Origin of the sequence: Stenotrophomonas maltophilia (assembly GCF_003970865.1) — a bacterium.
Classification (GTDB): domain Bacteria; phylum Pseudomonadota; class Gammaproteobacteria; order Xanthomonadales; family Xanthomonadaceae; genus Stenotrophomonas; species Stenotrophomonas maltophilia_AR.
Genome location: NZ_RXLZ01000036.1, coordinates 1 through 51651, shown reverse-complemented (window position 1 = coordinate 51651; position 51651 = coordinate 1). Strand labels below are relative to the sequence as shown.

General features: G+C 66.1%; 56 protein-coding genes and 4 tRNA genes. 21 read left to right on the top strand and 39 right to left on the bottom strand.

All coding sequences use genetic code 11. The features are described 5' to 3' along the window. The 6 genes from EKL94_RS13340 to EKL94_RS13315 all read right to left on the bottom strand — a co-directional run. Positions 1–643 (bottom strand): GTP-binding protein (locus tag EKL94_RS13340; protein ID WP_126929445.1); only part of this gene is annotated, 643 nt, incomplete at its 3' end. A gap of 41 nt (positions 644–684) precedes the next feature. Beyond that, positions 685–760 (bottom strand) — tRNA-Thr (locus tag EKL94_RS13335). Positions 761–809: 49 nt separating this feature from the next. Next, a tRNA-Gly gene (locus EKL94_RS13330) sits at positions 810–883 on the bottom strand. A 24-nt stretch (positions 884–907) separates the two neighbouring features. After that, positions 908–993: transfer RNA gene (locus EKL94_RS13325), tRNA-Tyr, on the bottom strand. Positions 994–1130: 137 nt separating this feature from the next. Next, entirely contained in the window at positions 1131–2147 is a 1017-nt protein-coding gene (locus EKL94_RS13320; RefSeq protein ID WP_126929444.1) for an isoaspartyl peptidase/L-asparaginase family protein, read from the bottom strand. A 95-nt stretch (positions 2148–2242) separates the two neighbouring features. Then, on the bottom strand, positions 2243–3262 hold the full coding sequence (locus EKL94_RS13315; RefSeq protein ID WP_126929443.1) for a cyanophycinase: 1020 nt from the start codon (positions 3260–3262) through the stop codon (positions 2243–2245). A gap of 170 nt (positions 3263–3432) precedes the next feature. Here EKL94_RS13315 and EKL94_RS13310 point away from each other — a divergent pair, with 170 nt between their 5' ends. From EKL94_RS13310 to EKL94_RS13285, 6 genes are all read left to right on the top strand, one after another. After that, positions 3433–6189 (top strand): TonB-dependent receptor plug domain-containing protein, encoded by a 2757-nt coding sequence (locus tag EKL94_RS13310; protein WP_126929442.1) that lies wholly within the window; start codon positions 3433–3435, stop codon positions 6187–6189. A 162-nt stretch (positions 6190–6351) separates the two neighbouring features. Next, entirely contained in the window at positions 6352–9123 is a 2772-nt protein-coding gene (locus EKL94_RS13305) for a response regulator (RefSeq protein WP_126929441.1), read from the top strand. Continuing rightward, positions 9120–10340: an EAL domain-containing response regulator gene (locus EKL94_RS13300; protein WP_126929440.1), complete on the top strand. Its 1221-nt coding sequence runs from the start codon at positions 9120–9122 to the stop codon at positions 10338–10340. The genes EKL94_RS13305 and EKL94_RS13300 overlap by 4 nt, the downstream gene beginning before the upstream one ends. A 125-nt stretch (positions 10341–10465) precedes the next feature. Continuing rightward, complete coding sequence (locus EKL94_RS13295) at positions 10466–13693, top strand: hybrid sensor histidine kinase/response regulator (protein ID WP_126929439.1); 3228 nt, start codon at positions 10466–10468, stop codon at positions 13691–13693. Further along, on the top strand, positions 13690–14331 hold the full coding sequence (locus tag EKL94_RS13290; protein ID WP_100439550.1) for a response regulator: 642 nt from the start codon (positions 13690–13692) through the stop codon (positions 14329–14331). The genes EKL94_RS13295 and EKL94_RS13290 overlap by 4 nt, the downstream gene beginning before the upstream one ends. A gap of 263 nt (positions 14332–14594) precedes the next feature. Beyond that, positions 14595–17876, top strand: coding sequence for an autotransporter outer membrane beta-barrel domain-containing protein (locus tag EKL94_RS13285; RefSeq protein ID WP_126929438.1), 3282 nt, complete (start codon positions 14595–14597; stop codon positions 17874–17876). A gap of 134 nt (positions 17877–18010) precedes the next feature. Here the strand turns inward: EKL94_RS13285 and EKL94_RS13280 are convergent, their stop codons facing one another. The 9 genes from EKL94_RS13280 to EKL94_RS13240 all read right to left on the bottom strand — a co-directional run bounded on the left by EKL94_RS13280 (position 18011) and on the right by EKL94_RS13240 (position 26668). Further along, complete coding sequence (locus EKL94_RS13280) at positions 18011–19135, bottom strand: DKNYY domain-containing protein (protein WP_126929437.1); 1125 nt, start codon at positions 19133–19135, stop codon at positions 18011–18013. Between the two features lie 553 nt (positions 19136–19688). After that, complete coding sequence (gene ychF / locus EKL94_RS13275) at positions 19689–20780, bottom strand: redox-regulated ATPase YchF (protein WP_004144978.1); 1092 nt, start codon at positions 20778–20780, stop codon at positions 19689–19691. 141 nt (positions 20781–20921) lie between these two features. Further along, on the bottom strand, positions 20922–21500 hold the full coding sequence (gene pth / locus EKL94_RS13270; RefSeq protein WP_008268208.1) for an aminoacyl-tRNA hydrolase: 579 nt from the start codon (positions 21498–21500) through the stop codon (positions 20922–20924). A 47-nt stretch (positions 21501–21547) separates the two neighbouring features. Then, positions 21548–22162, bottom strand: a complete 615-nt coding sequence (locus EKL94_RS13265) for a 50S ribosomal protein L25/general stress protein Ctc (protein ID WP_126929436.1) — start codon at positions 22160–22162, stop codon at positions 21548–21550. A gap of 110 nt (positions 22163–22272) precedes the next feature. Further along, positions 22273–23232 (bottom strand): ribose-phosphate diphosphokinase, encoded by a 960-nt coding sequence (locus tag EKL94_RS13260; protein WP_005415400.1) that lies wholly within the window; start codon positions 23230–23232, stop codon positions 22273–22275. Positions 23233–23372: 140 nt separating this feature from the next. Beyond that, positions 23373–23449, bottom strand: a tRNA-Gln gene (locus EKL94_RS13255). An 11-nt stretch (positions 23450–23460) separates the two neighbouring features. Further along, positions 23461–24330, bottom strand: a complete 870-nt coding sequence (gene ispE, locus EKL94_RS13250; RefSeq protein WP_126929435.1) for a 4-(cytidine 5'-diphospho)-2-C-methyl-D-erythritol kinase — start codon at positions 24328–24330, stop codon at positions 23461–23463. Beyond that, complete coding sequence (lolB, locus tag EKL94_RS13245; protein ID WP_126929434.1) at positions 24327–24986, bottom strand: lipoprotein insertase outer membrane protein LolB; 660 nt, start codon at positions 24984–24986, stop codon at positions 24327–24329. The genes ispE and lolB overlap by 4 nt, the downstream gene beginning before the upstream one ends. After that, entirely contained in the window at positions 24983–26668 is a 1686-nt protein-coding gene (locus tag EKL94_RS13240; RefSeq protein WP_185830031.1) for a tetratricopeptide repeat protein, read from the bottom strand. The genes lolB and EKL94_RS13240 overlap by 4 nt, the downstream gene beginning before the upstream one ends. A gap of 63 nt (positions 26669–26731) precedes the next feature. On the opposite strand from EKL94_RS13240, the gene hemA reads away from it, so the two are divergent. From hemA to ppk2, 4 genes are read left to right on the top strand one after another with little or no spacing between them, the layout of a single operon-like run. Beyond that, a complete protein-coding gene (gene hemA, locus EKL94_RS13235; protein ID WP_126929432.1) occupies positions 26732–28015 on the top strand; it encodes a glutamyl-tRNA reductase in 1284 nt (427 codons plus the stop codon). Next, a complete protein-coding gene (gene prfA / locus EKL94_RS13230) occupies positions 27993–29075 on the top strand; it encodes a peptide chain release factor 1 (protein ID WP_126929431.1) in 1083 nt (360 codons plus the stop codon). Before hemA ends, prfA begins: the two co-directional genes overlap by 23 nt. A 5-nt stretch (positions 29076–29080) precedes the next feature. Then, the gene (locus EKL94_RS13225) at positions 29081–30787 is read left to right on the top strand and encodes an O-linked N-acetylglucosamine transferase, SPINDLY family protein (RefSeq protein ID WP_126929430.1); all 1707 of its coding nucleotides are present in this window, start codon (positions 29081–29083) and stop codon (positions 30785–30787) included. A 46-nt stretch (positions 30788–30833) separates the two neighbouring features. Continuing rightward, the gene (ppk2, locus tag EKL94_RS13220; RefSeq protein ID WP_019661160.1) at positions 30834–31616 is read left to right on the top strand and encodes a polyphosphate kinase 2; all 783 of its coding nucleotides are present in this window, start codon (positions 30834–30836) and stop codon (positions 31614–31616) included. Between the two features lie 168 nt (positions 31617–31784). On the opposite strand, the gene EKL94_RS13215 is transcribed toward ppk2, so the two are convergent. The 24 genes from EKL94_RS13215 to EKL94_RS13110 are packed head-to-tail and all read right to left on the bottom strand — an operon-like array spanning position 31785 to position 43121. Next, positions 31785–32135, bottom strand: a complete 351-nt coding sequence (locus EKL94_RS13215) for a Mor transcription activator family protein (protein ID WP_185830030.1) — start codon at positions 32133–32135, stop codon at positions 31785–31787. Then, positions 32132–32596, bottom strand: coding sequence for a regulatory protein GemA (locus EKL94_RS13210; protein WP_185830029.1), 465 nt, complete (start codon positions 32594–32596; stop codon positions 32132–32134). Before EKL94_RS13210 ends, EKL94_RS13215 begins: the two co-directional genes overlap by 4 nt. Beyond that, positions 32593–32769: a hypothetical protein gene (locus EKL94_RS22430; protein ID WP_153857075.1), complete on the bottom strand. Its 177-nt coding sequence runs from the start codon at positions 32767–32769 to the stop codon at positions 32593–32595. The genes EKL94_RS13210 and EKL94_RS22430 overlap by 4 nt, the downstream gene beginning before the upstream one ends. Then, positions 32759–33238 carry a hypothetical protein gene (locus tag EKL94_RS13205; RefSeq protein ID WP_126929427.1) on the bottom strand — a complete coding sequence of 160 codons (480 nt, stop codon included), beginning with the start codon at positions 33236–33238 and terminating at the stop codon, positions 32759–32761. The genes EKL94_RS22430 and EKL94_RS13205 overlap by 11 nt, the downstream gene beginning before the upstream one ends. After that, a complete protein-coding gene (locus EKL94_RS13200; protein WP_126929426.1) occupies positions 33231–33599 on the bottom strand; it encodes a DUF2528 family protein in 369 nt (122 codons plus the stop codon). The genes EKL94_RS13205 and EKL94_RS13200 overlap by 8 nt, the downstream gene beginning before the upstream one ends. An 8-nt stretch (positions 33600–33607) precedes the next feature. Beyond that, on the bottom strand, positions 33608–34513 hold the full coding sequence (locus EKL94_RS13195) for a recombination-associated protein RdgC (protein WP_126929425.1): 906 nt from the start codon (positions 34511–34513) through the stop codon (positions 33608–33610). Next, the gene (locus tag EKL94_RS13190; protein WP_126929424.1) at positions 34500–34817 is read right to left on the bottom strand and encodes a host nuclease inhibitor protein; all 318 of its coding nucleotides are present in this window, start codon (positions 34815–34817) and stop codon (positions 34500–34502) included. The genes EKL94_RS13195 and EKL94_RS13190 overlap by 14 nt, the downstream gene beginning before the upstream one ends. Beyond that, positions 34814–35332 (bottom strand): hypothetical protein, encoded by a 519-nt coding sequence (locus tag EKL94_RS13185; RefSeq protein WP_126929423.1) that lies wholly within the window; start codon positions 35330–35332, stop codon positions 34814–34816. The genes EKL94_RS13190 and EKL94_RS13185 overlap by 4 nt, the downstream gene beginning before the upstream one ends. Before the next feature lies 1 nt (position 35333). After that, positions 35334–35945, bottom strand: coding sequence for a DUF3164 family protein (locus EKL94_RS13180; RefSeq protein WP_057503397.1), 612 nt, complete (start codon positions 35943–35945; stop codon positions 35334–35336). Further along, complete coding sequence (locus tag EKL94_RS13175; protein ID WP_126929422.1) at positions 35942–36199, bottom strand: hypothetical protein; 258 nt, start codon at positions 36197–36199, stop codon at positions 35942–35944. Before EKL94_RS13175 ends, EKL94_RS13180 begins: the two co-directional genes overlap by 4 nt. Continuing rightward, entirely contained in the window at positions 36196–36675 is a 480-nt protein-coding gene (locus tag EKL94_RS13170) for a hypothetical protein (RefSeq protein WP_126929421.1), read from the bottom strand. The genes EKL94_RS13175 and EKL94_RS13170 overlap by 4 nt, the downstream gene beginning before the upstream one ends. Continuing rightward, positions 36672–36899: a hypothetical protein gene (locus tag EKL94_RS13165; protein WP_049397735.1), complete on the bottom strand. Its 228-nt coding sequence runs from the start codon at positions 36897–36899 to the stop codon at positions 36672–36674. The genes EKL94_RS13170 and EKL94_RS13165 overlap by 4 nt, the downstream gene beginning before the upstream one ends. Next, positions 36892–37167: a Kil protein family gene (locus EKL94_RS13160; RefSeq protein WP_040006676.1), complete on the bottom strand. Its 276-nt coding sequence runs from the start codon at positions 37165–37167 to the stop codon at positions 36892–36894. Before EKL94_RS13160 ends, EKL94_RS13165 begins: the two co-directional genes overlap by 8 nt. After that, the gene (locus EKL94_RS13155; protein WP_024957596.1) at positions 37157–37546 is read right to left on the bottom strand and encodes a hypothetical protein; all 390 of its coding nucleotides are present in this window, start codon (positions 37544–37546) and stop codon (positions 37157–37159) included. The genes EKL94_RS13160 and EKL94_RS13155 overlap by 11 nt, the downstream gene beginning before the upstream one ends. A gap of 1 nt (position 37547) precedes the next feature. After that, positions 37548–37856, bottom strand: a complete 309-nt coding sequence (locus tag EKL94_RS13150; RefSeq protein ID WP_126929420.1) for a hypothetical protein — start codon at positions 37854–37856, stop codon at positions 37548–37550. Then, on the bottom strand, positions 37856–38095 hold the full coding sequence (locus EKL94_RS13145; RefSeq protein ID WP_088611138.1) for a hypothetical protein: 240 nt from the start codon (positions 38093–38095) through the stop codon (positions 37856–37858). Before EKL94_RS13145 ends, EKL94_RS13150 begins: the two co-directional genes overlap by 1 nt. Next, positions 38088–38324, bottom strand: coding sequence for a hypothetical protein (locus tag EKL94_RS13140; RefSeq protein WP_126929419.1), 237 nt, complete (start codon positions 38322–38324; stop codon positions 38088–38090). The genes EKL94_RS13145 and EKL94_RS13140 overlap by 8 nt, the downstream gene beginning before the upstream one ends. A gap of 1 nt (position 38325) precedes the next feature. After that, positions 38326–39501 carry an AAA family ATPase gene (locus tag EKL94_RS13135; RefSeq protein WP_126929418.1) on the bottom strand — a complete coding sequence of 392 codons (1176 nt, stop codon included), beginning with the start codon at positions 39499–39501 and terminating at the stop codon, positions 38326–38328. Beyond that, a complete protein-coding gene (locus EKL94_RS22425) occupies positions 39498–39656 on the bottom strand; it encodes a hypothetical protein (protein WP_008268046.1) in 159 nt (52 codons plus the stop codon). The genes EKL94_RS13135 and EKL94_RS22425 overlap by 4 nt, the downstream gene beginning before the upstream one ends. After that, positions 39656–41458 (bottom strand): DDE-type integrase/transposase/recombinase, encoded by a 1803-nt coding sequence (locus EKL94_RS13130; protein WP_185830028.1) that lies wholly within the window; start codon positions 41456–41458, stop codon positions 39656–39658. The genes EKL94_RS22425 and EKL94_RS13130 overlap by 1 nt, the downstream gene beginning before the upstream one ends. 1 nt (position 41459) lies before the next feature. Next, positions 41460–42377 (bottom strand): DUF3102 domain-containing protein, encoded by a 918-nt coding sequence (locus EKL94_RS13125; protein WP_194936670.1) that lies wholly within the window; start codon positions 42375–42377, stop codon positions 41460–41462. A gap of 14 nt (positions 42378–42391) precedes the next feature. Continuing rightward, a complete protein-coding gene (locus EKL94_RS13120; protein WP_008267142.1) occupies positions 42392–42685 on the bottom strand; it encodes a helix-turn-helix domain-containing protein in 294 nt (97 codons plus the stop codon). Next, positions 42682–42915: a hypothetical protein gene (locus EKL94_RS13115; RefSeq protein ID WP_126929415.1), complete on the bottom strand. Its 234-nt coding sequence runs from the start codon at positions 42913–42915 to the stop codon at positions 42682–42684. Before EKL94_RS13115 ends, EKL94_RS13120 begins: the two co-directional genes overlap by 4 nt. Continuing rightward, positions 42912–43121 carry a hypothetical protein gene (locus EKL94_RS13110; RefSeq protein WP_024957605.1) on the bottom strand — a complete coding sequence of 70 codons (210 nt, stop codon included), beginning with the start codon at positions 43119–43121 and terminating at the stop codon, positions 42912–42914. Before EKL94_RS13110 ends, EKL94_RS13115 begins: the two co-directional genes overlap by 4 nt. Positions 43122–43231: 110 nt before the next feature. Here EKL94_RS13110 and EKL94_RS13105 point away from each other — a divergent pair, with 110 nt between their 5' ends. The 11 genes from EKL94_RS13105 (at position 43232) to EKL94_RS13055 (ending at position 51630) form a co-directional block, all read left to right on the top strand. Then, positions 43232–43618, top strand: a complete 387-nt coding sequence (locus EKL94_RS13105) for a helix-turn-helix domain-containing protein (protein WP_064968338.1) — start codon at positions 43232–43234, stop codon at positions 43616–43618. A 34-nt stretch (positions 43619–43652) separates the two neighbouring features. After that, complete coding sequence (locus EKL94_RS22685; protein ID WP_228756500.1) at positions 43653–44126, top strand: hypothetical protein; 474 nt, start codon at positions 43653–43655, stop codon at positions 44124–44126. A 173-nt stretch (positions 44127–44299) separates the two neighbouring features. After that, a complete protein-coding gene (locus EKL94_RS13095; protein WP_008267084.1) occupies positions 44300–44818 on the top strand; it encodes a lysozyme in 519 nt (172 codons plus the stop codon). Next, positions 44818–45324, top strand: coding sequence for a lysis system i-spanin subunit Rz (locus tag EKL94_RS13090; protein ID WP_008264923.1), 507 nt, complete (start codon positions 44818–44820; stop codon positions 45322–45324). The genes EKL94_RS13095 and EKL94_RS13090 overlap by 1 nt, the downstream gene beginning before the upstream one ends. Beyond that, positions 45321–45638 (top strand): hypothetical protein, encoded by a 318-nt coding sequence (locus EKL94_RS13085; protein ID WP_008265891.1) that lies wholly within the window; start codon positions 45321–45323, stop codon positions 45636–45638. The genes EKL94_RS13090 and EKL94_RS13085 overlap by 4 nt, the downstream gene beginning before the upstream one ends. Then, positions 45635–45958, top strand: coding sequence for a hypothetical protein (locus EKL94_RS13080; RefSeq protein WP_024957611.1), 324 nt, complete (start codon positions 45635–45637; stop codon positions 45956–45958). The genes EKL94_RS13085 and EKL94_RS13080 overlap by 4 nt, the downstream gene beginning before the upstream one ends. Before the next feature lie 13 nt (positions 45959–45971). Continuing rightward, entirely contained in the window at positions 45972–46520 is a 549-nt protein-coding gene (locus tag EKL94_RS13075; RefSeq protein ID WP_158229543.1) for a DUF3486 family protein, read from the top strand. Then, complete coding sequence (locus EKL94_RS13070) at positions 46521–48257, top strand: hypothetical protein (RefSeq protein ID WP_126929413.1); 1737 nt, start codon at positions 46521–46523, stop codon at positions 48255–48257. Further along, entirely contained in the window at positions 48254–49780 is a 1527-nt protein-coding gene (locus EKL94_RS13065; protein ID WP_126929412.1) for a DUF935 domain-containing protein, read from the top strand. Before EKL94_RS13070 ends, EKL94_RS13065 begins: the two co-directional genes overlap by 4 nt. Before the next feature lie 3 nt (positions 49781–49783). Further along, positions 49784–51061, top strand: coding sequence for a phage head morphogenesis protein (locus EKL94_RS13060; RefSeq protein WP_126929411.1), 1278 nt, complete (start codon positions 49784–49786; stop codon positions 51059–51061). Beyond that, positions 51061–51630 (top strand): phage virion morphogenesis protein, encoded by a 570-nt coding sequence (locus EKL94_RS13055; protein ID WP_126929410.1) that lies wholly within the window; start codon positions 51061–51063, stop codon positions 51628–51630. Before EKL94_RS13060 ends, EKL94_RS13055 begins: the two co-directional genes overlap by 1 nt. Positions 51631–51651 lie beyond the last annotated feature (21 nt).

The following is a 51651-nucleotide window of genomic DNA, read 5'->3' as shown; positions in this document are numbered from 1 at the left end:
TCAGGAACGGCTTGTCGATCGCACGCTCCGGCTCCGGAATCCAGCTGTCCAGGGCGTCGACCAGCTTCAGGATGGCCGGCACGCCGATGTCGCTCTGGTCGCCTTCCAGCGCCAGACGGGCCGAACCAGCGATGATCGGGGTGTCGTCGCCCGGGAAGTCGTACTTGCTCAGCAGCTCGCGCACTTCCATCTCGACCAGCTCGAGCAGCTCGGCGTCGTCAACCATGTCGGCCTTGTTCAGGAACACGACGATGTACGGCACGCCGACCTGACGCGACAGCAGGATGTGCTCGCGGGTCTGCGGCATCGGGCCGTCAGCGGCCGAGCACACCAGGATCGCGCCGTCCATCTGGGCGGCACCGGTGATCATGTTCTTGACGTAGTCAGCGTGGCCCGGGCAATCGACGTGGGCGTAGTGACGGACCGGGGATTCGTATTCGACGTGCGCGGTCGAGATCGTGATACCACGAGCCTTTTCTTCCGGCGCGGCGTCGATCGAGGAGTAGTCCTTGAACTCGCCACCGAAGCGCTCGGCACCGATCTTGGTCAGTGCGGCGGTCAGCGTGGTCTTGCCGTGGTCGACGTGACCGATGGTGCCGACGTTGACGTGCGGCTTGGTGCGCTCGAACTTACCCTTGGCCATGGCTGCTTATCTCGAATTCGTCTGAGAGGTGATGCTTAAGATGGTGCTCACGAAAGGAATCGAACCTTCGACCTCTTCCTTACCAAGGAAGTGCTCTACCGACTGAGCTACGTGAGCCGAGTTTTGCATTATGACATGAACTCGATAATATTCAAAGTTCATTCAATGGAGCGGGAGACGGGAATCGAACCCGCACCATCAGCTTGGAAGGCTGAGGTTCTACCATTGAACTACTCCCGCGCCGGGAATGTCACAACGTGAAACTGGTGGAGGGAGGTGGATTCGAACCACCGAAGGCGTAAGCCAGCAGATTTACAGTCTGCCCCCGTTGGCCGCTTGGGTATCCCTCCTTACCACCCCATTCCGCTGCCGCCGAAGCGTTGCGGTGTGTGGTGGTGAGCCGCTTATTCTGCTGATGGGACGGGGGGCTGTCAACGCTTTTTTCCACTTTTTTCACACGCTGTCGCAAACCCATTGATACGCAAGGTTATTGCCCCGGGACCGGCAGGGTCTCGTTGGCGAAAATTGCGATATGAGGGACGCCGTCGCCGCCGATCCAGCCTCGATACATGCCCTGGGTGTTGAACGGTGTTGCCATTTTTCCGTCTGCGCCGAGCACGATCGCACCGCCGTCGCCGCCCATCTGCGGAATCGACTCGTTGATCACACCCTTGCCGGCCTGCTCCGGCGTCTGCCCCTGGTAGCGCATGCGTGCACAGATCTCGTGCGCGGCAGCGGTGCGGATGTAGTACTCGCCCCACCCGGTGCCGGACACTGCGCAGCGTGCGTCGGCCCAGGTGCCGGCACCGATGATCGGCGAGTCACCCACCCGGCCGTAACGCTTGTTGGTCATGCCGCCAGTGGAGGTACCGGCGGCCAGGTGTCCCTGTACATCCAATGCGACTGCACCGACGGTCCCGAAATGCTTTGCGGTCTCCAGATCGGCATGCGCCTGGCCGCTGGCCTCTTCCTTCAGTGCACGCTGCAGCTGCTGCCAGCGCTTCTCTGTACGGAAGTAGGAGGGATCGACCAGAGAAATGCCCTGCTCGACCGCGAAGGCTTCGGCGCCCTGCCCGACCATCATCACGTGCCGGGACTTCTGCATCACGGTCTGCGCCAGCAGGATCGGGTTGCGCACCCGCTGCACGCCCGCCACCGCACCCGCCGCCTGGCTCGCGCCGTCCATGACCGCCGCATCCAGCTCGTTGTGGCCGTCGTGGGTGAACACGGCGCCCTTGCCGGCGTTGAAGGTGGGATCGTCCTCCAGCACGGTGATCGCGGCGGTGACTGCGGCCAGCGCGGGGCGACCCGCTGCCAGCTCCGCATGCCCCTTCAACAGGGCCGCCCGCAGCGCGTCACGTGCGGCCTTTTCCTCGGCCGGCGACAGGTCCTTGCGCTCGACGCCGGCGCCGCCGTGGATGACCAGCAGCGGTGAGGTGGCCGGCACGGCCTGGGCAAGCATGGGCAGGGACAACAGTGCGGACAGCGCCAGGCGCAGTTTCATCGGATACGTCTCCAGCAGTAACGAGGGAATGGATTGCAGGGTAGTGCCAGCCGCTGGCCGGCAAGGGGCGAATCAGGGAAGGCCAGCGGCCGGCACTACCGAAGCGTGAACTCCATCTCGCCGTCGCTGACATCGGCCATGGCCTGGTAGTCGGCCTCGGCCTGGAAGTCATCCAGGCGCATGCGACTGCCGCTGGCGACCACCGTTACCGGCACCGCGTGGAAGCGCAGCGGCTCGCCCTCGACCAGGCGGTCGGCATCGCGGCCGGGGCTGACCACCCAGACCTTGCCCTCGCCGTCAGCACTGTAGACCTGTGCCTGGCCATCGGGCTCCACGCACAGGGCGGTGTCCTCGTCGACGCCGATGCCGACGATGTCAGGGTCGCCACTGTCCTGGGCGGCGCGCGCCACGAATACGATCAGGCGGCCGAGCCGATCGCGCTTGTCGAAGTGGGTGTCGGTGACCACGCGCTGCAGGTAGGGCATCTGCAGGAAGCCACTGTCCATGGTCACCGCGCTGCCCATCGGGTCGGCCAGCGCTCCAGCGGAGGTGATGCTGCCGCCGTCCATCGCACCGTAGGCATAGCCACCGAGGATGGCGAGCCCAGCGCTGGTACCGGCAATCGGCTTGCCGGCGCGCACATGGGCGTTGAGCGCGCGGTTGAGCGCAGTGCCCTTCCAGAAGCGGATGTAGCGCGACTGGTCACCACCGGCGATGAAGATGGCATCGGCTGCGGCAACCACGCGCAGCACCGCCGGATCATCGGCACCACGGCGACTGTCGAACACCAGCGTCTGCACTGCGGTGGTCCCGCCAATCTCGCGATACAGGCGGTCCTGCAGCTCGTCACTGCCAGATGCACGCAGGATCAGCACGCGGCCATTGCCAGCCTGCTTCAGCCACCAGTGAAAGGCCTCCGGCACCCATTCGCCACCGCCCATCAGCATCATGGCCGGCGCGCGCGGACCCGGCCGGGGTGCGTCGAGATCCCCTGCTTCGTAGTAGGCGAAGCCCGGGCCCTGCAGGTCCTGCGCAAGGGCGGCCACCGGCACGGCCAACACCAGCAGCGCCAGCCAGGCGAAGGGGGCACGCAGGGTCCGATGGAGGCGTCGCATCTTGATCTCCCTGAACAAAATCGACTTGCAAGCGTTTTCACTCTTTGCCAGATAGGGACCCAGTAGTCAAGGGCATAAAAAAGGCGTTAAATGCGCGCGCCCATTCCAGAAATCTGAATGGGGGACAGGGCCCCTCCTCTGCGGGCCGGCTTCACTTCCGAGAATTCCTCATGCGTAGAAAGGCGATGGCGTGGTCGATCCAGCTGGCGTTGATGGGCGTGGCTGCTTCCGCGGCGGCCCAGGCACCGGCTTCCTCTTCGGTTCAACAACTGGATGCGGTGCAGGTCACCGGTTCGCGCATTCCGCGCGCCCAGGTGGAAGGCCCCGCCCCGATCACGGTGATCAGCGCCGAGCAGATCCGTTCCAGCGGCTTCACCAGCGTGCCCGACGTGCTGCGCTCGATGACCCAGAACGGAGGTGAGACCCAGAGCCAGCAGTCCTCCAGCGGCGCCGACTTCTCGCCGGGCGCCCAGCAGGTGGACCTGCGCGGCCTGGGCCCGAACCACACGCTGGTGCTGGTCAATGGCCGCCGTATCGCCGACTTCCCGATGCCGTTCAAGGGGCGCAGCAACTTCACCGATGTCTCCAACATCCCGCTGGGGATGATCGAGCGCATCGAAGTGCTGACCGGCAGCGCCTCGGCCATCTACGGTTCGGACGCGATCGCCGGCGTGGTCAACTTCATCCTGAAGAAGAAGGCCGACGGCACCACGATCGACATGCGCATGGGCACCACCAGCGAAGGCGGTGGCGACTCGTTCGACATGAGCCTGGCCAGCGGTTTCAGCCGCGGCAATTTCAACGCGGTGTACAGCGTCGAGCTGCAGTCGCAGAGCCCGCTGTGGGCGTACGAACGCGATATCCAGGATTCGACCCAGGACGCGCCGACTGAACGTACGCGTGCCGCTCGCCGCGCCTATCTGCGCACGGACGGTAACGACGCCTACCTGGATCCGGGCGCAGCCACCTGCGAAGGGCTGGCCGGGCAGAACCAGGGCAGCACTTACCATGCCTACCGGCCGCGCTCCGGCTGGTACTGCGGCAGCGATACGTCAATCGGCTACGGCACCATCCTCAGCAAGCGACGCGGCGCCAACGGCTACGCTTCGCTCAGCTACGACTTCGACAACAGCCAGCAGTGGTTCGCCGACGTGCAGCTGGGCTATCACACGATGTCGATGATGCGCGATGTTACCTCCTGGGGCTACATGAGCTCAGACGGCAATGAAGCAGGCTATTTCAGAAACATTGCCAGCACGGAGGCCGATCCACAGATCGAATCCTGGAACCGACAGTTTTCGCCCGAAGAGATGGGCGGCCTGCGCAACGGCATGGTACGCAGCACGCAGAAGACCTTCAGCGTGACCACCGGCTTCAAGGGCAACTTGACCGGCAACTGGGACTATGAAGCTGCACTGAGCCACTCGCAGTACCAGTCGCGGATCAGTTGGGCGAAGATCATCGCCGCCAAGGCCAACGACCTGTTCCTGGGCCCGCAGCTAGGCGATTACACCGATGACGAAGGCAACATATTCCCGATTTTCAATGCCGACCCGTCGCGCCTGTACCGGCCGCTGACCCGCGCCGAGTACGATTCGATCGCAGCGCGCACCACCTACACCCCGAAGTCCCGCACCGAGACGGCTGCGTTCACGCTGACCAATTCCGCGCTGTTCGGCCTGCCGGGCGGTGATGCCGGTTTCGCCGCGACCGTGGAAGTGGGCCAGCAGGCGTACTCGCTCAATCCCGATCCGCTGGCGACCCAGTACTACTACTACAGCTGGAAGGATTCGGACGGCAAGGGTTCGCGCAACCGCTGGGCCACGGCGGCCGAGCTGCGCATGCCGCTGCACGAGACGGTCAACCTGAGCGTGGCAGGCCGCTACGACCAGTACCGCTATTCCGGCCACACCATCGGCAAGGCGACCTGGAGCGGTGGCCTGGAATGGCGCCCGATCGACACCCTGCTGGTACGAGGTTCGTATGGCACCGCGTTCCGCGCACCGGACCTGCACTATGTATTCGCCGGCCCGGGCAACGACGAGACTGACGTAGTCGATCTGTACGACTGTCGCGCCAATGGCACCGAATGCGACGAAGACGTCAGCATCATCCGCAGCCGTACCGGCAACCGCCAGCTCGATCCGGAAACCAGCACCTCGTGGAGTGCCGGCTTCGTCTGGTCGCCCGCGATCGGCCTGGACCTGTCGGTGGACTGGTTCGACATCGACATGCGCAAGCAGGTGCAGGACATGGACGTGCGCACGATCCTGGCCAACGAAGCGAACTGCCGCCTGGGTACTGCCGACATCAATTCACCGACCTGCGTGGACGCGCTCGACCGCATCACCCGCACCAGTGATGGCCGCCTGTACGGCGTGCGTGTCGCCCCGATCAACGTCGCCCGCGAATCGACCTCCGGCATCGACGTCGGCCTGCGCTACCGCCTGCAGACCGGCATCGGTGATTTCATCCTCAACGGCACCCACACCTGGGTGAAGAAGCACGATTTCCAGCGTTACCCCGGTGACCCCGTCGAAGATCAGTTCGCAGTCAACAGCGGTTTCGATATTCCGCGCACCAAGACCAGCCTGAGCGTGACCTGGGAGAAGGCTGCATGGTCGGCCACGGTCTACGGTTCACGACTGGGCAAGCTGCCAACCTATGACAGCTACGCCCAGACCTTCGAGTGGGACAGCGGTGACAGCCCGTACATCAAGGCGGCCTACCGCTACAACGCATCGCTGCAGTACCGCTTCGACGACCACTCGCGCCTGTCGCTGTCGGTGGTCAACGTCTTCAACAAGATGCCGCCGAAGGACGCCACCTACACCGCGTATCCGTACTACGACGTGTCCTGGTTCGACAGCGTCGGCCGCACCATCAACCTGCAGTACACCCACAAGTTCGGTGGCAGCGCGCTGTAAGTACCCGGCCACTGCCGATACAGGAGGCCCCCGCTTCGGCGGGGGTTCTTTTTTCCGCCGCCTGAACGGTACCCACGCGTATGCTCCAGACCGGCCGACCGGCGGGGGATTTTAGGAAACAGCTGATTCCGCGCCATCCGCGCCGCTCCCTAGCATCGTTGCATGTTCCGCTTCCCCCGCCCTTCGCTGCAGCAGACCGTGCCATCGACCACCGCGTCGGTGTTGCTGCGCTGCCTGACCGTCTGCGTCTTCATCTGCCTGGCCGCTGCGGCCGGGTTCTACCTGCTCACGGCATTCACCGAAGACATCTCGACCCATCGCCGCGAAATGAATGCAGCGGCCTACAGGGCCCAGATCTACTTCGACCAACGTGAAGCCCTGCTGCGGTACCTGGGCGATTCGGTGCTGGCCGGCAGCCCGGATGCGCCTGCCGCCGACAGCGAAGGCATGCGCCTGGTGCCGCTGGAGGGGCCTGGCGGCCAGCCTGGCCAACGCCTGCTGTTGTCAGCGCGCGCCGAGCACACGCTGCAGGCGCTGCAGACGCGCCTGCTGCTGGTCGATGCACACGGTGCGCATTGGCTGGCCGGGGGCGAAGTCGACGTGGACCTGGCGCACCTGTCATCACTGCGTGCACTGCAGGCACGCAGCGGCAGCCTTGAGGGGACCGACCCGGTGTACTGGCTGCGCCCCGGTGACAGTGGCGTTGCACTGGCGCAGCCGGTAGAAGCGGGCCCCCATCCGACGCAGTGGCTGGTGCTGCTGCTGGATGGCGCAGCGGCGGCGAGCATGATCGACGGCCAGGGCATCGGCGGCTATGCCCTGCTCGACCGTGCAGGGCAGCCGGCATTGTCCAGCCAGGCCCCGCGGCTGGATGCTGCAGGCTGGAAGACCCTGCAGCAGCGCCAGGACGACAGCTTCGGCACGCTGTGGAGCGGCGGCCTGCCGCGCGGCGTAGCGCTGGTGAAAAGTGTCGGCAATGATGGCTGGCGGTTGGTCTACCACCTGCCGCCGCAGCTGCTGCTGGGCGACCTGGCAGCGCCCCTGCTGGTCTGTGTGCTGTTGCTGCTGCTGGCCGGCGTCGCGCTACGCCTGCTGCGGCATCGCGTGGACCTCCAGCTGATCCAGCCGACCCTGCAGCAACACCGCCGCCTGCTTGAGAACCTGGATTTCAGTTCGACGGTGATCGACATGGCCCCGGTCGGCATCTGCGTCCTGCGCCGCAGCGACCGCGCGTTGCTGCTCTCCAACCAGCTGCTGCGCGACTGGCTTGGCGAAGATGGGGAACACAGCGACTGGCAGGCGCCATGGCGCGGACATGCCGGCGAGCGCGGGCGTGGACTGGAATTCACCACCCGCGACGGACGCCAGCTGCAGGTGCTGCACGCAGCCTGCCGCTACCAGGGCGATGACGTGCTGCTATGCGTCTTCCATGATATTTCCCGGCACCGCCAGGCACAGGCCGCACTGTCGTCGGCACGCCAGGCCGCCGATGCGGCCAACCAGGCCAAGAGCGCGTTCCTGGCCACCATGAGCCATGAAATCCGCACTCCGCTGTACGGTGTGCTGGGTACGCTGGAGCTGCTGGGACACACTTCGCTGGACGCCCGGCAGTCGCAGTACCTGCGCACCATCGAGAGTTCCTCGTCAGTCCTGCTGCAGTTGATCAGTGATGTGCTGGATGTTTCCAAGATCGAGTCAGGGCAGCTCAGCCTGGAACCGGCCGCGTTCTCGCCGCGCGAACTGACCGAAAGCGTGCTGCGCAGCTTCGCGGCGTCGGCTACCTGCAAGGGCCTGCAGATCCTGGTCTGTACCGATCCGCGCCTGCCGACGCGGGTGCTCGGTGATGCCGACCGCATCCGCCAGGTGCTGGGCAACCTGCTCAGCAATGCGATCAAGTTCACCGAGCATGGCCGGGTGGTGCTGCGCGTGCGCCAGGTGCAACGCGAAGGTGAATCGAGCGTGCTGGCCTGGCAGGTGACCGATACCGGCGTGGGCATCGCTGCAGAGGAACAGGCACGGTTGTTCGAACCTTTCCGCCAGGTCCGCGGCGCGGCCAGCGCGCAGGGCACCGGCCTGGGACTCTCCATCAGCGACCGCCTGGTGCGCCTGATGAACGGCGAGCTGCAGGTGGTGAGCGAACCTGGCCTGGGCAGCAGCTTCAGCGTCCGCCTGCCGCTGCCGGTGCTTGCCGCTGCCGAGGATGGCCCTGCACTGTTGCCGGAGCCGCCGATCCTGGTACGCGGCCGCGACCGTGAACTGGTCGACAGTGCCTGTGGCTGGCTGTGCCGCTGGGGTGCCAACGCGCAGCCCCTGCTTGGCGAGCCGACGCTGCAGGACCATGACGGCGCGATCCTGATGGATGGCGAAGCCGGGATGCCGCTGGCCTGGTCGGGCCCGCGCGTAGTGGCATCGATCGAGGGCGGTGACCAGCCGATCACCGCGGCCGATGGCAGCCTGGTGGTGACCCTGCATGGGATGACCGCGATCGGCAATGCGCTGGCCAACGTGCAGCAGCACCGCGCGGCGCAGCCGGAGACCACGCGCGTGGCACCACCGATGCCCCTGGGCCTGCGCGTGCTGGCCGTCGAGGACAACCCGATCAACCGGGTGATCCTGGCCGAGCAATTGCGCACCCTCGGCTGCGACGTGGAGCTGGCACAGGACGGCGTGGAAGCCCAGCAGCGGTGCCGTGAGCAGTCCTTCGACCTGGTGGTGACCGACATCAACATGCCGCGCATGGATGGCCACGCGCTGGCCCGCCAGCTGCGCGATGACGGCAACCTGGTGCCGGTGATCGGCGCCACCGCCAATGCTACCGCCGAGGAGCGCGAGCGCTGCCTGGCCAGTGGCATGCAGGGCTACCTGAGCAAACCCATCGACATCGCCCGCCTGCGCAAGGCGCTCACCGCCCTGCGCCAAGGAGACCCCGCATGACCCAGCGTGTCCTGATCCTGGAAGACCAGCCCTTCCAGCGTGGCTTCCTGGCCAATCTGTTCGGCAGCCATGCCGGCGTCCAGGTCGATGCGTGCGAAGACGTGGATGCCGCCATCGCGTTGTGTGCATGCCAGCCCTATGATCTGGTGGTCAGTGACCTGCTGATGCCCGGGCAGGACGGCATCCAGTTCATCCAGGCTCTGGCGGCACAGCCACGCCCGCCCCGCCTTGCAGTGGTCAGCGCGGCATCGCGGCGGATGATGACCTCGGCACGGCTGATGGCCGAATCGCTGGGGCTGGATGTGATCGGCCTGCTGCCCAAGCCGGTGGCGGCTGCCGACGTGGACGCCCTGTTCGAGGTGCTGGCGCAGGCACGTCCGGCTACCGACACGGCCCCCTCACGCGCGGCGGTGGCACCCGAACCGGATGCATCACAGCTGCGCCAGGCCATGGCCGATGGCAGCCTGACGGCGTGGTTCCAACCGAAGAAGTCACTGCAGTCCGGACGGGTGGTGGCGGCCGAAGCACTGGTGCGCTGGCACCACCCGCAGCTGGGTACGCTGACCGCTGGCAGCTTCCTGCCGGCGATCTGCCGCTACGGGCTGGAGGGCGACCTGCTGCGGATGATGCTCAAGGCCAGCATCAGCGCACAGGCACGCTGGCGCATGCAGGGTTTCCGGGTACCGGTATCGATCAACCTGCCGCCCCATCTGCTGGAGCAGTCGGACCTGCCCGACGAGCTGCTGGCGCTGACCATGGCCCACGGCGGTACGCCCGGCGAGTTGTGCTTCGAACTGATGGAGAACAGCACCACGCGCCACGTCAGCGACTTCTATGCCGGTGCCTGCCGGCTGCGCATGAAGGGTTTTGGCCTGGCCCAGGACGATTTCGGCCAGGGCCTGAGTTCGGTCCACAACCTGGTCAATACCCCCTTCACCGAGGTCAAGATCGACCGCGCGCTGGTCAGCGGCTGCGCCCGTGACCCGGCCCTGCACCTGACCCTTTCGACGGTGATCGCACTGGCCAACCAGCTGGGCCTGACCATCGTGGCCGAAGGCGTGGAAAGCGATGCCGACCTGGCCGCGCTGCGGCAGCTGGGCTGCAGCCAGGTGCAGGGTTTCCTGATCTCGCAGGCGCTGCCATCGGACGAGTTCACCCGCCTGCTGGACGAGGAAGCACCACAAGTGGACGAACGACCGCGGGCCGCCCTGCGCTGACACGAGTTCCACAGCGGCTTCACAAAATCATCAAGTGGCATTGACGATCCTGTCTGTGCAGTGATGGCGGACTTCGCGCTGCCGCCACCGGTGCCGCCGTCCGTCCCCCTGCTCCGAGACCTGCCATGCCGGCCGAGGCCGCTCCTGTACGCCGACTCGCTCGCCGCTCGCTGCGTGTCCACGCCCTGCTGATTGGCGTGGTGGTGCTGGCGACCCTGCAGGCCGGACTGCTGCTGTCGGCCGGCTCGCAGCTGTTGAACGAAGAGCGTAGCAAGATCGAGTACCACTTCCGCCGCCTGGACGGCACGCTGCGCGAGCAGGAGCGCTTCCTGCGCCAGTGGCGGCTGCATGATGTCGGCGCGCGAGGGCAGCCGGTTGCGGATGCCAGCATGGAGCTGCAACGCGGGCCGTTGTTCGCCAACTTCGCGGTGATCGGGAGTGAGGGGACCGATCTTTCGCCCGCTACCGAGCTGGGCGACCGTTTCCTGCGCTTCTACGGCACGTTCTGGTCGGCCTCGCGCTACCCGCCACCACAATGCCTGCTGGTCGATGGCCAGGGCACGCGCGGGCTGCTGGCACCGGTACAGATCGCGGGCACCGATGCGAGCCAGAACAGCCCGCACCACCTGCGCCCGGCGATCGCTGACATCCACCGGGTTCTGGGTACGCGGCCCGCGCTGCAGCGTGGCGGCATCGTCTGGGTAAGCGTGCCGTGGCGCGACCGACAGACCTGGCTGCTCGCCATCGCCCACGCCCCGCAGGATGCGCGCCTGTGGGGTGAGGACGGCAAGGATTCACAGGCCGCGCTGGCCTGCCTGCTCGATCCGGCACGTGTCGATGACTACCGGCAGGTGCTGGGTGTTCCGGTGTTCCAGCGACTGTCGCTGTTCGATGCCGATGGTCAGCGCCTGCTGGGCGATGCCGCAGATGCCAGCAACGCCGGCACCTCCTGGCAGGCCGGCCTGGAAGGCCTGCAGTTCCGCATGCGCAGCGAGCGTGGGTGGCTGGCGGTGTACCACGTCAGCTGGCGGCAGGTGTTCCAGCACCCACAGGGACCCTTGCTCGGCGCGACGCTGGTGGCCCTGCTGCTGGCGTTGGGTGGCACGCTGGTGCTGCGCGCGTATCGGCGTTCGGTCATCGAGCCGCTGCGCAGCAACCACGCGCGCCTGCTGGAAAGCGAAGCCTTCAGCCGCACCATCCTGGACAACGCGCCGATCGGGCTGTGCCTGCTGCGCCGTACCGATGGCAATGTGCTGCTGGACAACACCCTCGCCCGCCGCTGGCTGGGCGAGGACCATGACACTGGAGGCTGGCATGGCCCCTGGCGGCGCAGCGTGCTGGCCGCTGGAGGCACCACACTCGGCGATGGGCTCGCCTACACCACACCCGAAGGCCGCCACCTGCTGGTGACGGCGACGCCGGCGCGCTATCGCGGCGAGCCGGCGGTGCTGTGCCTGTTCATCGATCTCAGCAGCCAGCACGAAGCCGAACAGGTGCTGCAACAGGCGCGCCGTGCCGCCGACCAGGCCAACCGGGCCAAGAGCCAGTTCCTGGCCACCATGAGCCATGAGATCCGCACGCCGCTGTACGGCGTGCTCGGCACCCTCGAACTGCTCGGACTCACGCCACTGGATGCGCGGCAGCAGGACTATCTGGCGACAATCCAGCGTTCTTCCTCGACTCTGATGCAGCTGATCAGCGACATCCTCGATGTCAGCAAGGCCGAGGCCGGGCAACTGAGCCTGGAGCCCAGCCCGTTCGACCCGGTGCGGCTGACCGAGGATGCGCTCGACTCGTATGCAGCCGCAGCCGCCAACAAGGGGCTGCAGTTCTACGCCTGCGTCGATGCGGACCTGCCACCCATGGTATGCGGTGATGCCGCGCGGATCCGCCAGGTACTCAACAACCTGATCAGCAACGCACTGAAGTTCACCGACAGCGGCCGCGTGGTGGTGCGCGTTTCGGCACGCTGGCAGAAACAACACTGCTGGCTGCAGTGGCAGGTCGCCGATACCGGTATCGGCATTGCCAGCGAACACCAGGCGCACCTGTTCGAGCCGTTCTTCCAGGCCAACCCGGGCACCGATGCGATGCGCGGCACCGGCCTGGGGCTGGCCATCTGCGCACACCTTGTGGCGTTGATGGAAGGCCAGCTGCGCGTGGTCAGCGAGACTGGCCTGGGCAGCAGCTTCAGTGTCGAACTGCCGCTGCCTTCGGCACCGGCGGATCCGCAGCAATCCCCTGCACCGCAGCTGCCTGCTGGCCTGCAGGTCCAGGTGCGGGGCAACGTGCGCGAGCTGGTGCAATCGCTGTGCGAACGCCTGCAGCAGCGCGGTGCACATGCCAGTGTGTACCGGGATGACAGCGCGGCGGGCTTGCCATCGTCCACCGTGCTGCTCGATCTGGTCCTGGACGACTCGCTGCCCGAGTGGGCGGGTGGATCGCACGTGGTCGCCTGCCGCGAAGGCGGCGTGCGGCCAAGGCAGGTCAATGGCTCCTGGCAGGTTGGCCTGCACCGGTTCGACGCGATCGTGCTCGCGTTGGCCGCGGCCAGTGGCCAACCGCTGGCGGCCAGCGCCGAAGGGCGCTTGCCGGCGACGCGCCGTTTCGGCCTGCAGGTGCTGGTGGCCGAGGACAACCCGATCAACCAGGCGATCCTGCGCGACCAGCTGGAACAGCTCGGCTGCCGCGCAGTGGTTGCCAGCGATGGCAATGAAGCGCTGGGCTACTGGCAGCAGGGCGCGTTCGCACTGGTGCTGACCGACCTGAACATGCCCGGGATGGATGGCTATGGCCTCGCCCGTGCCTTGCGCGCGCGCGGCGTCAGCGTGCCGATCCACGGTGCCACCGCCAACGCCGATCCGGCCGAACGCCAACGCTGCCAGGAATCGGGCATGCAGGGCGTGCTGGTCAAGCCGATCACGCTGGAAGCCCTGCAGCGTCTGCTGGCCCGGATCACCCAGGGCGATGCAGCGGTTCCCGCGCCGCCGCAAGGCCCTGCATCCACCTATACGCGCGATGATGATCTCCCGCTGCAGATTCCCGCGAAGATGCAGGCATTGTTCGTGCAGACCATGCAGGCTGACCTGGACAACCTGCGCCAGTCGATCGCCACCGCCGATCCCGCACGCGTGGTGCAGGTACTGCATCGCATCCGCGGCGCACTGGTCATCGTCGGTGCACCCGCGCTGGTGGACAGCGGCCTGCAGATCGAACATGGCCTTGCTGGCGGCGATGACCTGGCCACCCAGGCAGCCCCGCTTGCCGGCTTCCAGCGACGCCTCGAACAGCTGCTGCATCCGCTGCTCGATGCGGCATCCTCTTCCCTACCTGACGACCCGACCCTGCCATGACCACACGGATCCTCATCGCCGACGACCACCCGATCGTGCTTGCCGGCATCCGCGACGTACTGGCCGGGGAGCTGGACCTGGACGTCGTGGGCGAAGCGGCCGACCCGGCTACGCTGATCGAGCTGATGACCCGGACCCGGCCACAGGCGGTGATCACCGACTACAGCATGCCGGGGGGCGACCGCTTCGGGGACGGCATCAAGCTGATCTCGTTCCTGCGCCGCAGCTTCCCGGAGACACGCCTGCTGGTGCTGACGATGGTGTCCAATCCGTCGTTGGTTGCGGCGATGTATGCCGCCGGCGCCGGCGGGGTGGTGCTCAAGAGCCATGGATTGGGCAGCCTGGTACAGGCCCTGCGCGTGGTGCTGGCCGACCGCGTTTACCGGCCCCCGGGCCTGCTGCCGGTCGCCGCGAGCGAACCGGCCGATGCCGATGCGGTCCGCGCGCGCCTGTCGCCGCGCGAGCTGGAAGTGATCCGGCTGTTCACCGGCGGCATGAGCGTGGGCGACATCGCCCGGCAATTGCAGCGCAGCGCAAAGACGGTCAGCACGCAGAAGATCAGCGCGATGCGCAAGCTCGGCGTGGACAGTGACCAGGCACTGATCGAGTACTGCCTGCAGGCCTCGTTGTTCGCCTGAGGCCGACTCGGGGCTGAATCCTGCCGGCCCTGCACGAGGGCCTGCAACGGCTTTAGGAAACGCCTGATTCCATAGGACGGTGCCGATTTCTAGGCTGGACGCATCCCGCCATGGTGCGCCTGCCGGCAGTAGCCGCGTCGCCGTGGGGGACGGAAGTCCGATGGCGCCTGCAGCTGCCATCGCGTGTGGCTTCCGCAGCGACGCGGCCCTGCCGCGCCAGTTCGCGCAGCCGTGCTGCGCCCTGCCACAGGAAGTCCAACAGCATGTACGCCTCCCCGACCCGGCACCGCCGTGCGTCCGCGCGCGCGCGCCTCGCGCCTGCCCCCCTCCTCCCCAGCCTGCTGGCGACCGCCCTGTGGGCGGCGCTGCCGGCCCACGCCGCCGATCTGACCGGGCCGCTGAAGGTCATCAATGGCCAGACCCTGCAGCTGGATGCGGGCGATACCCTGCTGCACTCCGTGGGCGGCTTCGCCCTGGATGTGAACGGAGCCGGCAGCACGGCAACGCTCGATGGCACGCGCGTCGATGTCACCGGAGGCGGCAGCGCAATCCAGGCATCCGCAGGCGGCAGCGTCCTTGTCCAGGGAGGACACATCCAGCTTGGCAATGGAAGTTCAAGCGTCGGTTATGCGCTCAACGCAACCGGCATCGGCAGTGCCATCCACGCCAGCAACCTGGTCATCGATGCCTATCGCAATGGCTCCGGTTACGGCACGGTCAACGCCACCAACGGCGGCAAGGTATGGCTCGATGGCGGCAGTGTAAGCAGCGATGGTCATGCCCTGTATTCCAGCGGGCGTGGAAGCGAACTGCATGTATCGGGGACCACGATCGGCAACGGTGCCGGCCGCGCCGCCTATGCCGAGGGCGGCGCACTGCTTTCGTTGGAATCACTGGCGATGACGTTCGCGCAGGCAACCAACGGCTCCAGTGGCCGCCTATCTGCAAGCGGCAGCGGAAGTGTGATGTCGCTGCGCGATGTGGATGTCATCAATGGCTACTTCGACATTGACAACGGGGGGACCCTCCGCATCACCGGGGGCACCGCCACCGCCAACGGCAGCAGCATCCGACTGATCGGAAACCGGACCAATCGAACGTTTTCCACAGCGGAAATCACCGATGCCCGCTTCGAAACCATCGGCGGCTACGGCGTCAACGTCAACAGCTGGGGCAAGCTGACCGCCGAGGGTGCGCACTTCACCGTCCGCGATGGCAGTTCCGGGATCTGGCTGTCCGGTGCCGATTCACTGGCCGACCTGAGCAACACCGTGATCAGCACCTTTGGTGACAACGGGTATGGCCACGGTGTGGACGTATGGGGTGGCACCGCGACGATCACCGGTGGCAGCATTGATACCCATGGCGATGGCGTCTACGGCCTGCGCGCTTCCGGCAGCAACCCTCCAACGCCCTACTCCCGGATCCGTGCCAGGAATCTCGACATTGCGACCTACGGTGCGGTGTCCGGTGGTGTGTTCCTGGGCGGCAGTACCGCGGACATACAGCTGGACGGCGGCTCGATCACCACCCATGGCGCCTCCTCGTTCGGCATCGTGCAGATGAACACTGCAAAGCTCACTGCGGACGCCCTGCACATCCAGGCGCGGGGAGCGAACTCGGGTGCCTATCGTTCCTACATTACCGTATTCGGTCCCTACTGGGACCGGCTGGTGTTCAACGACAGCCAGATCGAGACCCTGGACGGTCCTGCGCTGTGGTTGCAGGGCAGCAACCACGAACTGACACTCAACAATACGGCCGTTGTCGCCCGCCACGCAGGTGAACTGGATGGCGGCCGACTGCTGCGGGTCAGCGATACCGTGTTCACCGATGGCAGTTCGGTGGCAACGTCCGAGATCCGCTTCACTGCCGACAACAGCCGCCTGAGCGGCGACGTGGTCGTCGACAGCGCGACCGCGGAGGTGCACATGGTGCTGCGCAACGGTACTCAGTTCAGCGGCGCCCTGCGCAACGACTCCGGTTACCAGGTCGCACAGCTGGCGCTGGATGGCAGCAGCCAGTGGAACGTGCGTGACAGTTCCAGCGTCGGTGCACTCGAACACGCCGGCACCATTGCCTTCGATGCGCCGGCGGCGGGCGGTTTCAAGACCGTCACTGTCAGCGGCGACTACGTGGGTAACGGTGGCCACTGGATCTTCAACCGTGCACTGGGTGACGATACCTCGCTCGGCGATCAGCTGGTGATCAGCGGCAACAGCAGCGGCACCGCCAGCGTGAGCGTGCGCAATGCCGGCGGCGCCGGTGCACTGACCCAGGAGGGCATCCGCCTGATCACCGTAGGTGGCCAGTCCGATGCTCAGTTCGGCCTTCAGGGCCGCGCGGTTGCCGGTGCCTACGACTACTTCCTGTTCAAGGGCGGCGTGTCCACCCCGGATGATGGCAACTGGTACCTGCGTTCGGAATACGTGCCGCCGGTGGATCCGCCGGAACCGCCGGTGGATCCGCCGCAGCCGCCGGAACCGCCGGTCGATCCGCCGTCACCGCCGGAACCGCCGGTCGATCCGCCGTCACCGCCGGAACCGCCGGTCGATCCGCCGTTGCCGCCGGAACCACCGATCGATCCGCCGCGCCCGCAGGTGGAGCGCCCGGAGCCGGCGGCCTACCTGGCCAACCGCAGTGCCGCGCTGGGCATGTTCCGGCACAGCCTGCACGATCGTGCCGGTGATCCCGCCGCCGAAGCCGGCGCCCGCGGCGATGCCGTGGCCTGGATGCATCTTCGCAACGCGCGGCCCGACAGCCACGACCGCAACCGCCAGGTACAGGTCGATGGCCAGATCACCAGCGTGCTGGTCGGCGCCGGACGCCGCTTCGAGGTGGGTGGCACGGGCGAACTACTGGCAGGTGCGATGCTCGGCCACGGCCGCGCACGCAATGACAGCCGCTCGCAGGTGACCGGCTACACCGCACGTGGCGTGGTCACCGGCACCAGCGTGGGTGCCTATGCCACCTGGCTTCAGGATGCGCGCATGGAGCGCGGCGCCTACGTGGATGGTTGGCTGCAGTACGGCCGCTTCCACAACAGCGTGCAGGGCGAAGGCCTGCAGAAGGAGCGCTATGACGCCCGCAACTGGAGCGCGTCGGCCGAGGCCGGCTATGTACTGCCCCTGCGGCGCACCGCGCAGCGCGGCATCTACCTGGAACCGCAGCTGCAGGTGGTGCACAGCCGCTATGACAGCGACCGCGTGGTCGAGGCCAACGGCACGGTGGTCGAGGACCGCGGTGGTGACGAGACCAGCACCCGCGTCGGCCTGCGCCTGTACAGCCGTGGGTTGAGCCCGGCGCAGGGCAAGGTGCACCCGTACGTGGCGGTGAACTGGTGGTCCGGCGGCAATGGCGCGGGCTTGGCGATGGACGGCGAGCGGCTGCAGCGGCAGCTGCCACGCGACATCTACGAAGCCAAGGCCGGCGTGCAGGTGGATCTGTCCGGCGGCTGGCGCGGCTGGGGTGAATTGAGCCGGCAGAGCGGCGGCATGGGCTTCCGCGACGTCGGCGCGCAGGTGGGCGTCTCGTACAACTGGTGATGCGGGAAGAACCCGGCAAGGGAGTGCCGGGTTCTTTTTCCAGGCGCGACATGGAAGCGGAGCGGATCGGGTGCGGTGGATGATCCCACCCCGGCGCGTTCAGCGTTCCATTCACCCGGCACGAGGGATGTGCTTCATTTCTCCTGCGGATCCAGGAGTACGGGGCCAATGTTGCAGAGCTTCGACGACGTCACGCAGACGGACCATCGATGGTCTGCATCGTGATACCGGCCATGACCAGCAGCCACGAATGAGGCGGGATCGACGCCCTCGCAGGTGCGTCCGTACAGATAGACCGCATGCCTGCCACGTGCAAGCCCGTATTCCAGAACGTCGAAGTCCTCTGGAGCCTCGGGCAGGAGTCGCATGCCACACCAGACATGCGAGCGGTCGGCGTAGTAGCCGCCCTCGGCGCCGAGACGTCTGAATGTTGCCGGATGGATGTCGTCCATGCACAGGCCGCTCCCATCACGCTCAGCCAGATAGGCCTTCTCTCCCACCACGACCGCCTGCCCCACAACGCGCGGCGACCGGTCCAGGCTGGCGACCACCTGGCCCTTGAAATAGAGACGCTGATCATCAGCCCAGAGACGACCTGCCAGCCGCCGCAAACGATAGGGATCCGCACCCTCGACGACATCAGCCTCTTCGACCCACCCCGCGGTGTAGAACACACGGGTGCCGTCTGTCAGGTAGGGATCGTGATCGTCGTACAGGATGATCTGCTGCGGCGACGCCCGGCGTACCCAGGCGTTGCCCAGTTTGTTGAAGCGCAGCAGCAACGCGCGGAAGAAGAGCTTCTTCTGGTGCCGGCGCTGCTCGGGCATCCAGCGCAGCAGGACATCCACCCTGGGCATCAGCAGGTCCAGCGCCTGCTCGGGCAGCCGCGCGACGGAACGCAACCGGCCACCGCCAAGTTTCCAGCAGGCCAGCTCGCCCTCGCTCCCGCCGGGGTAATGTCCAGCACAGAGATATCCCTGCGCGGCTCCTTCCGCCAGCTGCGCGAGCTGCCTGAACAGTGCCAGTACCGGGGCTGCATCATCGAGATTCCTGCCTGAGGCGCGGAAGAACAGCAACAGAGCCTGGTCTGGCAGGTATTGGCATAGAAAGGGTTCCTCCGGACATCTATCGGACTGGTCTACGCAGGCAGCCAGTGTGTCCAGTACGGTGACATCGTCGGCCACCGGACGTTTCAGCCACGCGTTGAAGTTCTTCTCCGGCACCTGGATCTGGGCGGCAATGCTCATCAGTTCGCTCATGATCCATAGCGTCCGCGCTCGCCTCCTCTGGATCTATCGGAAGAATTGCAAATCCCGGATCCGGTCCGTGTCCGGTGGCCCAGGTTTTCCACATCGGAGGTGGAAAGCGATGGGGGCTTGGTGTGGACAAGTAGGCGCGAGCATTGCCACGCAAGCGTTTCGGAGCGTGGTTATTTTTTGTCCATGCTCTTCGACGGTTTTCCACACCCGTCGTGGAGAGTGGTTGGGATTTGATGTGGACAAGTGGGTGGGAGTGTTGCCGCGCAATCGTTTCAAAGCGTGGTGAACATTTGTCCACGTTGCACGATTGAGCCCCGGAGCGCCGGGCCCATGCTCGGCTTCGGCCGGCATCTGCCGAGCATGGGCTCGGCTCTACAGGGCGTCGCATGGTTTTCCACACCAGGCGTGGAAAGCGATGGGAGTTTGCTGTGGACAAGTGCCAGCGAACATCACACCGCAAGCGTTTCGCAACGTGGTGTTTTTTTGTCCATCACCGGAAACGCAAACGCCCCGCACAAGGCGGGGCGTCCGGGGTCGATCCGATGCCGCTGGATCAGACGTTGAAGCGGAAGTGCAGGATGTCGCCTTCCTGCACGCGGTATTCCTTGCCTTCCAGGCGCAGGCGACCGGCTTCCTTGGCGCCGGCTTCGCCCTTGTACTTGATGAAGTCGTCATACGCGATGGTTTCGGCGCGGATGAAGCCCTTCTCGAAGTCGGTGTGGATGACTGCGGCAGCCTGCGGGGCGGTGGCACCCTTGCGCACGGTCCACGCACGGACTTCCTTCACGCCAGCGGTGAAGTAGGTCTGCAGGCCGAGCAGGCTGTAGGCCGCGTTGATCACGCGGTTCAGGCCCGGCTCGCTCAGGCCCAGATCGGCCAGGAAGGTATCGCGGTCTTCGTCGTCGAGCTGGGACAGCTCTTCTTCGATCGCGGCCGACACCGGCACCACCTGCGCGCCTTCGGCAGCGGCGTGCGCGCGCACGGCGTCCAGGTGCGGGTTGTTCTCGAAGCCGTCTTCCAGCACGTTGGCGATGTACATCACCGGCTTCAGGGTGAGCAGGAACAGGTCGCGCACCAGCGCCTTCTCTTCCTCGTCCAGGCCGACCGAACGGCCGGACTTGCCGTCGGACAGCGCAGCCTGCAGCTTGGCCAGCACCGGCTTGCGCGCCGCTGCATCCTTGTCACCGCCCTTGGCCGCGCGCTCGGCACGGTTCAGCGCCTTCTCGACGCTGTCCAGGTCGGCCAGCGCCAGTTCGGTATCGATGGTTTCGATGTCCGAGATCGGGTCGACCTTGTTGTTGACGTGGATGACGTCGGCGTTCTCGAAGCAGCGCACCACGTGGGTGATCGCATCGACTTCGCGGATGTGCGCCAGGAACTTGTTGCCCAGGCCTTCACCACTGGCGGCACCGGCCACCAGGCCGGCGATGTCGACGAACTCGACCGCGGTCGGGATGACCTTCTGCGGGTTGATGATCGCTGCCAGCTCGTTCAGGCGCGGATCCGGCACCGGCACGATGCCGACGTTCGGCTCGATGGTGCAGAACGGGAAGTTCGCCGCGGCGATACCCGCCTTGGTCAGCGCATTGAACAGGGTCGACTTGCCGACGTTGGGCAGGCCGACGATGCCGCATTTGATACCCATGGGTGACAGCTCTCTGGGGTGAAAGTGATTGGGGAAACAGCGACGCAGGCGCTGCTTTTCCAATCATTCTCCGTACCGACCAACGGTCGGTACCTACCGGTCTGGTTCGTTCCATACCGACCAACGGTCGGTACCTACCGGTTATTTCGGGGTATGCAGCCGCTTCATCGCTTCGCTGAAATCGCCCTGTACCGCCAGCGGCATCACGTCGATCGCATCGTCGATGGCGCGCGCGATCAGCACGTCGTCGTCCTTCGATGGGCGGCCAAGCACCCAACCCACCACGCGGTCCTTGTGGCCGGGGTGGCCGATGCCCACGCGCAGGCGATGGAACTTGCCGTGGCCAAGCAGGCGGATGGTGTCGCGCAGGCCGTTCTGGCCACCGTGGCCACCGTCGAACTTCAGCCGCGCCACGCCGGGCGCCAGATCCAGTTCGTCGTGGGCCAGCAGGGTTTCTTCCGGCTCGATCTTCCAGAACCGCTGTGCGGCGGTGACCGACTTGCCGCTGAGGTTCATGAAGGTGGCGGGCTTGAGCAGCCACACCGTCTGCCCGGCGATCTCGACCTTGGCGGTCTCACCGAACAGCTTGCTGTCCACATTCCATCGCGCACCGGCTTTTTCCGCCAGGGCCTCAACGAAATGAAACCCGGCATTGTGCCGGGTCCGGGCGTGTTCCGATCCGGGGTTGCCCAGACCGACGATCAGTCGCAATCCTGCCATGGTTCCTTCCAGCACGGCGCCTGCCCGGAGGCAGGCGCCGCTTGGTATTACTCGGCAGCCGCTTCTTCGTCGGCCGCGTCGACCTTGCCGGCCTTGGCGGTGACGATGGCGTCGTCGTGGTCCTTGCCCAGCGCCAGGGCCGGGATTTCCACGCCCTTCGGCAGCTTGATGTCGGACAGGTAGACGATGTCACCGGCCTTCAGCTCGCCCAGGTCGACTTCGATCGACTCCGGCAGGTCCTTCGGCAGGCAGCTGATGGTCACTTCCTTCAGTTCGTGGGCGACCACGACGTCGGCAGCCTTGCCAGCCGGCGAGGTGTCTTCGTTGATGAAGTGCAGCGGGACCGAAGCGGTCAGGGCTTCGTTCTCGTTCACGCGCTGGAAGTCCAGGTGCATGATCAGCTGCTTGTACGGGTGGCGCTGCATGTCACGCAGCAGGACCTTCTGCACCTGGCCGTCCAGGTTCAGGTCCAGGATCGAGGCATAGAACCACTCGTTCTGCTGGGCCAGCCAGATTTCGTTGTGGTCCAGGCTGATGGCGACCGGCTCGGCGTTGCCGCCGTACACGATGGCCGGGATCACACCAGCGTGACGCAGGCGGCGGCTCGCACCCTTACGCTGCAGTTCACGCTTGGTGACCTTGATTTCATGGGTCTTCGACATTTTCGACTACTCAGGTTGTTGCCTCGCCTTGCGGCTTGGCGGTTGAAGATGCTTCCGCGACCAGAAGCACCCGGGGTATGTCCCCGCCGTTGCCGGCAGGGACGAAAAACTCAGTCGACGTACAGCGAGCTGACCGACTCGCCGAAGGCGATGCGGCGCATCGTTTCGGCCAGCATTTCCGCCACGCTCAGCTGGCGGATCTTGCTGCACACCCGCGCTGCGTCCTTCAGCGGGATGGTGTCGGTCACCACCAGCTCGTCGAGCTGGGAATTGGTGATGTTGTCCACCGCCGGGCCCGACAGCACCGCGTGGGTGCAGTAGGCGGCGACCTTGAGCGCACCGCGCGCCTTCAGGGCAGCGGCAGCGGCGCACAGGGTGCCGGCGGTATCGACGATGTCATCGACCATCACGCAGGTCTTGCCTTCGACGTCACCGATGATGTTCATCACGGTGGAGACGTTGGCGCGCGGGCGGCGCTTGTCGATGATCGCCAGGTCGGCGTCATCCAGGCGCTTGGCCACGGCACGGGCGCGGACCACGCCGCCCACGTCCGGCGACACGACGATCAGGTTCTCGGTGCCGTAGGCGCGCCAGATGTCGGCCAGCAGCAGCGGGGACGCATACACGTTGTCCACCGGAATATCGAAGAAGCCCTGGATCTGGTCGGCGTGCAGGTCGACGGTCAGCACGCGATCAGCGCCTGCGGTGCTGAACATCTTCGCCGCCAGCTTGGCGGTGATCGGCACGCGCGAGGAACGCATGCGGCGATCCTGGCGCGAGTAGCCGAAGTACGGCACCACGGCGGTCACGCTGGCCACCGATGCGCGCTTGAGCGCGTCGATCAGCACCAGCAGTTCCATCAGGTTTTCCGCGCTCGGCGCGCAGGTCGGCTGGATCACGAAGACGTCCTGCTTGCGGACGTTCTCTTCGATTTCCACCTGCACTTCACCATCGGAGAAGTGCGAGACCAGCGCCTTGCCCGGGCGAACCCCCAGTTCCTTGCAGATGTTCTGCGCCAGACGTTTGTTGGCGTTGCCGGAAAAGACCAGCAGGTTCGGGGACTCTTGCATCATGATTGTCTCGGGCGGGGACGAGTGGCGGGGATCCGGAGTCGGCAAGGACCCTGATGGACCCTTGCTGCTGACAACACCGCGGCTGTTTCCACGTCCCGCGCAGGCGATGCGCTGGAAGGCGCGGACACAGCCGCTATTGGCAGGGGCGGTAGGATTCGAACCTACGAATGCCAGGATCAAAACCTGGTGCCTTGGGCCTCTTGGCGACGCCCCTGCATTGATAAATCAGTGTTGCTCGAGTGCATCCAGCAGTGGCGAACGCGCAACGCCCGCTGCCACCCTTGCCCGCAACTCCTTCGGCAACTTCGACCGTCCCTGCTCTGCGGCAGACTGCGATGCGAACTCGACGAAACAACCACTTCCCGAACCGGTCAGCCGCGCCGTGCCGATGTCGCTCAACGCGGCGAACGCTGCCTCGACGGCAGGCTCACGGCGGCGCAGCACCGGTTCGAACGCGTTCCCGACCAGGGTCCCGGAAGCGAAGTCCTCTATTTTCGCCACTGGGCTGTCGCGCGTCAAATCCGGGTCTGCGAACAGGGCTGGGGTGGGAACATGAACGCCCGGTTCAACCACCACATACCAGGCCGGTTCCAGCACGATCGGCTGCAGGCGCTCGCCCACCCCTTCGGCCCAGGCATTGCGCCCGCGCACGAACACCGGCACGTCGGCGCCCAGGCGCAGGCCCAGTTCCGCCAGGGCGTCCTCATCCAGACCGGCCCGCCAGAGCCGGTTCAGCACCACCAGCACGGTGGCGGCATCGGAGGAACCGCCTCCGAAGCCACCACCTGCAGAAACGCGCTTTTCGACGATGATGTCTGAGCCTTGCGCGATATTGGCCACACCTTTCAGAAGACGCGCGGCGCGGACCGCCAGGTCATCCGCCTCGGCCACACCGGCCAGGCCCTCGCCCTCACGGCGCACCTGGCCGTCTTCACGCAGGCGCAGGCCAATGCGGTCGCCCCAGTCCAGCAGGCGGAACACGGTCTGCAGCTCGTGGTAGCCATCGGCACGACGGCCGGTGATGTGCAGGAACAGGTTCAGCTTGGCCGGGGCCGGCCACCAGGACCAGCCCGCGTCATCGCGCCCGGCACTCATGGGGCGCCCTGCCCCCACTGGTCCACCAGCAGGCGCACCTTGGCGTCGCCATTGCTGGCCTCGATCCGGCGCGGCAGCGCCGGGCGCCCGGCCTCGGCCGGGTACCAGTCCAGATACTGCACCTGCCAGCCCATCTGCTGCATGCGGCGCGGGCGGCCTTCACCGTCGCGCTCGACCTTCTCCGGACCGGCAGCATCGCCGGCCACCAGGCCACGGATCCACGCCGGCAGCTGGTTGACCGGGATGTCCCAGCCAGTCGCCTCCAGCAGCAGCTGCTGGGCATCCTCGCCGTCACGCGGCCCGCCGGCCAGACCTTCCAGACGCCCCGCTTCGGAATGGGTATCGCCGGTCAGCTTCCAGCTCTGCCGGGTCACCGGCGCGCTCAGCTCGACCACATAGCGGCGCCCTTCCTGCTTCCAGTCGATGCGACCGCTGCCGCCGTCCTTGCCCTTGCTGACCGCAACCCGGCCCTGGAAGGTCCAATCCGACTGTGCCTGCAACGCAGCCACGCGTGCCGCCTCAGCCTGCGCCGCTTCGGCTGAAACAACCTCGACCACCGCCGGCGCCGGGGTCTTCTGCGTGCCCACGGTGGTGCAGGCGGTCACCGCCAGGGTCACGGCCGCCAGCAGCAGCGGCCGGATCAGGGAAACACTCATGGATTGAATTTCTCGCGGGCGCGCAGCAGCGCGCGGTTTTCAGGGTCGAGCTTGGCCGCTTCTTCGAAGAAGTGGCGGGCCTCGTCGTGCTTGCCCAGTACCCACAGCACTTCACCCACGTGCGAGGCGATTTCCGGGTCCTTGGCCAGCGTCCAGGCGCGACGCAGCTGCACCAGCGCCTCGTCCTTGCGGCCCAGGCGATACAGCACCCAGCCATAGCTGTCGACGATGGCGGCGTTGTCCGGTTCGGCCACGCGGGCGCGGTCGATCAGCTCCAACGCTTCCTGCAGGCGACCGGTGCGATCGGCCAGGGTGTAACCCAGCGCGTTCAATGCCGGCACGTTCTCCGGGTCGGTCACCAGGATCTTGCGCAGATCGGCCTCGGCGCGCGGGATGTCGTCGCGGCGTTCCCAGGTGAGCGCACGGGCGTACAGCAGGCCGTTGTCATCCGGGTAAGCCGCCAGGCCGCGGGCCAGCGCATCCAGTTCACCGGCACTGTCGTCGGCGCGCTGGCGCAGTTCGGCTTCCAGCAGGTAGGCGTCGCGGCGCACGTCGTCGTCGACCACCGCATCGGACTGGATCGCATGCACTTCATCCAGCGCCAGCGGCAGGCGCCCGGCCAGGGCCTGGGCATTGGCCGCACGCAGGCGCGCTTCGCTCAGCTCATCGCCACCGGGCACGCTGTGGTACCACTGCACCGCCTCGGGATAACGCTTCAGGTACTCGGCGATCTTGCCGAGCAGCAGGCGCTGCGCCGGGTCCGGCTTGGCCGCCTGCCGCGACAGTTCGTTGTAGAGGTTGGACAGCGCGGCCTTGTCGCCCTGCTTGGCCAGCAGCGAGGCGCGCATGCCCCAGGTCTGAACGTCCTGCGGGCCGAACGCCAGCACGCGCTCGGCCGCGGACGGCTGGCCGAGGCTGTCATAGGCAATGGCCACTGCATTGCGCAGTTCCGGGTCCTGGCGGGTCTTCGGCTCCACATCGTGCAGCAGCGACAGCGCCTTGCCGGTCTCCCCGGCCTGCTGCAGCTGGCTGGCACGCAGCAGCGCCACACGCGGTTCTTCGGGGAAGCGCTTGACCACTTCATCGATCATGCGCCGGGCCAGCTCGGGCTTTTCCATGCGCAGGGCAAGGCGGCCGAACTCCTGCCAGGCTTCGATCTTCGATGGAATGGCGTTGGCGTCGACCAGCTCACCCAGCACCTGCGCGGGCACCGCCGGATCGCGGCCGCCACCGATCAGTGCGGCCAGAGCGAACTTCCAGCCGCGCTCGTCGGGGTCGGCCAGCAGGCCCTGCAGTTCGGTGCGGGCAGCCTTCACATCGCCCTGGCGCATGGCCAGCGCACCGGCCGCACTGCGCAGGGTCAACGAGCGCGGGGCCCGCTGCTGCCACAGGGCCAGGCCCTTGGCGGCGCTGGCATCATCGTTGGCGAGCATGGAAATGCGGGTCGCGCGCTCGGCCAGGCCGGCATCGCCGTCGGTCTGCTGGGCCGCCTGCAGGTACCAGCGCGCGGCCTCGGCCAGCTTGCCGGCCTGCAGGGCGAACTCACCGGCCATCACCGGTTCCAGCGCCAGTTCCTCAGTGGCCGGGGCCCGTACGGGGGCTTTGGCCGGCACCGCCGCCAGGGCCTGGCTGCAGGCCAGGGACAGCAGCAGAACACTGGGGATGCGAATCAATGCGGGCATCGTCGGCATCGGGGCCTTAAAATGTCGTCCAATGGCCAGCAGCTTATCGCAAGCAACTGAACAATGACCCTGTGGGTGCTCGGACTGAATCACCAGACCGCACCGGTGGAGCTGCGCGAGCGCGCGGCCTTCGCCGGTGAGGCGTTGCCGCGCGCGCTCGGTTCGCTGCGCGATACTCCGCAGATCGCCGAGGCGGTGCTGCTGTCCACCTGCAACCGCACCGAGCTGTATGCCGTGGCCGATTCGGCACAGGCGCTGGACCAGTGGCTGCACACCCAGGCCGGCGACCTGCAGGGCTACCTGTACCAGCACGCCGATGCCGAGGCCGTGCGCCACCTGTTCCGGGTCGCCACCGGCCTGGACTCGATGGTGCTGGGTGAACCGCAGATCCTCGGCCAGGTGAAGGATGCCTGGTCGACCGCGCGCGACCACGGCCTGCTCGGCCAGCGCCTGGACCGCCTGTTCCAGCAGACCTTCTCGGTGGCCAAGCGTGCGCGCACCGATACCCAGGTGGGCGCCAACCCGGTATCGGTGGCGTCGGCCGCGGTGCGCCTGGCGCAGAACGCGTTCGCCCGGCTGGACGATTCCACCGTGCTGCTGGTCGGTGCCGGCGAGACCATCGAACTGGCTGCACGGCACCTGAGCGAAGGCAAGGTACGCCGGCTGCTGATCGCCAACCGCACCCTCGCCCACGCGCAGGAACTGGCCAGCCGCCATGGTGGCGTGGCCCTGCCGCTGGCCGAACTGGACCGCCACCTGGGCGAGGCCGACGTAGTGTTCTCGGCCACCGCTGCGCGCGAACCGGTGATCCATCGCGAGATGGTGGCCAAGGCCCTGCGCGCGCGCCGGCACAAGCCGATGCTGCTGTTCGACCTGGCCGTACCGCGCGACATCGAGGCCGAGGTCGGCACGCTCAACGACGCTTTCCTCTACACCGTGGACGATCTCGAGCGCGCGGTGGAAGACAACCGCCGTGGCCGCCGCGAGGCCGCCGCCGAAGCCGAGGCGATCATCGACCTGCAGGTGTCGCGCTTCGTCGAGACCCAGCAGGCCAGCGCCCACCAGGCGCCGCTGCGGCAGCTGCGCGCGTTCGGCGAAGCCACCCGCGCCGAGCTGCTGGAGCGCGCACGCCAGCAACTGGCCAACGGCAAGCCGGCCGATGAAGTGCTGGAACTGCTGGCCCACGGCCTGACCAACCGCCTGCTGCATCCGCCAACCGCCGCCCTGCGTGCGGCCGCGCTGAGTGGCGATGCCGACCTGACCCGCGCCGCCGAGCGCCTGTTCCCGGCCACGCCGGGTTACCGCCACCCACCCGTGAGACCCGATGACGCCGACCCTGCGCCGTAAGCTGGAAGCGCTGGCCGAGCGCCGCGAAGAACTGGAACGCCTGCTCGCCGAACCCGATGTGGTCGCCGACAACACTCGTTTCCGCGACCTTTCGCGCGAATTCGCCCAACTTGAACCGATCGCCATCGCCCTGGCCGAGGAATCCCGTGCCAAGGCCGATCTGGCCGCCGCCGAAGGCATGCGCGCCGACCCCGACCTGCGCGAGCTGGCCGATGAGGAAATCGCTGCTGCACAGGCGCGCCTGCAGGAACTGGAGCAGGAGCTGGCGCTGCTGCTGGTGCCGCGCGACCCGCGTGACGAAGGCAACCTGTTCCTGGAAGTGCGCGCGGGTACCGGCGGCGACGAGGCCGCGATCTTTGCCGGCGACCTGTTCCGCATGTACGCCCGCTACGCCGAGCGCCAGGGTTGGAAGGTCGAGATCGAATCGGACAGCCCGGGCGAGCATGGCGGCTACAAGGAAGTGGTGGCGCGCGTGGTCGGCCGTGGCGCGTTCTCGCGCCTGAAGTTCGAATCGGGTACGCATCGCGTGCAGCGCGTGCCGGCCACCGAGTCGCAGGGCCGCATCCACACCTCGGCCGCCACCGTAGCGATCATTCCCGAGACCGATGAGGTCGATGACATCGTCATCAACCCGGCCGACCTGAAGGTGGATACGTTCCGCTCGTCCGGTGCCGGCGGCCAGCACGTCAACAAGACCGAATCGGCCATCCGCATCACCCATGTGCCGACCGGCGTGGTGGTGGAATGCCAGACCGAGCGCAGCCAGCACGCCAACCGCGACAAGGCGATGAAACGCCTGAAAGCACAGCTGCTGGACGCCGAGCGCCAGCGCCAGGACGCGGCGCAGGCCGAATCGCGGCGCCTGCAGGTCGGCAGCGGTGACCGCAGCCAGCGCATCCGCACCTACAACTTCCCGCAGGGCCGGATCACCGACCACCGCGTGGAAGGCCTGACCCTGTACGACCTGCCCAACGTACTGGCCGGCGACCTCGATCCGCTGCTGCAGCGGCTCAGCCACGAGCACCAGGTCGACGCCCTGGCCCAGCTGTCGGCGGGCTGAGCACGATGACGGCCTGGCAGCAGCGACAGCACCTGCAACAGGCGATCGCACGCCAGCCTGGCGATTTCGTCGCCTGGGTGATGCTGGCCGACCTGGAACTGGAAGCCGGCGACATCGCCGCCGGCGAGCAGGCGGCACGACGTGCGCTGCAGCTGCGCCCGAACCATCCCGAAGCGCTGGCGCGGCTGGGCCGCGTGGCCTGGATGGCCGGCGCACACGCGGACGCAGCGAAGCTTCTCGGCCAGGCCTCGGCACTGGCCCCGCAGCACCCCGGCATCGCGTTGTGGCTGGGCCATGCGCTGGAAGATGCCGATGATGCCGAAGGTGCGGCGACGGCCTATCGCCATGCGCATGCGCTGATGCCGGACGAACCCTATATCGCCGCCCAGCGCCTGGCCTGGCAGCGTCGCCTGTGCGACTGGCAGGACGTGGATGCGCTGGCCACACAGGTGCGTGGCGCCCTGGCCAGCGGGCAAGGCGTGGTCGAACCGTTCGCGTTCCTCAGCGAGGATGCCAGCGCGGCCGAGCAGCTGGCCTGCGCGCGTGCACGCGCCGCGGCGGTTGCTTCGGGAGTGCGCCCCCTTCCTGCCGAGAAGGTGCGCGGGCACGGCGCCTTGCGCGTCGGTTTCCTTTCCAATGGTTTTGGCGCCCATCCCACCGGGCTGCTGACCGTGGCCCTGTTCGAGCAGCTGCGTCATGACCCCGCGTTGCAGCTGCATCTGTTCGCGTTGAACCACGATGATGGCAGCCGCATCCGCCAGCGCCTGCAGGCAGCCACACAGCTGCATGATGTGGTCGGGCTGCGCCATGCAGACACTGCCGCACGCATCCGCGCACAGGGCATCGACCTGTTGTTCGACCTGCGCGGGTGGGGTGGCGGCGGTACGCCGGAAGTGCTGGCGATGCGCCCTGCCCCGCTGCAGTTGAACTGGCTGGCTTACCCCGGCACGTCCGGGGCGCCGTGGCTGGATGCGGTGATCGGCGACAGCTTCGTTCTGCCACCATCACTGGAACTCCACTACAGCGAGCGCGTACTGCGCCTGCCGCGTGCGTTCCAGCCCTCGGACAACACCCGCATGCTGGAGCCGGCACCGTCCCGGGCCGAGTGCGGCCTGCCCGAACAGGGCGTGGTGTTCTGCTGCTTCAACAACAGCTACAAGCTCAACCCGCGCAGCATGGGCCGCGCCTTCGCCATTCTGCAGGCAGTGCCCGGCAGCGTGCTGTGGCTGCTGTCCGGGCCCGGCCAGGCCGACGCCCGCCTGCGCAGCGCCGCACAGGCCGCTGGCCTGGACCCGGCGCGCCTGGTGTTCATGGCCAAGCTGCCGCATCCGCAGTACCTGACTCGTTATCAGCTGGCCGACCTGTTCCTCGACACGCATCCGTACAATGCGCACACCACCGCGTCCGACGCGCTGTGGGCCGGCTGCCCGGTGCTGACCTGCCCCGGCGACACCTTCGCCGCGCGCGTCGCCGGCAGCCTCAACCACCATCTGGGGCTGGCGCGGATGAATGTCGCCGACGATGCGGCGTTCATCACCACCGCCAGCGCGCTGGGCAACGCCCCTGCAGCACTGGCGGCGTTGCGCGCTGAATTGGCACAGGCACGCGAAGACAGCGGCCTGTTCGACATGGCCGGGTTCGCGCGCGATCTCTCAGCGTTGCTGCAACGGCTGGCTGGCGAACAGGGCTGGAAGGGCCTCGACAACACCTGAGCGATCCCTGCGCTACGCTCGGGCTTCCTCCCCGCGTGGTGTGACGATGGCCAAGCTCAAGCGCAAGGACTACGACGAACTGCTGCTGCCTTTGCAGCTGGAACTGACCGCGATGGCGCGCTGGGTGCAGCACAGCGGGCAACGTCTGCTCGTGCTGTTCGAAGGCCGGGACACGGCTGGCAAGGGCGGCGCGATCCAGGCCATCAGCCAGCACCTCAACCCGCGCCAATGCCGGGTGGTGGCACTGCCCAAGCCAACTGACCGTGAAGCCACGCAGTGGTATTTCCAGCGCTACGCCTCGCATCTTCCGGCCGCTGGCGAAATCGTGCTGATGGACCGCAGCTGGTACAACCGCGCCGGCGTCGAGCGGGTGATGGGTTATTGCAGCGAGACCGAATACCAGCAGTTCCTGCGCCAGGCGCCAGTGTTCGAACAGCTGCTGGTGGATGACGGCATCCTGCTGTTCAAGTACTGGCTGTGCGTGGACCAGGAGCAGCAGGAAAAGCGCTTCGCCGAACGCCACCTCGATCCACTGAAAGGCTGGAAGCTCTCCCCGGTCGACCTCAAATCGCGCAGCAAGTACAGCGCCTACACCGAGGCCCGCGAGGCGATGCTGCGCGCGACGCATCGCGAGGCGGCACCGTGGACGCTGGTGGATTTCAACGACCAGCGGCTGGGCCGGCTGACGCTGGTGCGCAACCTGCTGGACCGGTTGCCGGACACGCGGGTGGATGCACCGCTGCCGGAGCTGCCGAAGTTGAAGGGCAAGCTGCATCGCGAGCACTACGATGTGCTGAAGCCGATCGAGGACTTCCCGGTCGAGGAGTAGGGGGGTCGGCAGGGCCTGCGGCCCTGCACCTGCTACGAACCAAAGCAACATGTTCAGGGGTGAGATATATCAGGGGGGGCTGCGAGATATCTAGCCGGAAGACCCCGGAAGAAGGCTGACAATGGCGGATCGATATGAAAAGCCGTTGCGCCTGGCGCAATCCCTGAATCAGGCGAACAGATCCAGCTGATCCAGTCCGCCTGCCCGCGCCTGGGCCCGGCGAATCAACCGACGGATGCTTCTTTCGTGCATACCGGTGTCGTGTGCAAGTTTAGCGGTAGAGGTGCCTGCGAGGTAGGCCCGCAAGATCTCGATCTCCCGCTGCGTAGCTTTGAAGTGCGCGTCCTTCGGGTACGTGATGGTCTGTCCGCCCCAGTGCTCGGCCAAGCTATCGGCCACCGCTGCCCCCACCAAGTCAGCAACCTCGGTGGGGAGCGCGTGCTCACGACCCAGCAAACCCGCCACCACTTCGGCGATTTCACTGAGGAGTTCGTGACGGCGGGCCTCCATCGACTTCATGCCGAAGGAGCCTCCCGCCGGGCACGGCGATTGGCGTCGATCTGAAGAGCGGCAATCACTTTGGACAGCTGATCCGGGTTGCACCATTCCAGGCGTCCTACCTTGAACATGTGGCGGGCCACCGAATGTGCATATTCCCACTCACGCCCCGAATCGGCCAGCAGGGCTTCGATCTTGGACAGCTGGGGGGATAGGTCGCCCTTGGGGCGGCCTGCCCAACGTTTGGCTGCGTACGCCGCCTTGGCGGGAATTCCACCCAGGCGACGCAGCTCGTTGGCGATCGCATCGAGCTGCCGGCGATCGCACTTGCCGGCGCTGCGCTGGGCAACGCCGTGCTCTCTGGATACACGCTCGACCAGGTCACGGTAGACGTCCTCGGAGAGGCCGAGCTTCTTGGCGCCGGCGTGGATCGCGGCCAGCACCCGGTTACGGCCGTCGCCGGCCTTGCGAACGCGCGTCATGCCTTGCTCCTTGCGCCCTGAACGGCCCGGAGGGCGGTCTGCCATGCAGGCACTTCCTGGCCCGCATGGTCCAGCAACTGCAGCAGCCCTTCGCGCACGCCAGGCACGATACGGCCACCGTCCTTCAGGACGGTGGCCACCTGGGACTTCTTTGTCAGCGGATCACGGCGCATCAACAGCCCCTTCCTCGCGGCCAGCTTCGGTCAGTTCCTGCTCGATCAGCAGTAGCGAACGCCTACGGCATTCGTTGAACCCGTCGCGCCATGCCTGACCGGGAGTCAGGTCATCAAACGGACCTCCAATCTGTTCGCTCAACCACATCGGCGGCACACAGTGAAGCCGCTTCAGAACGTCGGTCTGCGAAGGGCCTGGCGGGACCTGGAAAAGCGGGACGGTGTAGGTTGCCCGCATGGCCGGCCAGCCGCCGCGCTGGCTCTCACTGCCCATCTCCATGAGGTCCGCAGCCACTGCCCGCCGCAGTTCGCGGTCGGCGAAGAACGCTGGCGTCGAACCAGGCGGCATCAGGTAGCCAAGAACCGCATCCACCGCCGCTCGAACGGCTGAGCGTGACGGGCCGTTGGCCACGGCGCGAGGCGCGGCCTTGTAGGCCCGCCATGCCGCGTCGTACACGGTCTCATCCATGAGACACCTCCACTTCCTCGACCTGCATGAGGCAGGAATCGAGATCGGGCCGGTCGTCCCAGTCGACCAAGCGGATACCGTGGGGCGACGGCCAGCCCTCCAGCTGATCGAACTCACGCTGCATACCCTCGGTCGAGTAGCTGGAGTTCACGTCCAGCACCCACCCCATGAACTCGGCACCAGCCATCTTGATGACGGCCAGTACCGCGTCGCCGTCGGCTTCTCCAAGGCGCTCATCGGCACCGGTCCAGAACTTGTTGATTTCCGTCGCCAGCTCCGGCGTCAGGATGCTGTGGTCGATCTCAAGCTGTACCTGGCCTTCGCCCCAGTTACGTTCGATTCTGTAGCGCTTGATGGTCATGTCGGTCCTCACGGGGTCGCTGAAAGGTGAAAGGCCTGTTCCAGCACCAGGAACAGGCGGCGAATCTCGCCGCTCTGCAGGGCAAAGCGGGCGTCGAACTCTGCGCGGCGGCCGTCGGCATCGGCCTGCTCCAGTTGGGAGAGCGCGCCGTCCAGGAACTTCAGCTTGCGCAACACCAGGTCATCGCCCAGCTCGAAGGACAGCGCGTCCTCCAGCACCAGGGCCAGCTTGGTGACCTGCTTGCCGGCATCCAGGTGCTTGTCGATCTCGTCACTGCGAAGTTCCTGGTCGCTGCAGCGCACCTTGGCGCCACCCTCGACCGGATCACGCAGCTCTGCGGATTCCCCAAGGGACAAGCCATCCGGCAGGGGCTCGCCAGCGATCCAGCCAGTCAGGATCGAGCGCGGTGCAACCTGGGCGTTCAGCGGAACCGCCGGGAAGCCGCCCAGCAGGCCTCGGATATCGGACACGAAGGCCTCGCCCACCTTACGGCTGGAGGTATCCACGGCCACATAGCCGTGGGCGAGGTCCAGGATGGCGTCGTGGCGGCTGTTCTTGACGAAGGCCTTGGGCAGCAGCTCGTGCAGAATGTCGTCCTTCATGCGCTTGCGCTCACGACCACCCGGTCGACGCCCCTGTTCCTGTTCCATGACCTGCAGACGGGTCTCCAGCGCACGGTTGACCACCGCGCCGGGCAGGATCTTGTCCTCGCCGCCCACGGTCAGCCAAAGGAAGTCGCCCTGCCGGCAGGACAGGTGCTCCTGCTCCTCGCGGCCGAAGGGGGAAATGAAGCCGCGAGAGTTCATTTCCAGAGGGCCGACCGGCTTAAGCACGCCATACGGCAACACGGATTCGACCTCGGAGAAGTCGGTGCTGGTTGGAAAGCGGAACAGCACCAGGTTACGCATGAACATGGCGGTTCTCCTTTGAGTCGGTGTTGCGGTTGCTGGCACGCAGTGCGCCCCAGCGCAGCCGACGCGGATGCTGGGAACACCACGCCAGCCAGAGGCCCAGCGCGTCACCCTTTGCCTGCTGCGTCTGCGCCTCTGGCACACCTGGCACTACCAGCATCCCCTGCATCAGTCCCTTTCCGTGCCTGGCTACCACGCTGATCACCTTGCGCAGCTGTGCGTCGCTCCCTTCGGCGATGAAAACCGCACCGTCCGGCACGTTGTTGCCGAACCCGATCTGGCCATTGGCCCAGCAGTAGGCGATCACGATTGCACCTCGCAGATGGCTTTCTGAACCTGGTGGATCAGATCCAGACGTTGGTGGGCGGCGGCCAGCGCTGCAGCCATCTCAGTCACTGCCTGCTGGGCGCAGGGGCCGCACATGGGCGAAGACGGCGTGCCAGTGGGCATGTCGCAGTTGACGCACGCGTGGCGCGGCCCGGAGGTGGCCACCTCAACGTCCGTAGGCTCTTCGAAGTGCAGCAGACCCGGCTGGGAGATATGACGCTTCAGGCGCCAAGGGAGTGCGTCCCCGCGCGCCTCGATGTACCGCACCGCCTGGCGAATGGCATAGCGAGCAGCGGTCGCGTCTTCGCCCTGAGTGTTACCGCAGGTGGCATCGAAGAAGCGCAGCCCGTCCAGCTCCACGGCCGGCGCGTGGATCTCCACGTCGGCCCGTGCAGCCTGGTCGGCGATCGCCACTGCCAGCGCCAGGGTGCCGGCATTCAGTGCACCGCGAACGCCGTCGAAACGGAAGGTGCAGGTGTCTCGGATCTTCGGCATGTCAGACCCCCGCCACGTCGAGAGAAATCGGCTGGTACTGACCCCGTGCATCGCGCTCGTAGAAGCGCACGTAGGTCTTGCTGCCCACCACCGTCACCGCATCACTGATCGCGGTCATTGCCCGCTGCCAGCGGGCGTCATCGAACTGCAGCCGGCGCAGTGACAGCACCTCTGCCGTCTTGATGCTGCCGTCCTGGCCCACCTTGAACGCGCTGTTGACCAGGGTGCGCAGCTCGGCACGTGAGCCTTCGGTCCAGTCGTTCAGGCACTCATCGATGAGGGCCTTGGCGGCCTGCAGGCGCTCATCGAACTGGATGGTGTCCTGGCAGGCGCGCAGGATCTTGAAGCGGCCATCGTAGGAATACAGGCTGACGTTGCCCTTGTCGCCGCCGATCTTGGCGCCGTACTGCTCGCCGCTGAGCTGCACGAACGCGCCGATATCGGTGAACGTATCCGCTTTGAAGGTGCGCAGGGCTTCGCGCAGCTCCAGGGCGCGCTGGATCTTCTCCTGCACCAGCTGGTCACGCGTCAGATCGATCGGCTTGATCTGTGCCTCGGGCACCAGCCGACCGTTACGGTCCTCGCGGTAGCCTTCGGGAATGGATGGGGTCATTGGGCGCCTCCTTGGGCGGCGGGGGTGACAAACGGTTGAGTGGGCCGAAGGACGTCGGGGACGCCTTCGACGTGGATAGGGCTGGTGGCGGTGAACCAGTCGGCGCGCCAGCGGCGGGCGGCATCCAGCGAGATGCCGAGCAGGCCGGAAATGCGCTGTGGGGTGAGCTGGCGCGGGTTCTGCGTACGGGCCCACAGCGCAAAGCGCATCGCGCGAAGGTGGTCGTAGCGCTGGCGGCCGGTACGTGCCATCACTCCACCCCGCCGAAGATGCGATCGAAGTGGTTATGCAGCGAATCGACCAGGCGACCACCGAGGTAAGGCGGCAGCTCGCCTTCCAGATCCTCCTGGGACTGGCACACGGTGCCGATGGAGGGCGTCAGCGGGCCTTTGTCGAAGGCGGGACCTTCGTAGCCCCCGGCAGCAGATCGGGCCTTCTGCGCCCCTGTCATACCCGGCCGGGTACCACGCACACGCTGCGCCTGCGCGGCCGCCAACGCCGTCGGGTCGATCTTCCAGTCGGGGTTGAGGCGGTAGTTGCGGGCCAGCCCTTCGCCGACGCGCAGGATCATTCCGCACCGCACCGCCTTGGCGACCGCGTTGGACACATAGCCGCGGTAATGGAAGCCGTGCTCCATCACCCGATCGATCAGATCCGCAGAACGGACCACGCTGGCGCCCAGTGACAGGGCGATAGCGTGCTGCATTGCGATGCTGGGGATGGCGCTCATGGCTGAACCACCTGCGGTTGGGTGATGCCGGCTTCCGTACGCGTCAGCACGATGACCGGTGCAGGGCTGGGCGTGGTGCGAGCGACCACGCAGACCACCGCGCGGTGCTTTCCGTCGACCTTGCTGCGGGCCTGGGCGTCTTCGATCGCCTTGGCCGAGTCGGTGAAGGTGTCGCCCCCTACCCACTCAGCAGGGACCACCAGGAACTGGCCGCGCTCAGCCATGAGCCACCTCCCGCAGCATCGGAGGACGCTGGGTCCACTCCAGCTGCACGCCCTGGTACTCAGCGGCCATCACGCGGTCCTGCCCGCCGCTGCCGTTGGGCTGGCGGCGCTTGAGGTGGCCACCCACCATCGTTGGCGGGCGGTCCAGGATCAGCACCGCGCGACGGCCATTGCTGTGCAGGCCCAGGATCTCGATGCCGCTGTTTTCCAGCTCGCGTGCCGTGTTGGCGGCGGCATACAGCACGTCGGAATTGCGTTCATGGTTCATGGTTGGATTCCTCGTCGGTAGCGGGCTTGTCCAGCCCGAGTTGTCCGTACAGATCCGGGAGCGCAACGCGCTTCATCGCGCTGACCTGCTCCAGGGAGGTCATGGCGCGCCCGACCAGGAAGGTGCAGGCGCGGTCCAGTTCGGCCGCACTGGCGGCCAGGTGGTAGCCGTGAGCCGGGTGGGCGCAGATCGGGTGCCCCTCGCGCCGCAGCTGCTCGATGATCTGGCGCAGGCGGCGCTCGTCGGCGGTGCTGGTACGTGAAGTGATCTGCTGCACCAGGTCGCGGGCAGTGATGCCGTTGACGGCGCCACGGCGGCCCTGCAGCTGCAAAAGGACCGTCTGTGGGGACAGCTCTTGCGGTAGCAGGGCCAGCTGCATGTCAGATGGCCCCCCGATCAATGCCGGCGGCGATAGCCAGGTCGAGAATCTCGTCCAGTTCCAGCAGCCAGCGCTTGCTGGTGCTGTGCGCGATCACCACCACGCCGCTGTGGATCCAGACCTCGACCGAGTACTCGCGCCCGGTTTCAGGGTCGTGCACCTGGACTTCTCCCACACGTGACGCTGTCGGGAACGTGTGGCAGTCCTGTACCAGCATCCCGATGGACTTCTTCCGCTGGGGGTGCTGGGCGCTGTGGCGCTGGCGGTTACGCACCTGACCGAGGCAGCGCTGGAGGGTGGGAACGGCCATCATTCCTCCTCGTCGTCATCGCCGTCGCGCAGCTGGTCGACCAGCGCACGCAGCTGCTGCAGGTTGAGGCCGTCCAGCAGTGAAGCCATGCTCTGCCCGTCGCGCCACTCGATGCCGGCGCGACGGAACAGGTCGCGGTGCATCACCGTCACCTGCTGGTCGGGCAGCTCGGCATCGCGCATCAAGTAAAAAGCGAAGCTGCGCAGGTACTGCGACCCAGAGGTGTTGAAATCAACCATGAGTCACCCCCTCGCGCTGCAGCACATCGGCCGGAACATGCGCAGTGATGCGCTCCCAGTTGGCGCGCGGCACGATCACCACCTGCAGGATGTCCACATTCACCGGCGCCGGACGGTCCTGCATTTCAAAGGGAACCGCCACAACACGCGTTGCAAGCGGCCACCGCGCCGTCATTGGCTCAACCACCATGCCTTCTACCGCCGGCCAGCCTTCGGTTCGGATCGCCATCTCACACCCCCCGCACGACATCAGCGGTGACGGTCGGCACGCCCAGGTCAGCGGCGCGGTTCATCGCAGCGGTCAGGGCGTTCTGAACCGCCAGCGGGTACAGCAACGAGCCAGCGCCGCGCGAAGGAACCAGCTTGGCGCGCAGCGCGTCGATGGCACTCTGTTCCACCACCTTGTCCAGCGGCACCTGGGCGCGCTTGAAGCGGTGCGCCAGGTAGGCACCCAGCTCGTTGTCCAGCGGCGGCAGCGTGATGATCTCGATGCGCTGTACTACTTCGCGTACCTCCGGGTTGTGCTCAGAGAGCTTCACGCCCAGCTCGGGTTGCCCGATGAGGATCACCGACAGCAGCGGGCGCAGGCCGTCCTTCAGCTCGCGGAAGCGCTTGAGGTGCTTCAGGGTCGGCAGCGGCAGGCTGTGGGCCTCTTCAATCACCAGGACGTGGCTGTGACCGGCGCGGGCGCTGTCACGCAGCGATTCGTGCAGCTGGCGGAAGCGGGCCTCAGGGCTGCTCTTCGGCTTGGCCAGCGGGGCGACAGCGGCCATGATCGCCTCGGCGATATGGTGGCTGCGCAGGGTCTTGCCCACGGCATCGCTGCCTTCGCTGGCCAGCACGTAGGGCTGGATAACAATGACGGCCTGCTCTTCACGCTGGATGCGATCAACCAGGTCTTCGCGCAGCGTGCTCTTGCCAGCACCACTTTCGCCGATCACCGCAGCAAAGCCGCCGTGGCGGGCCACCTGGTACATGCTCTCGCGGACATAGCGGATATCCGGCGACAGGAACACCTCTTCGGCACTAGCCGGATCGGCGAAGGGATTGCTGGTGAGGCCGAAGTGACGCTTGGCCTGTGGAGTCAAAGCCTGAAAACGCAGTAGCATGGGATCTTCCTCGTCGTGAATGTCGTTGTCGTTATCGGTGTCTTGCGGTGGGGAAACCGGGGCTGGCGTGACCCCGCACGTCGGCCCCTCCTTTTCATGCCAGTGGGCGTCGGTTACGCCGTGCTGGGTCAGGCAGGAACTGATGGCAGCGCGCACCGCTGCCGGATCGCAGCTGGTGGGCAACTGGCCGTGGTTGATCAAGGCATTGAGGGCCGGACGGCTCAGACCTGCAGCACTGGCCAGGTCTCCCTGCTTGATGCCGGCCTCGGTGAGCAGGCGCTTCAGACGCAACGTCATGGGCGAGCCCTCCGCCCCTGCAAGGCAGCCTTCGCAGCTGCATAGGTGTTGAAGCCAGCCTTTCGCGCAGCGATCTCCAGCGCCTGGCAGTAGCCGAATCCGTCGCGTTCCTGGATGAGGCGTGCGTCTTTCTTGATGCTGTCGAGCGAAGCCATCACGCGGTACCTCCTTCCACCAGCCGGAGACCACCACGCTCAGGCGTTGCCAGGGCGTGCGCCCAGGACTCGACCTGATCCACCGGCAGGCCTTCCGGCCAGCGTTGGGCGGTGCGTGCGTAGTGGTCGGGCGACCAAGCCGAACCGGCGGCCTCCAGTAGCGGCTTCAAGCGCATGGCCGCTTCCACATGGTTCAGTGGCGGCAGCTCGGCGCGGATCGGCGCAGGCTCGATGCGCTGGGCCGCCAGCACCTGTGGTGCATCGACCTGGGCGATGCGACCCGAGCGCGGCAGGCTCGGTGCCACATTGGCCTCGCGCAGGTGCTTCATGGGATCAATCTGACCACCGAAGGCCACACGCTTAGCCTTGCGCGCAACTGCTGCCTCAGCATCGGTGTGAACCTGCATGGCCAGCCGATCCAGTTCCTTGCGAGCTGCGTCGGCCGACGTCTCCGGAGCTGTCCGGTACTCCGTGCCAACCTGGGCAGCGCTGTCCAGGAAGCCCCAGTCGTCGCGTCCGATGCGCGGGGCGATGTAGTGCACAGGCGCGCAGTCCTGTGTGCCTGGCATCAGCACGCGTACGCTGCCCTCCGGATCCAGAGCATTGACCACCACGTCCACGCGCTGGCCGTTGATGAGGCCGGGTACGCCACGCACGTCGTACTGCTGCGAACGGAAGCGGATCATGCAATCGCGCACGGTGCAGGCCTTCGGCGCGCTGGTGGCCAGCTGCCGCAATACCTCCACGGCCGGGGCAAGGCGCAGCTGGTCCGGGGTGATGCGCAGCCACCCATCACGGCGCGTGTAGCCGGTACGGCTGTGGGTGCGGGTGGCGTTATAGGCCTGAGCCCACTGTTGGGCAAGGGTGTTGATTTCTTCCAGGCTGGTGACCGGGGCGCGCAGCTTGAGCAGAGCCTCGAAGTGCGTTTCGATCAGGTAGTTGGCGTTTTCGACCTGTCCCTTGGCGCGTGCATTGCCCACTTCGTTGATGATCGGCTCGATGCCGCAGGCCGCCAGGAAGCTGCTGGTGCTGGTGGCCGTCATGGCGCTGCCCGGATCCATCATCAGCAGTTTGGGAACGCCGTGCATCGTGCCGATCTCGCGACGGGTCATCGCATGGATCAGTGCCGAGAGCAGATTGGCGCTGCTTTCGGCGCCCAGCACATAGAACAGCTCGATCGCGCCGCTGGCATGGTCGGTGATGGCATAGCGCCACAGCCGCCGTTCGGCGATCTTGGTGAAGTTGCCTGGCTTGCCGCGGTAGAACTCGCGCTTGTCCATCACCCGCGTGCCATCATCGGCCAGGTAGAACTGCCGGCTGACCGAGGCATCGATCTGCCACAGGTGGTTGGGATGCGGAGAAGACAGGCGTGCAGCCGGTGTTGCTGCTGCCAGCTGATCACGATGGAAGCCGTAGTGGCGGATGGCACGGCAGATCGCCGAGGTGCTCAGTTGAACCACCTCGCCGGTACCCTTGTCCACGCGCATCGCTTCGATCTTTCCGTTGGCGCGCAAGGCATCCACGGCTTCTTCAACCGGCAATGCGCCGGTACCGGTCAAGCGACGGGTTTCCTCCACGAGGGCCGCGATAGAGGCAGCTTCGTCCCGGGTGAGGGACAGTTCGCCCGCATCGGATCTGCGCTTGCGGGGCTTGAGAGCCGCCGTCACCTTGGACAGGTGACGGTAGGCGGTCTGGACCGAGCATCCCAGCTGCTCGGCCAGCGCGGAGGCAATGCGCCCCTTGCTGCCGTGCGGCGCCGCCAGCAACTGGCTGGCCGCAGCCTGGATGAGGACCTCGGACACGTCAGATCCCCGCGTCGTTGGTGACAGGGATCGCGATGGCCAGATCCTCATCGTCGCGGGCGATGCGTACCGACGTGAGGAGGCGGCCAATCACGTCGCTCAGGAACCGTGCAGCGTCCTCTTCGACGTGGTTGTCACAGGCGAAGTCGGCCAACGCCTGGAAGGAGGCGCGCAGGCCGCTGCCCTCGCTGCCGATGGCAGCCAGAACGTTCTGCTCGGCTTCGGTGACCGACTGCTTGAGAGTGACCAGCTGCTCGTCCGCGGTGGCGGCCTGCCAGCGGCGCTGGGCCTTGAGGGTCTTCTCAGACTCCTTGTTCAGATCATCACTCAACTTGTTGATGCGCTGATCTTTTGCGTCGGCATTCGCCCTGGCTTCGCGCAAAGCGGCACGCAGCTGGCTGGCGCTCATGCGCTCCACATCATCCACGGTGATGCCAGCAACCGGCTCGCCGGATTCCAGGGCCTGGAGGTCTTCGTCGTCCAGAACCGCCAGTTCCAGAACCTTGGCTTGGGTGCCGGCGGCCTTCAAAAGTGACACCGTGTCACTTTTGGAGAACTTCAGGGCGACGGTCATCAGGCGCGCCGCCGTCCGGTAGTTGAATCCTCGCGTGGCAATCTGTTCCTGGAACTCACCATGCGCGGTCTGCTCTTTGATGAGCAGCAGACCCCTGCCCATTTCGAGGATGTCCTCGACGGAGCGCCGCTGGCGGTACTCGACCATGCTCCAGAGCGAATCGGTGTCCAGTGCGCCTGCGTAGCCCAGTGTGGTGGCCAAGCTCTTCACCTGCGCTTCGGCCTGCGCCATCACCTGCAGTTCCTGGCTGCGCTCGACCAGCTTGCCCGCATCCAGCTCCGTGCCTACCGGCTCAGCCTGGGCGAGTGGCTTGGCGCCGCGCTTGTTGGGTTGCTTCTCTGCCATTTCGATCCTCGTCATCAGTTGGGGCTACGGCTGTAGCGGTTCTTGAAGTCGTCCAGCTGCCGTTCTTCACGGGCCACCTCGGCTTGATGGGCCAGGGCGATCTGGACAATTCGGGGGGACAGGCGCCAGTTGTCCTGATCGAAGGGGGAGCGTTCGACCAGGCCGTCTTCGGCCAATCGCTGCAGGTTGCGCAGCGTGGTGCTGGGGGATTCGCCGATGCCGTCGGCAATGGGCTTTAGGCGCAAGCCGGTGCGGCTGTGCCCGGCCAAGGCGAACAGCAGGCGGGCGAAGATGCTTTGCTCGCTCATGCCGCAGCGCCCTGCTGGCGGCGCGCCAGCTCCTTCAGGATCCGGACGGCGCGGCGGTCAGCTGCGTCGACGGCGCCAGCCAGCGGCAGGGTGTTGGCCAGAGGCTCTTCCGATTCAACAGCACGCTGCCAGTTGTTCACAGCGGTGGCGTACTGGTCACGGGCCGAGGCAAGCAACAGCTCCAGTTCGCGGGTCGGGACTTCGTCCAGGGGGCGGCCGGCGGTATTCATGCGGAAGCACTCAGGCCTGCGGCCTTCAGCAGCCGGCGCCGCAGGGCCTGACCCTTCGGGCCGTTCCAACGCCCGATGAGGACGTCCCGGGCGTTCTGCGGGGGGACGCCGTTCTCCATGCACCAGCCGCGGAGACTGGTGCCCTTGCCAACGAAGGCGGTGCGGACCTTGAGGTGAAGATCCAGGCTGGGGGCGGGTTCGCTCATCGCGTGTATCCTTTGATCCTTGTTCCATTGGTTGGCTGCTGTAGGCGCTGCCAGTGGAAGTAATGATGTTCCCGTTCGGGAACACTTGTCAATACCCGATCGGGAACAAAATGACTGACGGAAACTCAGAGAACGACAGCCGGCGCGACACCGGCGAAAGGCTTAGGTTGATCCGGGGCGATAGAAGCCAGAAGGACTTCGCTGAGCTGCTCGGCATCGGGCGAACCACGCTCATCCGGTACGAGGCGGGAACGCGTCCAGTAGAGGTCGAACTGCTCGTTAAATTGAATCTGCTATTCGGTACTCAACCGCTCTGGCTTCTCACCGGCATGGGCGCATCAGGAGAAGGGGTGCAGTTGACAAGTCGCGAGGCGATGCTGCTGAACAACTACCGGAACAGTCCTGAAGACGCGAAGGTGGCTCTTGAAAAAACAAGTGCTGCGTTCGCCCAGTCGAAACCGGAACTCAAAACGAAAAAGCACGGCTCGTCAGAGTGATGTGGCGTAAGAGCAAATCAACCAGGGGGAAAACATGAAGTGGAAAGTGCTCGCTATTGCTGGCGCAGTGCTGGTGATATCTGTCAGCGGCTGTGCCACCAAACGCTATGGCCGGTTGCAGCCGTTAACTGGCTACGAGACGTTGAACTATTCTTGTGAGCAGATTCGGATTGAACTGTCCAAGGTTGACGCCTTTGATCGGCAGGTAGAGCAGCAGGCGAAGTTCAGTGGTATGTCCGTTGCGAGCTTTCTGGGGGACTTTGGGATTGGGAATGTCATCGAACGAAATGAAGCCAAGAGGACATCGATAGAACGGCGATCTCAGCTGCAAAGTGCCTTTGCTGCCAAGCGGTGCGGGGATGTAGAAGTTCGTACGGTTGAGGCTCCCCCAAAGACCTTGATTTCCCCTTCGGGGGCGGCGCCTGCCGCTCACTCTGAAAGGCAGACAGCACCGCCGGCCGCGTCTGCCAATAGTTGGTGGGAGGCGCATAGGCCAAAAGGCGATTAGCCTCTTGGCCTGATCGCACTACCAGCATTTCCCAGTGGTTGTGCGGACCGCGGTCCCAAGACTCCGATCCAATAGGAATTGAAACTCTGCCCATCGGTTTGGTGTGCGCATGGCGCACCTGGCCGACGGGCATCCTCGTCTGCCCGTCGGCCATCTTTCCCTGGAGATGGCGCATGGCAGCAGAGCAACCCGGTAACAAGGCACTGCCCATCGCGGGCGGAATGCTGGCAACCATGCTGGCGTTGCTGCTCGGGTTGGTGCAGCCCTTCGAGGGCTACTCGGCCCAGCCCTATCGTGATGTCGTCGGGAAGCTGACGGTCTGCTACGGCCATACGGCCAAGGTAGAACAGCGCACCTACGCCCGCGCCGAATGCGAGCGTCTGCTCCAGTCGGACCTCGGCGTCGCCTGGAACACCGTGCAGAGTTGCATCAAGGTGCCGATGACGGACTACCAGGCGGCCGCCCTGACGTCGTTCGCCTTCAACGTCGGTCCGGGTGGTGCTGGCGTCAAGGACGGCCTGTGCACGCTGCGCAATGGTCAGCAGCCGCGGATCCGTGTCTACGCCAATCAAGGCCGCTGGGACCTCGCATGTGCCCAGCTGAGCAACTGGGCCAATGCCGGCGGCAAGTCCTATAAGGGATTGGAGCGCCGCCGCACAGCTGAGCGCGCGATGTGCGAGGGCCGGTACTGATGGTCCGCACCCTGACCGCAACGGTCGCCCTGCTGCTGGTGCTCCTGCTGGTCGCCATTGCCGCAGCACTTCTCTATCGCGGCAATGCGCTGGACGCCCAAGCCCGTGATGCCAGGGCGCAGCAGCGCGTGACCACGCTTCAATCGCAACTGGAAAGCGAGCGCAATGCTCGCGACACCGAGCATACCCAGGCCAGGGAAATGGCCCAGATCGGAGACCAACATGAAGATGATCGGGAGGCGTCCGCGTCCATCCCTGCTGCTGTTGTGGCTGACCTGCGCGCTGGCAATCTCCAGCTGCGCGACGACCTCGCCACCTGTCACACCGCCCGCCTGTCCCAAGCCGTCTCTGGCGCCGTCGAACGTGATGCGAGCGCCCAACTACGTCCAGAGGTTGCAGGCACTGCTCTTCAAATCGTCACCGAAGCTGAAGACCACGTCCGCTCCTGCCAGCGCGTCATCGGCGTCCTCACCGGACAGCGCCTACCCGTCGAGACCAACCCATGATCGTTGAAGTGCAACCGCTCTACCTGGTGTGGTTCGCAGGCATCGGCATCACGCTGCTTGGCGGCCTGATCGCCGGCGGCCGCTGGCTGGTCAACCAGCTGCAACAACGCACTGATCAGCAGCTGGCGATTCTGATCAACGACAGCAAGCGCTGGCGCGAGGTTGAGAGTCACCTCACCGACTTCCGCCTGGAAGTTGCGAAGGATTACGTCCGCCGCGAGGACTATGCCCGCGGACAGAGCGTTATCGAGGCAAAGCTTGATGCAGTGGCTTCGAAGATCACGAACATGCAAAGCAAGGGGAACACGCCGTGAGTCACGGAAATCAAGGCCCGGATTTGGGCAAGCTGCGCAGGGAGCAGCTGCGCTGGCTGATGTTGCTGGTGCTGGATCGCTCACGCCCCTATCCGATCGGTGAAGCCGTCCTGGCCGGCGCGGCCCAGGACATGTACCCGGATGCCACCGCGCTGGAGGTTCGCCGGGAACTGGACTACCTGGACACCCGTCGCCTGATCGACATCACCAAATCCCCGTCGGGGCCGTGGTCGGCGGAGCTGACCCGCCACGGTGTGGACATCGTCGAGTACAGCATCGACTGCGGTCCGGGGATCGCCCGCCCGCCGAAGTACTGGTGACCCCATGCCTCCCGTGAGCAAGATCGACTTGTTGCCGGCCGATGTGCGTGACGAGCTGGATCGGCGCCTGGTTGCCAACGCCTTCGGTGGCAGCATCTCGCTGTCCGAATGGCTGGGCGAACAGGGCTACGAGATCAGCAAGACCACCGTCAACGAACGCGCCAAGCGGCTCAAGCGCCGCTTGGCTTCGATCAGTGCCAGCACCGAAGCCATGAAACTGGTGGCCGAGCAGGCGCCGGACAATGCCGCCGAGCGCGGTAGCGCGCTGATGGGCCTGCTGCAGACCGACCTGTTCGAAGCACTGCTGCAGTTCCAGGAGGCAGCCGACCAGGACGACGAGAGCATTTCCCCCGCCGATCGCATTGCGCTGTACAGCAAGGCGGCCAAGGCCATTGCCGAGCTGACCCGCTCTTCCATCGTGCGCGAGAAGTGGGCCGGCGAGATCCGCCAGAAGGCGCTCGTCGACGCGGCCAGCCGGGTCGAGGAGGCTGCGCGAGCCAAGGGCCTGGACGCCGAGGGCGTGGAGTTCTGGCGCAACAAGGTGCTGCATGGAGTCGGCTAAGTGAGTGCACTGGGTCCCCTGCCGGATACCGAGCGCGTCCTGGACTGGGATGAGCTGCCTGAGAGCGTGCGCTCGATCTCGGCCAACTTCGATCCGAGCAAGGCCGGTGTGCTGATGGCCCATCAGTCCGAATGGATCCGGATGCAGGAAGGGCTGGATATCGCGGTTTGCGAGAAGGGACGCCGCACTGGCATCACCTTCGCCCAGGCGCTGAGCGACACCATCACCGCCGCCTCGGCCAAGGACGCCGGCGGCGACAACGTGTGGTACATGGCCGACACCAAGGAAAAGGGCCTGGAATTCATTGGCTATGTGGCCAAGTTCGCGCCAATCATTGCCCAGGGCCAAGCCTCTCGCATCGAGCAGCACATCTTCCAGGACCAGCAGCCGGACGGCACCAGCCGGCAGATCCAGGCCTTCCGGGTTCGCTTCGCCAGTGGTTTCCGTATCACGGCACTGTCCTCGCGCCCGGAGAACATCCACGGCCTGCAGGGCGTGGTCGACCTGGACGAAGCGGCGCTGCACAAGGACGTGGCCAAGGTGCTCGAATCAGCCACCGCGCTGCTGATCTGGGGCGGCCGGATCCGCGTGTGGTCCACCCACCGCGGCAAGAAGAACCCGTTCAATCAGCTGGTGCAGGACGTCCAGGCCGGCCGGTACGGCAAGAAGGCCGGGGTCATCCGCATCAGCTTCGATGATGCCGTGTCCAACGGCCTGTACGAGCGGGTCTGCGCCATGCGTGGCAAGGTGGCCACCGCCGAGGGCAAGAAGGAGTGGTACACCGCCATCCGCTCGGCTTATGGCCCGCGCAAGGCCGCCATGCGCGAGGAGCTGGACGTCATCCCGCGCGATGGGGATGGTTCGGCCATCCCCTCGGTCTGGATTGATCGGGCCATGCCCGAGGTTCGCCCCGTTCTGCGCTTGGTCTTCGATGACGACTTCCCCAAGCGCTCGGAGAAGGAACGCGAGATCTGGTGCTCGGTCTGGATCGCCACCACGCTGCTGCCGGTGCTGCGTGCTGCGGTGGCCGGGTTCACTGGGCGCTGGGCGGTCGGCATGGACTTTGCGCGCCACCGCCACTTCTCGGTCATCAAGCCGGCCAAGGTCAGTCAGGATCTGCGCCGGGATGTGCCGTTCCTGATCGAGATGGCCAACGCGCCCACCCGCCAGCAGGAGCAGATCCTGTGGGCGTTTCTGGACGCGCTGAATGAGGGCTTCCGCGGCCGCTGGTCGTTCGCTGGCGACGCCACCGGGCCGGGCCAGACTCTGATGGAGTACACAGGCGACCGTTACGGCCGTGCCGAGCTCGATGCCGAGACGGGCCGCTACAGCGGTGGCCCAATCCACGAGGTCACCCTGTCGCGCCCCTGGTACAGCGAATGGATGCCCAAGTACATCGCGTTGTTCGAGGACGGATTCATCACCGTGCCCAGGGACGCATCGCTGGAGGATGACCATCGGGCCGTGGAGTACGTTGATGGCATTCCGATGGTGCCGCGCCTGGAGCGCAAGGACCTGCAGGATCCGGAACTGGTGCGCCACGGCGACGGCGCGATCGCAGGCGCCCTGATGCAGTTTGCCGCGCTCAACCACGTCACCTCGGTACCCATCGAGTTCCAGGCGGCCGGCGCTCGCGCCTACATCGGCGACGGCCGAGCCGACGGCGTGGCCACCGTCGTGACCGATGATGCCTTCGGCACGGTCAGCGGCGGCAATGATTTTGGAGGATTCGCATGACCATCGCCCGCCCAGAGATCGGCCGCGAGATTGCCACCACCGCCGATGGCATCGACATCACCCGTGGCTACACCGGGCCGCTGCTGCTGCCCTTTGATAGCGTGCTGCGCAATCGGGGCGGCTATGACCTGCAGATCTACGAGCAGGTGCTGTCCGATCCGGAGGTGAAAACCACCTTCGGATCGCGCCAGGACTCGGTGGTGGCCTGCGAATGGCAGGTGGAGCCCGGTGGCGAGAAGCGCATCGACCGCCAGGCGGCAGAGTATCTGCAGGAGCAGCTGCACGGGATCGGCTGGGACAACGTCACCCGCAAGATGCTGTTTGGCGTGTTCTACGGCTACGGCGTGGCCGAGATCCTGTACAAGGTCGACGGCACCCGCATCGGCCTGGAGGCGATCAAGGTCCGCAATCGCCGACGCTTCCGCTACGGCAAGGAAGGCGACCTGCGCCTGCTCACCCAGACCCAGATGACGGAGGGCGTCCCGGCACTCGCGCCGTACTTCTGGAACTTCTGCTCCGGTGCCGATCACGACGATGAGCCCTACGGCCTGGGGCTGGCGCACTGGCTGTACTGGCCGGTGCTGTTCAAGCGCAACGGGCTCAAGTTCTGGCTGATCTTCCTGGAGAAGTTCGGCATGCCCACCGCGGTGGGCAAGTACGATGTCGATGCAACCGATCCGGAGAAGTCCAAGCTGCTGCAGGCCACGCGCGCGCTCCAGACCGACAGCGGCATCATCATGCCCAAGGGCATGGAGCTGGCGCTGCTGGAGGCCGGGCGTAGTGGCACGGCTGATTACAAAGCCCTGCAGGACTACATGGACGCCACCATCCAGAAGGTGGTGCTGGGCCAGACCGCCAGCACCCAGGGCACGCCCGGCAAACTGGGCAACGACCAGCTGCAGCGGGAAGTGCGCCGCGACATCATCACCGCCGATGCCGACCTGGTGTGCGAGTCCTTCAACAAGGGTCCGGCGCGCTGGCTCACCGAATGGAACTTCCCTGGCGCGGCCATCCCGCGGGTCTACCGCGTCACGGAAGAGCCGGAGGACCTAGACGCCACAGCCAGCCGCGATAAGAAGATCCTCGACCTGGGCTACAAGCCCAAGCAGGTCTACATGGACCAGACCTATGGGGACAACTACGAGCCTGTCCAGGCGCCGCCGGAGCCGTCTGCGGTACCGACAGCGATCGATGGGCCGCAGTTCGCTGATGCCGGCGGTGCGGTGGGTAGCCTGCTGCGCCGGCACTATCCGGCGGCCTTTGCCGACAGCACCCCGAAGGCGCCTGATCCTGCCATCGGTTTGGGCCGGCAGCTTGATCGGCGACTGTCGCCCCTGGGTGCTGGTTGGGTGGAGCAGATCCGCCAGCTGGTTGATGAGGTCGATTCGCTGGAGGAACTGCGCGACCGGCTGTTCGAGCTACATCCGAACATGACCCTGGACGACTACGCCTCGGTGATGGCCGATGCGATGACGGCAGCGACGCTGGCCGGCCGCAGCGACGTCCAAGGCGCGGGAGACTGATCAATGGCTGGGGTTGCTTACGCTCAACTGCCGTTCCAGGAGCAGATCGAGTTCTTCCGTCGCAAGAAGAACGTGCTCACCGAGAGCTACCTGGACGTATGGGAGGCCGAGCACGACACCAGCTTCATGGTGGCCGGTGCCAACCGTGACGCACTGCTGGCCGACTTCCAGCAGTCCATCGACCGTGTCATCGCCGAGGGCCGCACGCTGGAGCAGTTCCGCGAAGACTTCGACCGCATCGTGGCCACGCATGGCTGGGATTACAACGGCGGCCGGAACTGGCGCTCGCGGGTGATCTACGAAACCAACCTGCGTCAGAGCTACAACGCCGGGCGCTGGGCCCAGCTGCAGCAGCTGATCAAGGTACGGCCGTTCTGGCGCTACAACCACAACGATGCCGTCGAACACCCCCGGCCACTGCACGTGTCCTGGAATGGCATGGTGCTGCGCCATGATGATCCCTGGTGGCGCTATCACTATCCGGCCAACGGCTGGGGCTGCCAGTGCTACGTCGATGCGCTCAACGAACGCGATCTGCGCCGCTTGGGCAAGGACGGCCCCGACACGGCCCCTGAGGTTGTGATGCAGTCGGTGACGGTCGGGCAGCGCAGTCCCGGTGGACCGCGCACGGTGCTGACGCCGGCAGGCGTCGATCCTGGCTTCGGCTACGCGCCTGGAGCAACGGCGGACCACTGGCCCGGCGGGCGTGGTGGTCCGGTCACACCGCCCTCGCTGACAGGCCAACTGACCTCCGCTCTGCAAAGTGCACTGGAGACGGGCGCGCGGCTGCCAGCGGCACCCGCTGCCGCCAGTGCCGCCCAGGCCTTGGCGCGGCCGCGTGCCAGGGACGCCCTGCAGGCCGGCTACGCCAGCTGGCTGGCCAGCATTGACGCTGATGCCGCGCACGCTGCTCGCTACCTGGCCGGCGCACTGTCTCCCGGTCTGGTGTCGCAGCTGCAGCGCGCTGCCGTTCGACCAGCGACGGCGGCCTTTGCAGTGTTGGCTGAGCAGCTCCCCATCACTCGGCCTGGCGCGGTCGCCATCGCCGCAGCCGAGCTGCCTATCCGCCTGCTCGATGCGGTGGCCATCCTATTGGACGTGGCCGCAGGCCACCTGCGGTATGTCCTTGCGGTGGGGCGCCCGGCCTTCATGGTGGTCGACGTGGCCATCTCGGAAACGGGCGTCAGCACCATCCAGCCCCAGCTGCAGATGCTGAGGCCTTCTGATCTCAAGCGCAGCGTCGCCGATGGCACGCTGCAGCTGCTGCAGGGAGCACTCTGATGGCGCAGCTCGAAGTCACCCTGGATTCGGCAACACCTGGTCTGGCTGATGCGCTGCGCCAGCTGGAGGGCGAAGCGCGGCAACTGATCCTGAGAGACTGGGGCGAGTACCTGCTGAGGTCGACACGCGAGCGAGCCAAGAAGGAGCGTGATCCGACCGGACAGCGATGGCGTGCACTGGAACCAAGCTACAAACGCTGGAAACAGAAGAAGCGCCCCGGCGTCCCGATTCTGAAGTTTGATTTCCACATGCTCGGCGACATGGCATCGTGGCAAACGGATGGGAATGAGGCCGTCCTGGTTGGCACCAATGCGCCCTATGGCGCCATCCATCAGTTCGGCGGCACCATCCGTCACCCGGCGCGCCCGGCCAAGATCTACTTGAAGACTGGCAAAGGCGGTAGCCGGTTCGTCAAAGCCAATCGCAAGAATACGCGCTATAGGCGCTCGATCACGATGCCTGCTTACACGAACACCATCGCTGCTCGCCCTTGGCTTGGCGTCAGTCGCGAGGATGAGAAAGAGCTGCTGGATATCGCTCAAGATCACGTGAGCGGCGCCTTCGAGTGATCGTCGCGTGGGAGGCGCTGT

What these genes read in the sequence shown, in the direction of transcription:
- prfA (WP_126929431.1), top strand. Translation starts at nt 27,993, where the DNA reads ATGACGCCGACCCTGCGCCGTAAGCTGGAAGCGCTGGCCGAGCGCCGC.
- EKL94_RS13120 (WP_008267142.1), bottom strand. Translation starts at nt 42,685, where the DNA reads ATGAGCGAGCAAAGCATCTTCGCCCGCCTGCTGTTCGCCTTGGCCGGG.
- ispE (WP_126929435.1), bottom strand. Translation starts at nt 24,330, where the DNA reads ATGAGTGCCGGGCGCGATGACGCGGGCTGGTCCTGGTGGCCGGCCCCG.
- EKL94_RS13180 (WP_057503397.1), bottom strand. Translation starts at nt 35,945, where the DNA reads ATGACCCCATCCATTCCCGAAGGCTACCGCGAGGACCGTAACGGTCGG.
- EKL94_RS13170 (WP_126929421.1), bottom strand. Translation starts at nt 36,675, where the DNA reads ATGAGCGCCATCCCCAGCATCGCAATGCAGCACGCTATCGCCCTGTCA.
- EKL94_RS13205 (WP_126929427.1), bottom strand. Translation starts at nt 33,238, where the DNA reads ATGGATGAGACCGTGTACGACGCGGCATGGCGGGCCTACAAGGCCGCG.
- EKL94_RS13095 (WP_008267084.1), top strand. Translation starts at nt 44,300, where the DNA reads ATGGCAGCAGAGCAACCCGGTAACAAGGCACTGCCCATCGCGGGCGGA.
- EKL94_RS13060 (WP_126929411.1), top strand. Translation starts at nt 49,784, where the DNA reads ATGGCTGGGGTTGCTTACGCTCAACTGCCGTTCCAGGAGCAGATCGAG.
- EKL94_RS13195 (WP_126929425.1), bottom strand. Translation starts at nt 34,513, where the DNA reads ATGTTCATGCGTAACCTGGTGCTGTTCCGCTTTCCAACCAGCACCGAC.
- EKL94_RS22685 (WP_228756500.1), top strand. Translation starts at nt 43,653, where the DNA reads ATGAAGTGGAAAGTGCTCGCTATTGCTGGCGCAGTGCTGGTGATATCT.
- EKL94_RS13085 (WP_008265891.1), top strand. Translation starts at nt 45,321, where the DNA reads ATGATCGTTGAAGTGCAACCGCTCTACCTGGTGTGGTTCGCAGGCATC.
- EKL94_RS13210 (WP_185830029.1), bottom strand. Translation starts at nt 32,596, where the DNA reads ATGACGCGCGTTCGCAAGGCCGGCGACGGCCGTAACCGGGTGCTGGCC.
- EKL94_RS13305 (WP_126929441.1), top strand. Translation starts at nt 6,352, where the DNA reads ATGTTCCGCTTCCCCCGCCCTTCGCTGCAGCAGACCGTGCCATCGACC.
- ychF (WP_004144978.1), bottom strand. Translation starts at nt 20,780, where the DNA reads ATGGGTATCAAATGCGGCATCGTCGGCCTGCCCAACGTCGGCAAGTCG.
- EKL94_RS13320 (WP_126929444.1), bottom strand. Translation starts at nt 2,147, where the DNA reads ATGAAACTGCGCCTGGCGCTGTCCGCACTGTTGTCCCTGCCCATGCTT.
- EKL94_RS13315 (WP_126929443.1), bottom strand. Translation starts at nt 3,262, where the DNA reads ATGCGACGCCTCCATCGGACCCTGCGTGCCCCCTTCGCCTGGCTGGCG.
- EKL94_RS13150 (WP_126929420.1), bottom strand. Translation starts at nt 37,856, where the DNA reads ATGGCCGTTCCCACCCTCCAGCGCTGCCTCGGTCAGGTGCGTAACCGC.
- EKL94_RS22430 (WP_153857075.1), bottom strand. Translation starts at nt 32,769, where the DNA reads ATGCGCCGTGATCCGCTGACAAAGAAGTCCCAGGTGGCCACCGTCCTG.
- ppk2 (WP_019661160.1), top strand. Translation starts at nt 30,834, where the DNA reads ATGGCCAAGCTCAAGCGCAAGGACTACGACGAACTGCTGCTGCCTTTG.
- EKL94_RS13155 (WP_024957596.1), bottom strand. Translation starts at nt 37,546, where the DNA reads ATGCAGCTGGCCCTGCTACCGCAAGAGCTGTCCCCACAGACGGTCCTT.
- EKL94_RS13295 (WP_126929439.1), top strand. Translation starts at nt 10,466, where the DNA reads ATGCCGGCCGAGGCCGCTCCTGTACGCCGACTCGCTCGCCGCTCGCTG.
- EKL94_RS13105 (WP_064968338.1), top strand. Translation starts at nt 43,232, where the DNA reads ATGACTGACGGAAACTCAGAGAACGACAGCCGGCGCGACACCGGCGAA.
- EKL94_RS13125 (WP_194936670.1), bottom strand. Translation starts at nt 42,377, where the DNA reads ATGGCAGAGAAGCAACCCAACAAGCGCGGCGCCAAGCCACTCGCCCAG.
- EKL94_RS13285 (WP_126929438.1), top strand. Translation starts at nt 14,595, where the DNA reads ATGTACGCCTCCCCGACCCGGCACCGCCGTGCGTCCGCGCGCGCGCGC.
- EKL94_RS13115 (WP_126929415.1), bottom strand. Translation starts at nt 42,915, where the DNA reads ATGAATACCGCCGGCCGCCCCCTGGACGAAGTCCCGACCCGCGAACTG.
- pth (WP_008268208.1), bottom strand. Translation starts at nt 21,500, where the DNA reads ATGGCAGGATTGCGACTGATCGTCGGTCTGGGCAACCCCGGATCGGAA.
- EKL94_RS13260 (WP_005415400.1), bottom strand. Translation starts at nt 23,232, where the DNA reads ATGCAAGAGTCCCCGAACCTGCTGGTCTTTTCCGGCAACGCCAACAAA.
- EKL94_RS13225 (WP_126929430.1), top strand. Translation starts at nt 29,081, where the DNA reads ATGACGGCCTGGCAGCAGCGACAGCACCTGCAACAGGCGATCGCACGC.
- EKL94_RS13145 (WP_088611138.1), bottom strand. Translation starts at nt 38,095, where the DNA reads ATGGTTGATTTCAACACCTCTGGGTCGCAGTACCTGCGCAGCTTCGCT.
- EKL94_RS13135 (WP_126929418.1), bottom strand. Translation starts at nt 39,501, where the DNA reads ATGACGTTGCGTCTGAAGCGCCTGCTCACCGAGGCCGGCATCAAGCAG.
- EKL94_RS13090 (WP_008264923.1), top strand. Translation starts at nt 44,818, where the DNA reads ATGGTCCGCACCCTGACCGCAACGGTCGCCCTGCTGCTGGTGCTCCTG.
- lolB (WP_126929434.1), bottom strand. Translation starts at nt 24,986, where the DNA reads ATGAGTGTTTCCCTGATCCGGCCGCTGCTGCTGGCGGCCGTGACCCTG.
- EKL94_RS13215 (WP_185830030.1), bottom strand. Translation starts at nt 32,135, where the DNA reads ATGAAGTCGATGGAGGCCCGCCGTCACGAACTCCTCAGTGAAATCGCC.
- EKL94_RS13265 (WP_126929436.1), bottom strand. Translation starts at nt 22,162, where the DNA reads ATGTCGAAGACCCATGAAATCAAGGTCACCAAGCGTGAACTGCAGCGT.
- EKL94_RS13065 (WP_126929412.1), top strand. Translation starts at nt 48,254, where the DNA reads ATGACCATCGCCCGCCCAGAGATCGGCCGCGAGATTGCCACCACCGCC.
- EKL94_RS13140 (WP_126929419.1), bottom strand. Translation starts at nt 38,324, where the DNA reads ATGGCGATCCGAACCGAAGGCTGGCCGGCGGTAGAAGGCATGGTGGTT.
- EKL94_RS13110 (WP_024957605.1), bottom strand. Translation starts at nt 43,121, where the DNA reads ATGAGCGAACCCGCCCCCAGCCTGGATCTTCACCTCAAGGTCCGCACC.
- EKL94_RS13165 (WP_049397735.1), bottom strand. Translation starts at nt 36,899, where the DNA reads ATGGCTGAGCGCGGCCAGTTCCTGGTGGTCCCTGCTGAGTGGGTAGGG.
- EKL94_RS13280 (WP_126929437.1), bottom strand. Translation starts at nt 19,135, where the DNA reads ATGAGCGAACTGATGAGCATTGCCGCCCAGATCCAGGTGCCGGAGAAG.
- hemA (WP_126929432.1), top strand. Translation starts at nt 26,732, where the DNA reads ATGACCCTGTGGGTGCTCGGACTGAATCACCAGACCGCACCGGTGGAG.
- EKL94_RS13160 (WP_040006676.1), bottom strand. Translation starts at nt 37,167, where the DNA reads ATGAACCATGAACGCAATTCCGACGTGCTGTATGCCGCCGCCAACACG.
- EKL94_RS13240 (WP_185830031.1), bottom strand. Translation starts at nt 26,668, where the DNA reads ATGCCCGCATTGATTCGCATCCCCAGTGTTCTGCTGCTGTCCCTGGCC.
- EKL94_RS13055 (WP_126929410.1), top strand. Translation starts at nt 51,061, where the DNA reads ATGGCGCAGCTCGAAGTCACCCTGGATTCGGCAACACCTGGTCTGGCT.
- EKL94_RS13185 (WP_126929423.1), bottom strand. Translation starts at nt 35,332, where the DNA reads ATGCCGAAGATCCGAGACACCTGCACCTTCCGTTTCGACGGCGTTCGC.
- EKL94_RS13290 (WP_100439550.1), top strand. Translation starts at nt 13,690, where the DNA reads ATGACCACACGGATCCTCATCGCCGACGACCACCCGATCGTGCTTGCC.
- EKL94_RS13300 (WP_126929440.1), top strand. Translation starts at nt 9,120, where the DNA reads ATGACCCAGCGTGTCCTGATCCTGGAAGACCAGCCCTTCCAGCGTGGC.
- EKL94_RS13200 (WP_126929426.1), bottom strand. Translation starts at nt 33,599, where the DNA reads ATGACCATCAAGCGCTACAGAATCGAACGTAACTGGGGCGAAGGCCAG.
- EKL94_RS22425 (WP_008268046.1), bottom strand. Translation starts at nt 39,656, where the DNA reads ATGGCTTCGCTCGACAGCATCAAGAAAGACGCACGCCTCATCCAGGAA.
- EKL94_RS13310 (WP_126929442.1), top strand. Translation starts at nt 3,433, where the DNA reads ATGCGTAGAAAGGCGATGGCGTGGTCGATCCAGCTGGCGTTGATGGGC.